Raw genomic sequence first — 57671 nt, 5'->3', positions numbered from 1 at the left:
TTACACTGCTCTCCATAATCATCTTATCAGCTTTCAGCGGGATGAAAATCCGCTCCAAGCCGGCAATAAGGGGTAGAACCCCCTTGGTCGCAGTAGTGCCCGGGAGATCGAAAAAAACGTAATCGTACTCCTCATCAGTAGAATCGAGGAAGGTTTTAACTGTAGTCAAGGCTGTGGCGGCCCGGCATTCAAGTACAGGCCAAATCTTCCGCCCTGTAGCTTTATACTGCCGAATCATCATCAGTTTGTAATAATCCGAGCGGTCGAGGATTTCCAACTCCCGGCGGCGCTGTTCAAGAATGCTCCACTGGGGGTAGTCGCAATCCGCGACTACAACACGCCGGCCGAGACGATAATGAAGCATTCCCGCAAGAAGAATTGTAAAAGTAGATTTCCCGACGCCGCCTTTCTGACTGCAGATAGAGATGAAATGAGGTTTGTTTTTCATAGCTGAATTCATATATTGATTCCGTTGAGTGGAATGCTGTCATTGCACTGCATGCAGGCAATGACCGCCGTGAACCCCGATCATTCATTTCACTGAATGCATCGTATTCACTGAATGCAGTGCGTGAACTGAATTCACTGCATGAACGGCCTGCTTCCAACGACCTCAATTCATACAGCGACCTGCACGCATCCACATCATCCGGCACAAAGAAAAGCAGGAATCGAAGCCCTGATTCAGTATGTCACTCAATGACACTCCCAGTCCGCAATCGTCTCTTGTGCAGTTGATTTTTTATCCCTAACATTGCACATGAGAACGATACCGCATCCGATGAGCGGCGGCACGCTGGCCGCCGCCGGGAATAATCCGCTGAATAAGCGGATTCTATCGGCGCCTGCCGATAGCGAGCTGTGTTTTTGTATGCCGCAAATATTTGCGGCATACAAAAAGGCCCGGACTCCGAAGTCGTCCGGGCTGGTTTTCGCTCCAAAGTCGCATAACCTATAAAAAAATTACTATGGCAAATGGAAAATCGGGGCGTCCGAAGGCCAAAGACCCCAAAACTCACAGGTATAATTTCAAGCTCAACGATGAACAGGAACTACATTTCCGGAAGATGCTCGAAGAAGCCGGCTACCGGGAAAACATCTCGAAATTCATCCTCGCACGTCTGTTCGGATGAGAGTTCCGGGTCTATAAAAGCGATCCTACAGGCGCAAAATATGTCGCGCGGCTGAATGATTTCTACTGGCAGTTCTCCCGAATAGGGAACAACTATAACCAGATCGTAAAGCAAGTGAACACCCACTTTTCGGAGCAGGCGATCCCCGTGCAGCTCGACATGCTCATCGGCTACACACGCCAGCTCAAAGCCCTGAGCGAAAAGATCGCATCCCTGACCGAAGAACTGCGCAAACAATGGTTGCCCGAATAAACCACGGCGCACATATCGAAGGGGTGCTTTTCTACAACAAGTTCAAGACCGACAAAGGCGAAGCACGGGTCGTCCTGTGCCACAACCTGCCCATCGTTCCCCAAGACGGCAAGATCGACATCCGCCGCCTGAGCGAAGCATTCCGCCCCTGGATGACGCATCCCCGGCCCAGACTCGGGGAACCGGTCTTTCATGTCTCGTTAAACCCCAATCCAAAAGACCGGATAGACGAGATGAAAATGCTTGAAATAGCTCATTACTACATGGAGCGCATGGGCTATGGGGATCAGCCCTATGTCATTTTCGAACACAACGACATCGAACGCAAGCATTACCACATCGTTTCGACACGGATAAAACCCGACGGCACGACGATCGACTCTTTCGAATACAAGAAACGATCGAAGGCCCTGACCGAAGAAATAGAACGCGAATTCAACCTTATTCCGACCGTTCAGGGCCAGCAGTCCGCAGCTTTCGAGGAACTGCGCAAGGTCGAATACGCGCAGAGCAACCTCAAAGCGCAGCTATCTTCCGTACTCAACAACCTGACGGACCGCTACCGATTCAGTTCTAAAGGCGAATTTACGACCCTGCTGAAAATCTTCAACATCTGGATGGAGGAATGCAAGGGAGAAGTCGAAGGCCGTCCCTATGCCGGCATTATATACGGAGCCTTGGATGAACACGGCCAACGGGTAGGAAAACCCATCAAGTCAAGCCGTATTAGCAAGAAATTCGGCTATAAGGCACTGCAAAAGGAATACAGCAAAACCAAACGATGGATCGCCGGTAACAAACAGAAGTTGGAGCCGACACGGATAACAATCCGTGAGGCGATGAAGACCGCCCGGACTACTGAGGAATTTGCAGCGGCGATACGTCCGGGTGGAATATCAGTAGTCTTCCATCGAAGCGCCGAACATGAAAACAGAATCTACGGCGTTACATTCATCGACCATAGGAACGGACTTGTTATAAACGGCTCCCGGCTCGACAAGGCTTTTGCGGCCAACCGCTTCCAAGAACTGTTTACCAAGGCTCCGGCCACTGAGCCTCAGAACCGTGCGGAGCGTTCGCAGCAGAGCTCCGACACGGGAAATGACTGGTTCACGCAGCAATCGCACGACTTTGGAGCCATATCCGACATATTCCCGGACCTGGATTTATTCTCCGTGCTGCTCAACGAGGCATCCAGACCCGATTATTGGGATGAATGGGCGCAGGAATACCAACGAAGAAAAAAGAAGAAAAAACGCCGGCACTTGAAATAATACCCGTCAAAACTTAAAGCAGGCTTACAAAAAAAGCTGTCATAGACAGCTTACATTTTGGATTCTCCGGTACACGCCCGGATTAGGTGATTTTTTTATCCCCTGTTCCCAGCTTTTGACGGTCAACATGCAACCGTAGGCCGCAATGCGGACAGACGATATTATCAGCCTTGAGTAATTGTTCTACCGATAAAGGAATATAACCACTGCATACGGGGCAACTCATGCCCATTGGCTCTGACGGTATCATATAATAATCACTTTACAGGTTTCAGTTCTTGGGGCAGTATATAGGGAATCATGGCTATTTTAACCGAACTGACACCCGTTCTCAGGATATTTATAACCCATCTTTCACCGTTTTTTCTTTTAATAACAACTTTCTCTCCCTTTTTTACCGGACATTCTTGTTCTGAATAATACGGTTGACTGGATTCCGGGGCCTTTGTCCAGCCAACTATGCCTGAGAAGATCAGGTTATTATAAATAGAGTTGAATTCCATAGTTATCATAACTTCCCCTCCCCAGACAGCTACAGCTTCATCCGACGTTATGTCTAATTCAAGCATATTATTCTTTTCTTCGGATTCAGAAGGCAAATTCGAAACACGGGGGATAGATGGAACTACTGTTTGCACACTGTCGGGCTTCGAATCCTTCATTTTATTCACAACAAAACAGAACCCATAACCAGCCGAAAATATAAAACTAACTGCCGTAATAATAGACCACAGAGATTTAACTTTAACCCGGCCAAGTAATTTCCATAATTCTTTGCAAGTTATATTTTCCATGTACCTTACGACAATCGCATAGTCATCGCTATTCTTTCCCGCGTTATTTTGAATCTGGGATTGTGCCTGTGCCGCGGCTTGCGCCTGAACTTGGTTATTCACGTTGATATTAACTTGAAGCGGCTTGTCGTCCCGGCTATGGGCATTCTTTTGCTCCTGTTCCTGATCCTTCTGCTGCTCCTCGTCCACTAATTTCAAAAAATGGTTGCAAGCTTCGATTGTTTCCTGACGCATGATTTCAATGCCGGAAACAGGCAGTGGAAGCGATCCTTCACGCTTAGTATAGTAATCGATCGTCTTTTTGAAAACAGCATCTTTCGACTGAAGATAATTCTTTAAGTTCTTGACGGTATCGATAAGATGCTTCGGGCTTACAAAATGATTGCCTATCTCTAAATCACAAAACTCCTCCCTTAAATTATGAGCAATATCCCGTGATGTTTGGATGATTTCACTGCTGTTTATAAATTCTCCATACGAACGACTACCGTATTCCTTCATACTCTCGAAGTATTCACGGGAATGGTTCTGCACGAACTTTTCGAAATATTTCCTGGCTTCGTCAAAAGTATTCATAAAACAAAGGTAGTGAATTATCTCCGAATTATCCTAATATCCAGAACCTCGAAAAAAACGCAAACACCTGCCCGTAGTAGCTGCAGAGACTTTCGACCGTGGAAACGGATAGAATACCCATATCAACCGGCACATCAGAAAATTACTTGAAGATTTGCTGTTTTCTGAATAATAATCGCTAACTTTATATCACGGTCTGATAAATATTAGGCTTTATGGGTCGGTGGACCTCACAGTTCATAGATGTTTCATGGAGGAGGTGATTAGTGGCCTCCTCCCTTTTTTAAACGATGTTTGTACACATACACATACCCATCATCGACTGTAGAAGTCTGTGTTCATCCTTTCAGAGGTTGAAGCGTCCCGTCTTTCCGATTCCGGAAGAAAATGACTTTATCCGCAACTTCGGCAAAGTATCCTTGAATTACATCCCAGCCCTTCCGTGTTACGCCGGAGAAGACTGGTTTTTCCGGGGTGAAAATACCGTGAGGTTTAAGGAACTGCCCCGATTTAGGATTAGGATTGGCAAACAATATTACAACTGCCAAAGCAAATTCCGACGCCTCTTCTGCAACGGGAAAATGGCTAATCGTTATGAAGTGGGCTTAGAATTCACGGGAATGAGAGTATACGCCAATCAGCTTGTAGACCATCTGTTCAGCCTGGGCGTCAAAGTCAAAAACTGCGAAAAAGGATACACCCCGACCACTCTTTTGGCTGTCGGGAAATTCCTGCCTGCGATTTACGACTATTCGACATCGAATCAGCCGCTCCACGATGATTTACGTGTAAGCTGCGGGGAGACATTGTGTATTCTGGAATCTGCGGCCGGGGAAATCGTATTCCGGCCTCAGCATGCCGAATTGGTGCTTAAATTTCCTAAACAGGGACTCTCACTTTATCATTTCGTCTACACACGGGCGAATACCAAGATTCATTGCTGGATAATACAGAAATGGCTGACGGCAGACGCCCGCTTCGCCAGCAAACTGAGAAACGCGCTATTTCAAGTTCATTTGGAGTCCCAATCTTTGATTCAGGCATATAAATTTCTGATCCTGAACGACGATCCCCAAAAGTTAAACAAGGAGGCATTCCTGCGTTTCGTAACGGATATTCAGGCTAAACTCAAGCGCCGATCCCGCTTCACTATCAGCACCGAACGTATCGTCAACATCGCTCTCAAAGCAACGCACGCCCTACAACCGGCGCAGATGACCAAGATGATCGACATGGTGGATAGGATCGGCGACAAATACCAGACCGCCGACTTTCTGGAACTCATGTCGCCCCTAACGATCGCCGAGTGGAAAGAAGAGATCGAACGGGAGCTTCAAAAAAACTGGAGTCCCGGAACCAAAACGCAACTCGAATACCTGAAAGAGGCATGTAGTTCCTCTTCGTTCAAGCAATTCATTCGCTTTATTGTTCAATATAAGGGCGAAATCTGGGATATAGCGAAGGACATCATTACCGACCGACTAAAGAAATAAGGCTTACGGGGGAGGGCCAGTAGGGCGAAGCCCCTACAATATACTTCAAAACTAAAAATGGCCGGAAGAAAAATCTTCCGACCATGAATGGGGCAAACCGCTCCGTTTTAAACGGTTTCCATCATAGTGAATTGCTGCATCTTTAATTGCGTATCTCAAGTTTACAACCAGCATTTACATGTAAAGTCTCAAGCGATGTAACACTTTCGGTTCCTATGATTGTCAATTTTGCGTTATTACTAACAGTGACATTCTTAGTCTCCACTTTACGACCCTGAACAATCTGATCTGTCGTTACATGCTGATCGTAAAAAAGAATTTTATCAGGAACGTAATTCACTGCGGCATAAGCATCGACCAAGCCATAGCCCATGTAATCAACCCATAGCCCATTGGGACGACCGGAAGTCGTTTTATATAAATAACCTCCGACCTTTTTCCCTGATTTTTCTATAGCAGTTACCACTTGCAAGCGTGTAAAAGTAGGGTTCTTCGATATTACGAGAGCTGCTACACCCGCAATATGCGGGGTAGCCATAGACGTTCCACTCTTCTGGCCTGTGCTATTGCCCGGAATTGTAGACAAAATATTAGATCCGGGAGCCACAACATCCAACTTCGTACCATATCCGGAGAAAGACGATTTACTGCCATTTGAGTCAATAGAACCGACAGTTAATATATCATCATGGAAATTGCCGGGATAATCCATAACTCCAGAATAATTTCCTGCAGCAAAGGTTACTACACACCCTAATCCATCCCGGCCTTTTGTCATGGCATCAATAATAGCCTGCTCCAAAATCGCACTATGCATAGTGTCGTAAAATGCTCCACCCTGATCGCCCCAAGAATTAGTAAGTACATCAGCCCCATTTTGCCATGCCCAGCTAAATCCGCTCGCAAGTTCAGCCGAGAATGTTGTTGACAAATATAGGTCGTGACTAACTCCGATAATCTTGGCTTCAGGAGCAACGCCAACCACTTGCAGATTATTATTCCATACGGCGGCAACAGTACCGGCTACGTGTGTTCCATGACTCAATCCATTCACAAATACGCTGGGAGATTTGCCCGTTTGCGCATCATAGCTCAAGGTATGAAGATTGGCATTCAAATCATTGTGGCTGCGGTCAATCCCCTGATCTAATACCGCGACTTTCGCACCGGCTCCTCTTGTTATATCCCACGCAGCGGTAACATTGATATCAATATCCGGATAAGAATTATTTTTCAATCCCCATAGTTGGCCAAACATCGGATCATTAGGAATAACGTTCGGCTTGAAATCAAACATAAATGCAGGGTCCACATCTGCGAAATGACCAGTTTCATAGAAGTAGTTGCTTGCATCTACCGAACTGCCGAAGCTGGAGTTATGAATAGACATAATATACCACAAAGGCATATAAGGAACCTCCTTTACAATCTGAACTTTCTGTTCTTCTGCCAGCAGCTTTAATGTGGCGAAATCTTTCTCATCCTTTAATTTCAAATAGAAAATATCGGATGTTCCGATGGGTTGAGCATTCGCACCTCGGCTAAAGAATGGCAGAATGTGTTTAATCTGCTTATTTTGCTTGAGGTCTTTTATGAGTTTAGAGTAGTCTGTAGCAGTCGATTTCGAAGTCAATCTATATTTGACTACATTCCCGCTCCGAGCGCCATCTTCTTGTACTAAGTCCAGCCCTTGAAATGAAGAACCGGTCTTTGAAGATTTCAACGACGCATCATCTGCAACAATATTCACATATTCAGTATTCAGAGTCAAGGGTATCTTTTCTCCGCTATACCAGTAGTAGCACGTCGCATCTGCCCCTGCCGAGCGTGTCTTACTCAGGCCGTCTTGTCCCGGCTCATCGACAGGAGCGTCAGTACAAGAACCAAGAGTAATGGCCAGCAGGAATAGCATACTGAAAATGCCTATTATTTTTTTCATGGTTTCAAGTTTTTTAATTATATCTCGTTAAGACATATAAGAGATATTATATTGAGAAGCACAGAGCGGGTTACCATCCCCGCATCCGCCTGTTCCTCGACTAACGAGAGTTGTCACCGATTCTCTTTCAAGGCATTTACCTCGGCTTGAAGAGATTTTACGGCATCGATCAGCACGGGGATCAACATGTTGTAGTTGACGCATTTATTGCCCTCTTTGTCCGTGATGACAGCGCCCGGTAAGACCTCCTCCAACTCTTGTGCAAGGACGCCAATCTCCTGATCAGAAGACCTGCGATAGTTTTTACCCTCGTTAATGAAGTTGTAGGTGACAGGTCTGATCCGCGAGATAACCTCCAAGCCTTGTGAGAAATCACGAACATTGGTCTTGGCACGAGCATCGGAGTGGTAGTAAACATTCAGCACATTGATGCTGTTATACTTGTTCGTTGAGGAGTTGTAGAAAGAGATCTGATCACCATGCCCCGCCAGCCGGGTGTTTTCTGACGAAATGTCAATCTGGAAGAAGTTCGTCTGTGACGGGAGTTTGAAATATGCGCCGTTTCCGGCTATCGAGACCTTATAGCTCCCAATAGGGGTGGTATCCAGCGACAAGCGGCCTCCGGAATAGGTAAGCTGTGCATTTGCCGAGAAAATGCTGACAGCAGAGAATAGAATTGTGAAAAGCAGCGTATGGAGAGTTGTAGGTTTCATATATTCAAGTTTTTTAAGGTTAAAAGTAATCCGGGGTCTGGTTTACCCAAACCCCGGATTTGGGTATTACTTAGTTATTATGATTCGTGCTGTTTAAATATATAATGGGATGATAAAATCCGGATTCCCATACAACATTCCAATTTTTTGCAGGAAGATTTTGATTTATAGTATTATATATCACTCTATCGATGGGAATTTGATCGTATACAGGATTCGGCCGGACTGGGGTGATTGGACCGATCGCGTTTCCTGTCTCATTCTCTGAAGGATACAACCGGAAGGCAATTCCCCGCAGGACGATCGATCCTTTTGAGGCGGCTACTTTTGCGGGTAACGTATTGACCGCATCGAGCAGCAATTTTCCATAAGGATCTGTGCCACCAACGATGAAACCACTGAAAGAGGACAAATAGACGTATTCCAAAGCAAGAAGATCCCCGAAGTTGAAATTCGTGAGTTGGGTATTCTCCAGACTGATTTGCTTGAGTTTATTGCAATTCAGAATTGTCAACCCGCCGGTATCGCTTAACGAATATAAGGATTCCGGATAGTCCGGCCATGCGAACACAGACTCATAATCTCCGATGTCAATAGGATCAGTTGGCTCGGAATATGATTCTCCTGGTTTCCAAATTCCTTTACTTGTCGCAAAAGTTTCCAGATTCGAACAATTATCCAAAATAACCTTTGAGTCGCCAATCCTGACTAAATACAGTTCTTTGAGATATTCGTACCCTGTGAAGTTGAACTCCCGACTAATGAAATCCGAACCGCCTATAATGCGGATATAGCTTAACGCATGATTCACGGGCTTGATGTCAATCGCACCTGCATTATTAGCACCCTTAAAGTCGAATCTGGTCAGCGCATAGCTGTAATCCGGCTTTGCCTCTCCGTAGTCCAGCACCTCGCCGATAACGATCTTACGGGTTTTCGTTTCGTCGAATGTCTTGTTGATCATAAACGTATGCTCAGACGTCGTATAGTCCGGAAGATCATAGGCAGTGTACTCTTTCGAGACCTCACCATCCCAGCGTACCCCCAGATTCTTGGTTGTAGTCACCGAAAATCTTGTGCTGGAACCAGTGCATTCGAACTCGATCAATGGGACGAATAGATTATCTGGGGGCGTACCTCCGAATGACTCTCCATAGAGGAACTGCGCAAATGACTTATCATTTTCGGACAACTCGGTTATGTAATCCTCGTCGAATTCGATGGGCGGAATATTGCGGGCAATCATCTCATAGAACGGCCAGTTCATCACCGACCACTGGTCGTAGTACTCGGTTTTGTGGATGAAGAACGCCTGATCTTCGAGCGGATCGAGTACGATCTTCTTCAACTCATCCCAGGCAATGTAATTCGCCAGTTCATTTTCCCAGTACTCCCGAATGGCCGTTTCGTTTACACTGCCGTCGGCATTGGTTATCCAAGCCGGATGGAACATCGGGTGACGGAACTCCAGCTCCAGACCGAGGACCTGACCGAAAGCCCGTAGTACGTCACTCCGCTTTTGGGCATCTCCGGCACGGCGCCATTGTGCAAAGTGCATTGTAGCCTCGCTCTGCTGTCCGTAAACCTGCATATGATCGGTGCCGGTCAACGACCAGCTCGACATCATGCCCGGCACATAGTCGAAGCCGATACGGACAGTAGCAGGCTTGTCACTTCCGACGAAAAAGAAACGGACACCGGCAGCCTTCTCCCACTCTTTAGCTACTTCCTTAACATATTCCTGATAGCCGGCCGAACCATTCAGGAATTTGACGGTCAGGTTATTGGCCGCCATAGGTTTACTCCACACTTTCATGGCGTTCGCAACGCCACGGGTCGCGGGAGCAGGGGTATTCAGCATGGCTGCACCATAGAAATGCGGAACAAAGGCTTCCGTTTGGTCAGCCTGCCCCGAACTCGTTGTTTCATCCTTGCTGCAACCGGCAAAGAACAACAACACAACAGATAGCAGTAATAGCTTTCTCATAACTGAATGTGTTAGGTTAATAATTGGGTTATCGGCTACATAGATATGTAGTTTATATGGTTATTAACTCTCAGTTTACTCCCCGATAATCGGCGGCTGGTGTCTGCGTTCTTGATCTTTGGTCCGTTGTGATTGTGAATTTGACAGATTGGGTCTGTCTTTATCGCTGTCTTTGGCCAGAAACTTATCAAATGTATATTCTTCGCCAGTTAGCGCCATAATGCGCTTGACAATCAATTCCCGACAGATGGTATTGAAATAAAAATCGGCTGATTCATCCATCAAACTATAAGACTCAGATCTCCAAACCCCAAATGCATAATAATATCCTCCTTGAAGCACACCCACATAGGGGTATCTCGGATGTCCGATCAGATGTGCCCAATAGACCGATTTCGGATCGCTGGTCAGCGAGAGATTCAGATACCAACCCTTCTTTTGTTCATTTCTCAATCTTGTTGCTTCATAATCCGGAATCTCGAACGGCTGTCCAGGGTCGAATCCAGAAGTACTGTATTCGTCACCTAAAAGGCCAAAAGCATGACCGGCCGTTTCGTGAATAAATGTCCCCATTGACATCTTGCGTCCTCCATAGACATAGCCTGTAAAGGCAAAATTTGGCCCGGATATCGGTTCCCGCATATAAGTAACTCCTCCTTTGACCCCATTGATAACGATCCCGACCGAATGTACCGGCCTTTCATATGCCAGGACAGGGAGACGATAATAGGATTCCAGCCTTTGTTGTGCGGTGTAAATGTAAAACCACTGACGGCTGTTTTCTGTTTGCACACCTAATGCAGTCTGACCGCCGCTGTCAAACGCACCGATATAGGCATCCCTCGACACGGCATATACCATGTGTACGTTGAAGTATTCGCGGTAGGATTTGGTGGGTTCGATGGCAAAGAAGGATTCCATAGCAAACTCCATGACCTGCTTGTAGTAGCCCGTGGCAATGTCTACGTCGGTAAATGCTTCGCCGATCAATACGATGTCGATGCCCTTGCCCTTGGTCGCCCGTTGCAGGGTCTCGAACTGCTTATCCATCGAGAAGTCGGTACTCTGGTAGGAGCTGTTGCCGAATACCTTCTTCAACTGCGTGTTCAGGTCGTCCGTATGCTGGAACGGCCGGGCCATGAAATCTATCAGAAACGGCTCCTCGGGGTAGAGGCTTGTGGAGCAATACTGCCCCGTGAACATGTCGTTGGAGAACGTGCCGTACTGATCGACCAGAAAATAGCTCGGATAGGGTTCGGCAGGCAGAATCACGCGGTGTCCCTCGGCATCGGCATAGTCCGTCACCACGGGATAGGGCACGTCGTACGTGCGGAGGTATTGCTCCGCTGCCTGTTTGTACTCCTCCCCTTCGGGAGTGATCGCCACCACAGCGAAGCCCTGTCCGCCGAAGAGCGTATGCACCCGCCGGACAGTGGTCTCCAGAAAGGTCTTCGAATCCTCCTGCAAGGGATTCCAGTGCAGGATCATCGTCCGGATGTTGCCGCTGTACACCTCGCGGATGCTGCCCTGCGAGCCGTCGCGCAAGTCCGTAAAGGTGAAGTCCGGAAGGTGGATATCCTTGCTGTATGATACTCCTCCGAATTTACCGTAGTCTTGCCGGATACACTGGAGGGCGATGCGGCTCCACTGAGGATGGTTCTGAATAACGTCCGGGATTTTCCCATAGAGATAATTGTTGTTCAGGATCAAGTCTATTGGCCGCCCGCTTTGGAACAAATGCGCCCAAGGCTGTAACCCGCTTGTGATCTTATTGAACGACAGATTTATATACTGCAATCTGTTCAGTTTGGCCCAATCGGGAAGATAACCGCCCTCGATGCGGTTATAGCTAAGGTCGATCGTTTCCAGTTCTATCAGGTCGTCCAGACCGGTAATCATGTGCCCTTTTCCGTCATTGACGCTGATGGGCCCTTCGAGCGCATTCCAACTCAAATCCAGATGCCGCAGCTTCGTGAGTTTTGCGATCTCCCACGACACGGTTCCCGCGAGGTTGTTCTTCGCAAGCCGCAGGGCCGTGACGTGCCCCTCGGCGTCGGTCTCCACGCCGTACCACTCGCCCAGAGGCTTGTCGCTGCACCAGTTCTCGCGGTGGGTCCAGCCGCCGCCTTCGGCCGCGTCGTAGAATGCCCGCAGCGCCGAGCGCTCCGGGTCAGGGTCGTCCCACGCCGCCTGCACGACGGTCAGTTCGTCGAACAGGGTGGACGCCTTATCCTTGAATACGATAAGCCCCGTGCGTTCCTGTGCATCCGGATTGGCAGAGATCGTGAAGCGGTGTGTCCGCTCTTCGAGCCCCGGTGCGGCCCGCGATTCGGGAAGTTCCTCGATCCACTCGCCGCCCTCTTTCACCGATACGGTGTAGTCTACGTTCGACTGCACCTCTACTGTGAGTGTCCGCTCTTCACTGCCGATTTCAAGCCGGTTGTCGCCCGCGATGATCGCGTTCTTCTTCGCCTGCGTGACCTCGATGCGCTCTTCGAGGGTTTCGCCCCGCAGGATAAGTGTAAAGCCCCGCCCGGCATACTCCTCATTCGGGTCCACCGTCACCGTAACATTGATCTCCCCGCCCGCATCGCCCGAAGGGGGAGCGATGTCGTACCAAGCGGCGGCATCGACGGCCGATTCGGGAGCGGTCTCCGAGGTAATGCGCCACGGCTCATTGGTCGAGAAGATCAATACAGCGCTCCCGCCCTGCGCACCGAAAGGCGCGGCGGGTAGTGCCTGCGTGATGGTTAGAAAAGGTTTGTCGGGATCAGGTGGTACGGGTGGATTATCCACGTTGTCGCTTCTGCTGCATTGCGAAAAGAATAACACGGCAGAAATCCAGAGAAACGGATGCGTGAAACATGGGAAGGGACGTGTCATAACCGTTCATGTTTTAGAATGATCCAAGTTATCGACTTTTGCTCAATATAATAAATTATTTCAAAGAAATCTTCGAGGCTGTTTCTCAATTATTACTCGAATGCCCGAATTTTCTACTAATAAATCCATATAGGATAATTTTGCGAATAGCACAACGATTCGGGAAATCGGTCAATTTTCGTATATGCGCAGAAACGAATCGATTATGAAGACTTCGGACCGCAGGTCAGAATGGCTGTATCTCGGCAGGTATTGAATATAAAACACGCGCAAAAAGGACATTTAGTAGATTTTGTTCTGGATGGTCTGTAAAAAACGTCGCCCATAAAGGACGACGTATAGGATAAAGTGTATTCGGTTTTCTTGTTACTCTTTCAGGATTGCTGTGTGCGACATATCCCGGACGATTATACCCTCATCAAAAAGTTCATAGGCGGACTATTTTTCCTCTACTTGTTGTAAACTATAAATTTCTTTCTGCCTTTCAATCTCCTCGCGTAACTCTTCCTCTTTGGGCAGGTAGGTCAGGTATTTTGCAGCAAATAGTTGTGGATTCTCATGCAGCACCGAATACCGGGCGATGTCGCGGCTGGTTTCCGTACAGAGGATCAATCCGATGGTCGGATTATCGCCGTCCGTGCGTTTCAACTCATCGTACATGCGGACATACATATCCATTTGCCCGACATCCTGATGCGAAATCTGGGTGGTTTTCAGGTCGATCAGCAAAAAGCACTTTAAAATGTAATTGTAGAATACCAGGTCAATGAAATAATCCCCTGCATCGGTAGAGATATGCTGCTGCCGGGCGACGAAAGCATAGCCCTTACCCATCTCCATAATGAATTTCTGCAAATGCGTGAGGATTGCACTTTCAAGCCGGGATTCGGTAAAATCCATGTTGGACGCCAAGCCCAGAAACTCTGCAACCATCGGATTCTTGATGAACTCCAACTTGTCCTTTTCATACGCCGCCGTCAGGGATTTCATTTCCGATACGACCTTTTCCTTTTTCGGTGATTGGAGCAGACGATGATAGTATTGCGACGATATATTGCGATCAAGTGTACGGACGCTCCACATTTCTTGTGCAGCTTCATTCAAATACCAGATGCGGGCCGCATCGTCCGTAACCCGCAATAAGGTTCGAATATGCGACCATGTAAGATTTGGTACACGCGTGTGCCAAATCTCATCATGGGGAAAAGATAGATAGAATTGCCTGTAATTTCGCAAATTGCGAGCCGAGAAGCCTTTGCCGAATGCCGCGGACAGTTCTTCGGAAAGCACCTTCAATAACTGCGTTCCATATTCCGCACGGCTCTTGCCATGCTGCTCCTGCTCTACGATCCGCTTGCCGATATTCCAATAGGTCTCCAGCATCACGGCGTTGATGGCAGCATAGGTATTCAGACGGGCATCCTCGATCAGACGTTTAATGTCGTCGATAAACGTGCGCTCCAGTACGGGTTTCATAACGGGTTAATTAGATTGGAAAAAAGATAAAACAAAGGTAGAAAATAATATCCGAATTACCCTACATTTTCAGCTCCTCGAAGAATTCCTCGAAAGTCAGGCCGTAATAGTTGCAGAGTCTTTCGAGAGTGGTGACGGATATATTGTAACCGCCGACCTCGCTGGCCGTGTATCTCGTAGATTTTATTTTGGATGGTCTGAAGTTCCATTGTTCGGGGTGAGTAACGGGGTTCATTCTTATAAAGTTTGCAGGAAAAGACCGGAATCTTTTAAAAGCATCACATTTCTTTCAGGTGTTCTCTCATCTTCAAGCCGGAGAAGAGTCCGGGCGTGTCACTGGACTGTCGTAGGAATAATTTTTAAAGTACAATTTTATTTTTCTTGAAAAATTCAACTGCCTGCTCGAACTTCTCGACAGAAGCTTCAATATTATTTGCATAAGCTGCAAAATTTTTGCTATACTCTTTCATTGCATTTATTTGCTCTGCAATTACAAAAACTTTACCTGCGAGAAAATGCGTCTTTATAATTGCAGGGGTTCTTTTTACAACAGAGCTGTCAAATTGTTTTATCACTAATATAAGGTTATGTAACCGTGAAAATTGCGGATTTACTGATGGAATGGCGTTTAAAGCAACGGTAATAAGATTTGTCAAAATAGAGTAATATACCTTTTCTGAGGACATCATAGGCATATTAATAATTCTATTATAATTTAATGCTACATCCTGCTGGTAGGCAGGCCAAAGCTCATTCCATTCCAAAAGAAATTTATTGCTGTATGAATTATAATCGTCGTATATCTTTCTGATCTCAGGTTGTATGCTGATTAAATATGATACACTTGACAAATAGGAATTTAGTTTTTTTCCTTTTATTTCATTTTTTTCTGATATACCTCGATGCAGGGAATCAGTCAGCCGATCAATGGTAAATTGCGAAAGTACATCAATGGTAATTTGCTGCACTGGAAAGGCTTGAGGCAGTATTTCGTCCGATTTCTTAATTTTATCAGCGAGCGTCTTTATCGAATGAATGTACTTCCGCAAAATAGGTATATTTTCTTCTGCCCAGATTACGATAGCGTCTTTTACAACCTCACGTTCTTCCTGCTTTTGTTTTCTCCGATACAAAATGTTAATACAGACTCCTAAAATAAAAATACCGAGCGAGATTAACGCCGGTAATAGAATGTCCCAAGACACACCAAGAAATGTGTTCTGACTGTGCGCAACAATACAATTCTGTATATCGGAAAGGCTTGTAGACATATCCGACAGTTTCGAAATAGCAAGGCTGTCTGAAGCATTGAGATTGTAGTCGAGCCGATACAGCCCCTCTTGAATGTCATCGAGTTTGAGCAGTAGTAATTTGTCTGAATACATATTCCCTTATTATTTGAGCGTGATTTCCGGGTGTTTGTCTTTCCAAGAGATCAAATCCTTGCACAACTTCCGCATGAAAATATTGAGCTGATACAAATCTTTCTCAGGACACTCGTTCTCTGTTGGTTTGAAATTGGCTTTCGCGTGTACGATACTATTCCTCGTGGCATAAAGAATGACCGCAACCTTATTCTTGATCGTCCTTTCTTTCTCCGCCACAATGCCGATGGCGGATTGTTGTTTGCTGGCTTTTGTTTCTTTGAGACACCGCTCCTGCACCCATTCTGGAAGGAATTCGTAGAGCTTAACGATGTCGCATTGTTCCATTACGATTTTTACAAGGTCACGATCCTTTATGTGTTTATCGTGTGCCCTCATGGATAATCCGGAATCCAGAGAATCGACATTCCCAGTTGCCGGAATCCCGGAAGAGAATTTCCGGCACAACTCTTCATGGGCCTTGATTTTGGCGACTATTGGAGAGATATACTCGATCACCTTATAGAAATACAGGAATTTAATATCGTTATTTCTTATTAGCAGGGCTTCAGAATATAAATCCAGAATAGGCGAACAATGAGGTAAAGAAGCTATTTGAATTGGATGTGTTTGGGTTGAATCCTTTGTCAAATCTAATTTGATCGTATATTTCACCTTGCGAACAGAACGGTTGTCGAGAGAAAAATTTATAAAATTGTATTTATCTATCAAATAGTACAAAACACGGTTAATAATATCACTCTCTTGTTCTTCGGGTAAAACATATTCCGGGGAATCATATCTTATCTCAATGGCAGAAAATGATGAACATGGCGAACATAATCGCTCATCTTCAGTGCATTTCTCTACATTATTTAATAGCCCTATTAGTAAGGGACTCTCAACCAACAATACAGTATAGTGTATGTCAGAAAATACATCTATGAATAACCTTGCATGTTTTAGGTTAATAACAGACTGCCTTATACTATCTGTTCGGACTGTACTTTCGTTTACCCCCTTTAAGGATTGTATATTATTAGTGTAGAGTAAAAAATCTTCAACAGGATATATTATGTAATCTTTTTCCTCTGCAAATAAAATTTCAATAGAATCTACACCTATTTTTACATCTTTATATTTAACATCATAATTATTCGCCAAAAAATCAAGCCGACGCTTGATCTCTTCGATATTTTCAGATGTAATGTAGGTATTCATATTCTCCTTATATTGGTGTTACATTTCCAACTCCCGGAAAAACTCGCCCAGCGTCGTGCCGTAGTAGCGGCACAGACGATCGATGGTGTCGAGCATCGGATTGAACAGGCCGGCTTCGATGTTGCCGACATTGATGCCGGTCTCCTTTATCACCTCTTTTTGGCCCTTGCCCGCGGCTTTGCGCAGTTCGCGGAACCCGGCCCCGATCCTATTGATCACCTCGTTATTGCGGATGTGTTTCTTGCTCATGGTCGTCGCTTATTTCCGGATTGTCGGTCGGTTCAGGTGCGTCGGTTGTTTCCGGCTCAACGGAAGGCGTGAAAAATTCATGTAGGGTCGTGCCGTATAAGGTGCAGAGGGCATGGAGTGTCGAGATGGTAATGTTGTTGCGCCCCATTTCGATATGCTCGACACGGACGCCTGTTTCAAACAACACCTTTTCCTGCGACAGGCCCCGCGCCAAACGCAGTTCCCGCAGCCGGTAGGCTATGTAACGGACAAGTTCTTCGTTTCTGGGAATTCTTACCATAATACAAAGAACTCGAAATCTCAAATACATTATGTTGTAATTGATTTGAGAGAATAAAAAAACAGGCTAAATAATTGATTTACCGGGTCTTTTTCGGAACGGAAATCGTGTGTAGAAAGGAAAATAATGTATATTTGCGGCAGAATAACATTCGACATGGAGACTTTAATTGCAGATAGTGACAGGCGGTTCAGCCGTAGTTCAGGCAAATAAGTCCGTTTACCCTCAATAATATACGGGCAGCGGGCTGACAAGCCCGGCGCGATGATTGTACCGATACCCCGGTGACGGGTATTTGTGCGTCGATGCAGACCTTCATAACGGCCCAGATCGCCCATTACACGGAAAAAATAGAAAAAAAAGATGCCAGCCCTGTAATCTATTTGAGAAAAAAGTTGCAGAAGAAAGATTTAGTACTTACCTTTGAATTGCGAACTCGCCGAAAGGCGTGAATCGCGTTGCTGCCCCGTAAACGTGGAAATTTACAGTAAAGCGGCAATAAGAGGCGTCACGACGGGTCGTAACCACGCTCGTCGGAAAGCAGTACTTTACAGGCACTACACCTTGACGGGCGTGGGCTTCTTGTGTTATTAGGCTTTACGGGTATTCCACGACCTACGGGACATAGTAACGCAAGCACGCATACCTCTCGTGCAGGGGACAGCGTGGGCCTATCCTCGATAGGCCGGGTTCACGTTCCGTCTCTTTTTAGTATAGGGACGATTTCGGCGGATAGCATCAACTTAAAACGAAAAAGTTATGTTATCTTTGCGGAGTAATACACGGCCTTTGCCGTGACATATTGTAAAGAATAAAGGTTAGGACAACCTTTACTTGTTCCCGCTAAACTTCGGACTACCTTTTAGGTAGGTTTAAGGATCGACGTAAAATTGTCTGAAACCTGTGTTATGTCCCTACACCTCGGTGTGGGGACGGGCACGGGCGTAAGGGCAGATCGTCGATCTGAGGCTCCGAAGGCCGAGCGGGAGAGGTCTGTACCTGCGCTCCGTGTCTTTTTAATTGACATCGTGCCGGGTGCATAGGTTATCCGAAACACCCGGCCCGCAGCTTCACACAGGAGCTTCGGGCGCAAGGACAGTACCAGCTAAGGCTCCGAAGGCCGGTGAGTGGACTGCACCTGCGCTCGTTTTTCGTAAGGGGCCGGGAAAGTTGAACAACAACTAACCCCGGTTACAATGTCACGGAAAATCAATCAGAAGAAGGAGGCGTTTTTGGCGTCCGGCGGTCTGCTCAGATCGGCGGGCTTAGCTGTGCCTGTTGCCGGGGTTTCTTCTATATCTAACTTTATCCACCAAGCTCACCACCTCCCCGCGATGCAACAGCATCCGGGCCGGGTGCGGGGTCCGCATTTCTGCATGAAGTTGCGTCACTACAAAATTCTTCATAGTGTCCCCGCGCCCGTTTTTTCTGCCTGCAATCTGGTCCGGTCTCCCGGCCAAAACGCTGGCGCTATCACCCTTAAAAATTATGCCCCATTGGAAAACGGGCCGCAGAGTCGGCTGCATAATTTTAGGGTCGGGGCCGCAGGCCCGATCAACCTGCGCCCCGTTTTTTTCTCGAAGTTTTACCCCGGCAATTTGCCACGGCCAATATATTTTAAAAAGGTTAAATTTGAGGTTATTGTAACTTCGGGCGAGTGCAAGGAAGCCCGATCCGCCGTGACATTTGCCGGGGTTTCTTCTATCAATACCAACCAAGCTAACCATTTGAACCTTCCCGCGATGTCGCTGCATCCGGGCCGGGCGTGGGTGACACATTTCTGTGTGAAGTTGCGTCACTACAAAATTCTTCATAGTGTCCCCGCGCCCGTTTTTTCACCAAACGCACCCCGGTATAAACTTAAATTCGGTGTGGTTCCGAATGTCGGATTTTCCCGATGCATAGGCAGCCGCGGTGCGCTTTTTTCTCCAGCCACTTTCCCAAGTGGAGTTTTCATAGCATCAGAAGTAACTCCGTCCTGCAAACCTACTGCGGGACGTGCGAGCAGGTTGATTCGCCTTGATTCGGATGCAGCATCCCCAATGCAGTCCGTCTCTGCGTGCGGATCAGCCGGCTCGCTTTCTTCTCACCAAACCCGGATTTCCCCATGAAAGAGAACTTGTTTTACCTCCCGCCCTACGAGGACGAAGCGACGGCCGAAAAGATTCGGGAAATCTACGGCTATCCAATCAGGTACATGAAACAATACCTGCTCGACTTCTTCACGGCCCTGTACGAGGAACAGCATCACATCTACGTGCTGCTCGAAAACCTGCCCCTCGACTATTTCGCTGTCGAAAGGACTTACGACCGCCTGCTGTACTGGAACAACCGCAACGGCAGCCATGAGGTAGACGGATGGCTGTACCCCCGCGAACGATACACGCTGAAAGAATTTCTGGCGAAAAAACGCACCTTCCACCGTATCGACGAATTCGAACTCGTTGCTCTGGGGACGAGTTTTACAAACAGCAAAGCGGAATTACCCTCGCAAAAGCTCCTCAAACAGCTCTACATGAAATTCCTGCAGGAACAATGCGAACGCCATCTGCGGCTCAATACTCCCATCCGGCTCACCCCCGAAATCATCAACCGCTACGGCCTGACCAAGTGGGATGCCGGAAAGATACGTCCCTACATCAACCGCTTCAACCGCAAAGCCAAGACGAAAATCCGGGCCGAATTCGACAAGCTGGCCGCGTTGGACTTTATCCGCGAAGAACTCGAAAAATCCGGCACAAAATGACACGATCCCTTACCATACGGCGGAACATGCACGGCGAAACCATATCGTCGGGCGTCGTCGCGCCGTGCGGCGGGAAATATACAGGGACGGCAGTGGCTCTGAAATCTGGTAACTCATGCATTCGCCGCGTGAGGATGATAATCCCGGCCGTCCCTTTTTTCGACTTCACCACAAACACGATATATGCCGCCGTTCTTCGTTCGGTTCAAGCCTATGGCAACTCGGACGAAAAGGACGGTTATTGCGGGAAGGCAGAGACCTCCGCACCCCATCCCGATTCTCACTGTCTAAAAACAACGGCGGCACAACTCTTAACGGATGCGGTTCCACCCCAAGCGTCCATCCGGACGTACTCCCACAACAATCAAGTAACCGGAACCGCATCCGTATCTTTACCCCCGGACACCAACACGGCCGAGGCCGAGGGTCCGGGCTGCAAAAACCCGAATCTAAATAAAACCAATGGTGACCAACGTGCAAATTGTCACGGCTTATTTACAGAGGGTCGGGATGCGGGTCACACGTCCCCGCATCCCGTTATCACAGCGGGAACAGCGGAAAAGGGAGAATATAACGAATTAAGTGAGGATCGCGCGGATCGGGTAAGTCCGCGCATCCGCCGTTCCCGCTTTCTTCAAACCCATCACCCGGCTTTATGCCGTGGCAACAGTCTGGGGGCAGTTTACTGTGTAGGATTAGACATTCAAACTGGGAACGCCGGTTTTGCAAGAGCCGGCGATGTTGCTGCCCCCTCTTTTCGATCCCACCAACCAAATCTAAATAACCCCGCCCGGTGCGTCGTGTACGCCGCCGGGTACAGGACGGGCGATGCACCAAAGTCTGTTAGGGCATACGATGGCTTACATCGTCCCGTCCTTTCTTTTGCTCCTTCCGCGGAGGCATGCAGCTTCCCGCGCCAGCCGGGATGGGGAAAATTCTCGGATACAGCCGCAATAATCTCCCGATCCATATTAAACCAAAAGATCATTATTCTTCGGCTTTTCGCACCCGCCATGCAACGGCATATCCATTCTTGATATAGGGGGGGGCGAAAGCAACACAATATCCATTGAACCTTCGATTACTTATTTTAGTTGCCGTAGTCTCTAATACTATCATGGGACCTTGCTTCATGCTCAGGCTTAAAATATTTATTATGATTTTCAGGTGCGAATTGGGTTTCTTCTCCCAATGAATCGTCTTTACTAAAAGTTACAATTATGTTCAGATAGAAGGTAAATAACGTAGAACCACTTTAAAACTAAAAGCCGCAACTGAGTATTTTGCTTTTTTATGCCATGTCCTATTACCATTAATCATCAAGCCTTCCCCAAGAAGCCTTGATGACACCCTTTCTCCCATTCTAAATTTCTCAGTTCATCCGAACGCAGAGAACTATTACTTTTCCTATCCGGACATTCATAGTTTTCAAGCTGCACATGGAAGACAATTCTGCCCCAGAGATTCCCAGCCCTGGGGTTTTTGTTTAATCCTAACACTTAAATTTATGGACAATCTCCTGATCCAAGAGGAGTTGCTATCCTTGTTGAAGGAAGCGACCCAAGCCTCCCATGTGCAGTTGGAACCATGCGTCTGGCAGAATGCGTATGAAAACTTCTGCCGGCATGCCGAAAAGCTCACCGAAAGCGAATGTTCTTCTAAAGTCATGCGGACCATCGATCACGCCCGTATCGAACTTGAGCAAATCCCAAAACGTCTGTATGCAATCCCGGACCGGGATACAACGGCAGAACTTTACTGCAGCAAAGCGTTGAACGTGCTGCGCGGAGAACTGCGAATCATCACCTTCGAGCTGTCTCATCCGACCTTTGCCGGACAAAATGAAAAGATGTTTGTCTCCCCGCTGCATCTGAGCGAAGGGTTCCATCCTACGAACTTGGTGGAAATCATTACTCCTTTCTTCGAAATGGGACTGTGCGTAACGGCAGAAAAAAGACTCGCAAAACTCACCGAAATTATCCGGGTCTTCGAATGGGCATTCAATATTACAATACCCAATTATGCCGTACTCCGCAACGCAGCCATCAACCGCAAAATCCACCAAACACCTCTGCTCGACAAAATGCGGGAGATATTGATCCGCCTGAGTCAACAGTAACGCCTAAACTTTCCGGGGCTGTTTCTATAACAGCCCTTTTTTCCTCAGTGTCCTGAGAGACCTATGAGTGCCAATGAGTGCCAAGACCCAGAAATCAGCACCAAAAACATCCCTGCAATTTACCTTTGCCGGACCTAAATCTTAACGGCATGCAAAGCGAAGACGACCTGAGAGGACTTGCCAAAGTCATGCAATTTATGCGGGCACTGAGCATTCTCATTCTCCTAATTCATATCTACTGGTTCTGTTTCGACTGGATGGAATCCCTCGGCTGAACGCACCCGACCATAAACCGAATCCTTTCCGGTTTTCACCGTTCATCGCATCTTTTCAAAGCTCCTATCTATTCAAAACTTTTCTGCCTGCTATTCCTCGCTCTTTCATGCTGGGGGACGCGGAGCGTGCGCAATGAACAGATAACCCGCAAAAAAATCATCTCCTGCTTATCACTGGGGACCCTGCTGTTTTTCGGCTGCGGCATCTTTTTACATATACGCGGGGACATAATGCTCCTTTGTTCCCTGTATGCTATCATCTTGGCGATCGGATATGTTTTCCTACTCACCGGAGGCATCTGGCTTGGACGGATGATGTCGGAGCGTATGATGGATGACCCATTCAACGATGAGAATGAAAGTTTCATGCAGGAAACCCGATTAATCAAGAATGAATATTCCGTAAATCTACCAACACGATTCTATTATAACAAACAATGGCACAATGGATTTGCAAATGTAGTAAATCCAGCAAGGGCAGTCGCCGTTATCGGCAGCCCGGGCAGCGGAAAATCCTATTGCGTAATTAATCAATTCATCAAACAGCAGATCGAGAAAGGTTTCGCCATGTATGTTTATGATTTCAAATTCGATGATCTATCGATCATTGTATACAACCACTTGCGCAAACATCTCCACTGTTACAAAACACCCCCGAAGTTCTATGTCATCAACTTCGATAATCCGAGGAAATCACACCGATGCAATCCAATAAATCCGGCATTTATGACCGACATCTCGGACGCTTACGAGAGTGCGTACACCATTATGCTGAATCTCAATAAAACATGGATTACCAAACAGGGCGATTTTTTCGTGGAATCGCCAATTATTCTTCTGGCGGCAATTATCTGGTATCTAAAAATTTACAAAGACGGAAAGTTTTGCACCTTCCCGCATGCGATCGAACTGCTGAATAAACGCTATGCTGATCTCTTTGTCATACTAACCTCATATCCCGCACTTGAGAACTACCTGTCACCTTTCATGGATGCCTGGCGCGGTGGAGCGCAGGATCAGTTGCAGGGCCAGATTGCATCGGCAAAAATTCCTCTTTCACGTATGATCTCCCCGCAACTCTATTGGATCATGTCGGGAGATGATTTTACACTGGACATAAACAATCCCCAAGAACCCAAAGTGCTGTGCATAGGCAATAATCCGGACCGCCAAAATATCTATTCCGCAGCCCTCGGCCTCTACAACAGTCGCATCGTCCGTCTTATCAACAAAAAAGGCAAACTCAAATCCAGCATTATCATCGACGAGCTTCCGACGATCTACTTTCGCGGCTTGGATAACCTTATTGCCACGGCCCGAAGCAATAAAGTCGCTGTGTGCCTCGGACTGCAAGACTTTTCGCAGCTTACCCGCGATTACGGGGACAAAGAGTCCAAAGTCATTCAAAATACCGTCGGAAATATTTTCTGTGGACAGGTCGTAGGAGAAACCGCCAAAACCATCTCAGAACGTTTCGGTAAAATCCTCCAGCGACGTGAATCCATGTCAATCTCCCCGGAACAAAAATCCACGTCGATCAACACGCAACTCGACAGTCTGATTCCTCCCTCCAAGATTTCAAACCTCAGTCAAGGCATGTTCGTCGGATCAGTCTGTGATAATTTCGATGAGAAAATCGACCAGAAAATATTCCATGCCCAGATTGTCGTTGACAACGACGCCGTAGCACGCGAGACTGCCGCTTATGTCCCGATTCCGGATATAACAATCTTTCAGGATGAGAACGGAAATGACTGCATGGAAACACAAGTCGAGGATAATTACCAACGCATCCGTTCCGAGGTCAACCAAATAATCAAGGATGAGATGGAACGCATCAAAAACGACCCCAAACTCCGGCATCTTATTCCCCAGCCCAAACAGCCTGCAGGCGGAAAATAAACCGGATCGCTCCTTGGTCCATAGTGTCAGGAACGGACTGCGAGCGCCAACGGGTGACACGGAGAACAATCTAATAATCAGCAATATATCTTCGCATCATAGGACCACTAAACCTTATATTTTTTAATTATGGCAAAAAAAGAAAAACAAACAGAACCGGCGGAAAAAACGATGCCCGTTCGCCCTGATCCCAACAAGGAAACCATCCTGCTACGCTATCCTCTGGATGGCAGCGTCAAAGTCGTCAGCGCCCTCAAGGACGAGAAGGGCTCGCCGAGTTTAATCTGGGTTGAACCTTCCGGGAAAAACCAGCCTCGTTTTTACGAGTGCAACAACTGCCGCGAAGTCGCCAATTTCTTCGACATGGAGTACCGTCGGGCGTTCGCCGAAAACCGCGACAGGAAAACCATTCCTGAACTCTACAAAGTTCCCTTCGACAAAGTAGGGCTGATCGGCGAGGAACTTCGCAAGCTCTCCGACGATCCCCAAAACGCCGTGATTCTTGAAACCGTCAAGAAGTACCGGACCTACACGGCACAGCTCAACCGGATCACCTTCGACATCGCCCGTATGCCGATCGCGGAACTGGCCGCCGAGGGCTTCGACATCGAACAAATGAAAAAGGACGGAGCCTTCAAACTGCTGGAAGTCGGCAGACAGACCAAATTATACCCGGTCAAAGCGGTGCAAACCGGACATATCACCAAGGAGAGTACCTATTCTCTGCACTGTTTTTTCGACCAAAACGGGGAAATCGGCTTCAAGGCTCAATCTGCTCTTTCCGAACCTGAATACCGAACGGACGAACGTCTGCGAAGGGAACTGACGAAACAAGACATCAACGATCTTCGCGCGAAGAAGACCCTGAACCGTCTGATGCAGCATGACGGAGAGTATTGCTTTGTCGGCTTCAACAAAGATACTCAGCGCATGATCTATGTTCCCTGCAAAGATGTCAGAATTCCGGATTACATCTTCGGGCAATTCATCGGCCCTTCGCGGAAACAAGAATTCGAACGCGGCGGCAGTGTGCTGCTGGAAAACTGTAATTACTCCGGCAACGACAACCATTTCTCCGGTCATGCGCATTTCGATGTTCACCGCAGGGATTACGTCGTAGACGACCCGCATTACGAACGTCCTTATCTCCCGGAACATATCAGGACCCAAATGCCGAAAGAAGAGGTCGATAAATATTTCGCCGGCGAAGTAATGAAAGGCTACCGTTACAAAGGACGGGACGGAAGGCCATTCACCCAAGATTTCAGACTTAACACTGAGACCAATGCCTGCGAGTTCATCGACTATCAGAAACAGGCAGCAAGCCTACAGCAGACTCAGACGCAGGGACCGATCAGTGATCCTCCCGAATCGATGGAGCCGCAGGAAGCCCCCTATATGGCGCCTCACATCCCCGAAGAAGGACAGGACCGGAGTCAGGGCCCAAGGATGTAAACCAAAGCCGGTCACAGCCGGCGAATTCTTCAAGGCATGAAACGAAACCAATTAACAGACCCTCTCTATTACCGGAACCGACTTGAAGAGTTCATCCGGGAGAGACACCCCCGGCTCATCCATGCTTATAAACTCATCGGCACACGCAGTAATCTTGCGGCCCAGACTTACAAGGAAGCTATTGAATCCGGTGAAAGCCCTCTTGCGGCTTCAGCCCGTGCCGATACAGTCCTTTATGAAGATCTGATCTTCTCCCGCTTCGACACGCTGCGATGTATTCTGGCAACTGAATTCCCGATGATTCCCGCCCATCGGCAACGTTCGCTCGCCTTAACGCTGGAAACGTATTGCGAAGATGTCTTCGCAAGATATAACCTCGATGATGGCATGGTAGCCCGCAGCGAATATAATCACTTGATTGTTGAGCTGACAAACACACTTCGAATCTATTTTCAACAAAACAACATTTACACGCCACGGCGGGGACGCCCGGCAAACCAACGATAAAAATTACAACTGTCACAACAGAAAAAACACTATTAACAATGAAAAAAATGTTTATCGCGGCGCTGACCGCACTCGCTCTGTATTCCTGCGACAAAGACGAACCCGCAACCGGAACACCGGACCCCAAGCCCGATACCCACGGAGCAACCGTAACCATGACGTTCACCGACGAAACCCCGACCCGTGCGTTCTTTGCCGAAGCCGCGGCCGCCGAAGCGTGGGAGAAATCCCTGTCCTCGCTCTCCGTGTACGTGTTCAACGCCAAAGGCGACCTGATCGTGCTGCGCAATTTCACAGCATCCGAACTCACGGCCCGCTCCGCAACGTTCGCCCTGCCGCATGCCACGGCCGGTACGACCTGCGACTTTTATGCCGTCGCTAATCTGTCGCTGTCGGGCATTGCCACGAAATCCGCGCTGCTCGCCAAACTGGAGACCGCCGCCGCCGACTACAACGGCACGTTCGCCGAAGTTTCGACCAAAGCCAAGCGCAGCGGGGGCTTCGTAATGACTGCCGGAGTGAGCAAAGCCGTTGCTGACGGCTCCACGACATCCGTGCCCCTGACACTCAAACGTACCGTCGCCAAAGTCGCCGTGCAGACATCCATCGACCCGGCGTTCGCCAGCAAGTATTCCGGGACCCTGACCGTAACGGGTACGAAGCTGCTGCGGGCCGCCAGCCAGACGCCGATCATTGCCCCGGCCACGCCGACACCCGGAGCCATGAGCTTTACCCACACACAGACTGCGACAGCAACATCCGGGAAGTATAACAACCTCTTTTACCTCTTCGAGAACGGCCCCCTCGCCGAAGCAAGCCGCGTAGCGCTGGAGATCACCGCGACATACGACGCCGACGGGAACGCATCCACGACCGCCGACCGCATGGAGGTAGTTTATACCGTACCGCTGACAGGCAAGACCGGGGGCGAGATCGCACGCAACGGCTACTACCGTATCGCAGCTAACCTCACGGGCCTCGTGGGGCAGGATTGCCAAGTCTCCGTGTCGGTCGCCGAGTGGGAAAGCCCGATCACGCAGTCCGTCGATCTGGGAGCATAACCGAATTATTCACCAACACCGCCCGCACCTTTCGGGGCGCGGGCGGTTTAAACAATCACAGATGAAATATTTACTGTTCGCATTGCTTTCCCTTTCGATCTGGTTTACAGGCTGCATACACGATAAAACAGCCGCGGATGCGCCGATAAAAAACGTGTCCGTAGAGGTGGGCATTACGGCCCGACCCGCAGACCGCATTACCCGCGCCACCGACGAAACGCAGATTAAAGACCTGAACGTATATCTGTTCGGGAAAAGCAACACATTCAAACTTCACATTTATACGCAGTCGCCGCTCTTGCAATTCGAATGTCCCGTCGGAGAATACGACCTTTACATTGCCGCGAACCTCCATGCGGATATGGCAGACTTATCCCCGGCAGAACTCGAAGCCTGTTCCATAGCTTCCAGACCCGCGTATGACGATCTGCCGATGTCGGCGAAGACAACCGTAACGATTGCAGCTTCGGCGCAGGGAGAGGTGGTTACGCTCCCGACTATTGAGGTCCGGCGTTGCGTGGCGAAGATCGCCTATAATATTCGTGTCGCCAATACTGCAGGGGACATCAAACTTCAATCCGTGCGGCTGATGAGTATTCCCCGCACCTCGCTGCTGTTCACCTCCGCCCGGCCCTCCGAAAACAAGGCCGATTATACTTCCGGATTCTACTCGGAAATCCCGGCCGCCGGGGGCGCGGCATTTTCGGGCGTATGCTATATCTTCGAGAATAGGCAGGGCCGCGTTCCGGGCATTACTTCGCAAGCCGACAAAAGCGCCCGGAACGCCCCCAAAAACGCATCCTATTTGCTGGTGCGGGCGGTTCGGGGTGGGAAAGTACTGTCATATTCTATCTATTTTGGAGAAAATAATACTGATAATTTCGACATAGGGCGTAACACAATCCAGACATTCAATATCACCATCAATGGGGACAACGAAGTAGATACCCGCATCAGCAGCTACACCCTTAACGTGTACGACACGTATGCCGGCAATATGATCGGCGGCTATTGCCTCAATGATCAATATGGAGAATTGTTAATCGAGGTGGATGGTAACCCCGCACCTCTGACGCTTTGCGGGCGGATAACGGCTTCGGGGGACACGGGGCATATTCTCGTGAACGATACTCCCATCGGTTCCGGGCGTGACCTGGAGCTAACGGACCAGCCGGGATTGAACGAATATTATTTGCATTACGACAAACCCGTATATACGTCTGCCGATTCACAATTCTCCTACACCGTGACAATCGAGGACGACGGCGGCTATGCGCAGTCTTTCAAATTTGAACGGCGCTTTGCCAACAAACTCGACGTTATAGTCGATACCCCTGACAATGGCAAAGGCAAGGTGAAAGTTTCCGACGCGCTGTATTCCGTACAGGTCACCGGAGTGCGTGACCATATTGCAATGTGTTACGAAATGGGCTGCACGCTGGTAGCACTGCCCGCGGCAGGTTATCGGTTCGAGGGATGGTACTCCACGGATGGTTATAAGACGCGGCTTTCAATATCGACAACCTATTTCTATGTGCCGAAATCGGCCAACGCTGCTATCTATCCGAAATTCTCGCCTGCGACATCTCCGCTGGACAGCGACGGTACGGCAAATTGCTACATTGCACCCAAACTGAATACAGAATATTCCTTCGATGCAACCGTGCAGGGCAACGGCAAAAACACGAAGAATATTTGGGCCCTAAATCTTAACGGGATTTCCGCTCGTATGCTTTGGGAATCGGATAGCAAAGTTGTCGAAGATGTAATGTTTGCAGACAGCCGTATCTCTTTCTCGACGGGGACCGTGCGGGGAAACGCCGTGATAGGATTGTTCGACGTTACAGATAATTGCATTTGGTCGTGGCATATCTGGTCCGTGGATTACGACCCGGCATCGACAGCACAGACCTATGTTTCCGGGGCCGTGTTCATGGATCGAAACCTCGGAGCGATCACTACCGATTGCACACAGCCCGCATCCCGCGGGCTGTATTACCAATGGGGCCGCAAAGACCCGTTCATCCATCCGGCAAGCTGCAACAGCGATGAACGTGAAAGAGTGGTCTATACCGAAGGATTCGCATTTAATGTCAGCTATCCCCGGAATGCCGGAACTGAAAGCCCCTATGACGTAATGACCGTAGAGTGGTCGATTGCCCACCCGACAACCTTTATGAGCGATGCCATGTACGAAGATTGGGAAGAATGGGCATCTGTTGTGGATTGGCTTTACAATCATCATCCGAATCTTTGGGGTAACGTCACGACAAGCAACAACAATATCAGCAAGGTAAGCTACAAATCTATCTATGACCCGTGCCCCGTTGGTTGGAAAGTTCCCAGCCCCGAAGATTTTGCCGGAATCGAGCGGGTAAGTCAGTCGTCGCCCTATTATGTAACGATTCATTACAATGGTAATCGTACCACGAATATTCCTATCGGTGGGACTTTCGTTGAAACTCGCTTTATGAATAACGGACAGCTCGGACGACTTTATACCAATGCGCCCTACTATATGTTCTGGGGAACGTCATCCTGTCGGTATGGCGATATTTCCTGCACCTCGATTATTTTCTCGACGGGTTCCGTACCCTCGTTTATCGACACTTCTGATTACTATCGTTACGCCGCAAATCCCATACGGTGCATCAGAGAATAAAAAGCCATGAAGAAAAGACACATCATCATTTTATCGCTTTGCCTGCTGGCTTTTTGGGGCAAACCCCAGTTGGCCGCAGCGCAGTTTTTCAGCGCCAAAGTAAACGCATTGGCCGCACTCACCGCAACGGTGAACGTAGGAGTGGATGCCGCCGTCGCGGACAAGTGGACGCTCGACGTTTCCGCCTACTGGAATCCCATAAACTCCGATTCGTTCAGTTGTCGGCTATATGCCGCGCAGATCGGCACGAAACGCTGGCTTTACGAAGCGTTCGTGGGCCATTTCATCGGCGGCCAGCTAACCTATGGAAATTACCTGTACGGCGGTTCCCGACGCTACTACAAAGGCGGCATGGCCGGGCTGGGATTCAGCTATGGTTATGCTTGGCTGCTCTCAAAGCGATGGAACGTCACAGCCGAAATCGGCATCGGGGTCTTTTACATGAAAGACACCCGCCGCGACCGCATCCCGCCCGAATACGAATCCATCTTCATACACCACTACAAGCGGTGGGTTGTAGGCCCCTCGCGGGCGGAGATCAGTTTTAACTACTTATTCTAACAGCAGCATGAAAAAACTTATTTATACCGTCGTCTGCATGATGCTTTTTTGCTGCGCCTGCTCGGATTCGGACATAGAGCTTAACCCGGCGACGCAGGCCAAACAGCAGCTTGCAATGACGTTCCGCTGCGGGGCCATGTCCCCGACACGCGCCGCGACGGACGACACCCGCATTGACGACATTAACCTGTACTTGTTTCCTGCGAACGGCGACCCGGCCCGACACCTCTATATTGCTCCGGTGCGCCCCGTCGTACTGGAACTGCCCAAAGGCGACTACACGCTGTATGCCATTGCCAACCTCGGACACGACGCAGGCGAGCGGACGCAGGATTTCGTTCGTACGCTGCACGTCGAACGGGATCCTGCGGTCCTCGCGGATGCTCCCTTTCCCATGTCCGCGCAGCAGTCCGTCACCGTGCGCGGTGACACGCAGATCGCCGTATCGCTCATTCGCGCCGTGGCAAAGGTCAATTTCAGCTACACCGTGGCCGCGGATTTCGCAAAGTCTTTCCGCGTGAAGTTTATACAGCTTCGCAGCGTTCCCCGTTCTGCTACTCTTTTCGGCTCCAGCCGCGCCGAGAGCAGCGAAGCCGTTGCCGACATGCCGCCCATAGAAACGTCGGCCACGACCTATGCCGCAACCTACTATTTATTGGAGAACAGGCAGGGAGAGGTTGCAGGTATCGGTTACCAGCAGCAGAAAGACCAAACCCGCGCTCCGGAACATGCCACCTACATAGCCATAGCGGGCGAAGCCGACGGAACGCAGGTTGTGTACCGCATTTACCTCGGCGCGAACAACACGACGGATTTTAATGTCGGCCGCAACCGGGTTTACAACATCGACGCCCGCATCCTCGGCATGAACACCGTGGACTGGCGGGTATCGACGGCAGAACTCACCGTCACGCCATTTGCCGGGAACCATGCGCCGGGGGAACTTGCAACAACCGAACTGCGGCTTACATCCACGAACGACACCGAAAATGTCTATTACTTGTCCTATCATATCGACGCCGGGACGGGGATAGTCGCCATCGACGGTGTGGAACGGAACCCCGACACACCTTATCCGCTCTTTTCGGGCAACGGAACCGTAACGGCTGACATCAGCTATACGCAGGCAGAGCCGGGCGACGTGCGGCTCCGCCTGACGGTTACGGACAAATACGGATTCAGCATGGAGCGCGTGCTGACAACAGGATTCAAGAACCCGGAGCTGACGATAACCTATACCCAGCAGGGAAATGAACTGACGGTTTATGACCGGGCATATATCGACTATACCGTGTCACAACCCGGTTACTCCGGGAACTACACCGTAAAAGTGGAAGGTGTTCCGTCCGTGTACTATGGTCGCTATGGTTCCGACGTTCCTCTGACAACATTCACCCAATACGGGAACGGCAGTTATACGTTGCGTGTAAAACCGAATATGGTCGGTCCCAATCCCCTGAAAATTACCGTCACGGACGCCGACGGCCACAGCGCGGAGATCATCACATCGGTAATGGGTATTAAGGCCACCGCCGACCTCAAACCGACATTCAGCACATCATCGGGTCTGCTCTATGTTACCGTGGAATCTTCGCAGCCCGTAGTGGACGACCTGACCGTGAAAGTGACTGCCAATGCGGATATATATTCTTTCGGCGGGACCGTGACAAAGAAGCAGTATATCGTAACGGTGAAGATCGAAGCCGACCACACGACAGGAAAAGGGTCTGTATCATTGAGCGGATTAGGGAGTTATGCAACGTTCACGGTGGCATCCTACACCGCAGAATTTAAGCGCACATCGGATAACGGATTGGTCGAATATAAATTGCAGTAGAAAATGAAAAGGATAATGAAAACTATTGCCGTATGCTTGGCCGCGTTGCTTTGCGGCTGTTCGATAACCGGGCATCTGGAACGTCGCCAATACCGCGCGGACGTGCTGCACGTCAGCCGCGAACAGTACGAACGCGAGCAGCAGACCTACCAGCCACCCGCGTTGAAGATCGAGCGCGATAGTAACCGATTTTACCTCGTGCCGACAGAGGTGCAGGAGAACGGCGAACGCATCATGGCGATGCAGATACAGGAGGTGACGATCCGCGCCACAACCCGAACGCTCCCGGAACGACTGGGGAAAGTTACAATCGACTTTGTAATTGACATGCCCCGGCAATTACAGGGTACATGCCGCAGCATCGCGGTAATTCCCTATCTGCATAAATACGGAGAAGCACATCCCCTGCAAGACATTACCATCCGCGGAGGACTGTTCTCCCGTGTTCAGGACCGCGATTATTGGCAATACAACAAATACCTGCACGTATTCAACCCCTCGGAAATCGGAGCCGAAAGAGCTTTCGCCCGCTTTGTAAAATATCCCTACAGCGAAGGCTCACGACTGGACAGCATCGTTCAACATCCGGGGCATATCTCATACTACTATTCGCAGGAAGTACCTACGGATGAAACCTCGAAAACGATGCTTGTCACCTTACAGGGCTGGGTTATGGCACTCGACGAGAGTTACTACAAACTGCCCCCTTCCGATACGCTGACCTACCATGTGTCATCAATGCTATCCTTTGCCGATACAACCACCCGCTATAAAATCAAAATAATCGAAAAATACGCCACGGTTCAAGACAGAAACTACATCCAATTCCGCCTGAACGATACGCACGTTCTCGACTCCCTCGGCCGGAACGCCGCCGAACTTGACAAGATCAGGACACGTATGGCCGGGTTGATCGGCCAGCGGGAATTTTTCGTGGACAGCATCGTGCTGACCGCTTCGGCCTCCCCAGAAGGCCGTTATGCCCGCAACAGCACTTTGGCGCAGGGCAGAGCCCATGCCCTCAAAGGCTACCTGCGCAAATGTATCGGCCCCCAAGTCGATACACTTATGCAGATACGGTGGATCGCAGAAGACTGGCACGAGCTGACAACCCGTATCCGCAGCGACGAGAACCTACAGCACCGCGCCGAAATACTGAAGTTGATCGACACCGACTCCGATCCCGACCGCCGGGAGCGGACAATACGTGAACTATATCCGCAGGATTACCAATACCTCAAAGAATCGGTTTATCCCTCATTGCGTGCTGTGACGATGCGCTACGACCTGCGGCGTGTCGGGATGGTAAAAGACACCATACACACCCGAGAAGTCGATACCGCCTATATGCGGGGCATAAACCTGCTACAAAAAAGAAAATATGCAAAGGCGCTATATATCCTCAATGACTATCGGGACCGCAACACCGTGATAACGCTCCTTTCGCTGGGATATGACGCTCAGGCGTTGGAAATGCTGAACGGACTGGAGCGTTCGCATACAACCGAATACCTCAAAGCCGTTGCATGCGCCCGGCTGGGCCGCAAAACCGAAGGCCGGGAACATTTCCTGAAAGCCTGCGAATTGGACGAACGAATGCTCTTCCGTGGAAATCTGGACCCGGAAATAGCTGAACTTTTAAAAAACTAAGAACCATGAAAAAACTCATAAGCATCATAATCGTGCTTCTGGCTCTGGTAAGCCTGACGCACTGCAAACTGGCGGAAGTTGAAGCGATCGAAGAAATCCCATGCCCGGAGATCGGCATCGATTCGATCATTATTCCGCCGTGGGACATGGAAACAGAACAGGAGATATATCCTTTTATCGAAAACCAGTAAATACATTCGCAATGGACCTTTTTGATAAAGAATCCGGCAGCTTATATCTGACCTACGACAGGTTCCACAACATCCTTCATGCAAGTCGGGAAGGAGAGGGAACAGATGGCTTTCTCCGACATATTCACGACGATGTTTCTCTTATTCTCCAAGAAGGACATGATCCTAATGTCTGGTTTACCTATTTCGAATTCCCGGACAAACGGGATATTCCCAATTTGGCGCTTAAAGACATGTCACTTTTCTTCGAGAAAACAACACGTGCCGCAGAACGCTCCAATGCCCGCTGCCGCTATACGGTCAATGCCGCCGATGTCATCTATTGCTTCAAAAACGGCATTGTTCCCTTAACCCCTCAAGCGGAAAAAAGCGTGTTGTGCCAACAGGAAAACTACCCCCTGCCCACAGACGGCTTCGGGAACAATACCCCGCAAACGAATGTCGCATTACCTGAATACCGCTCCTATATGGCTGTTGAAACCGAAAAAGGAGTCGTGCTGTTTACAAATACCTCGGAAGGTCTGCGACAACGCAAAGCCTATGAAAAATACCTCGAACTAAACTTCTTCAATCCGTCACAACCGGGCGGCAAATTCCGGTATTGGGAAATCATTGCCAGTCCGTTCGACCTGAAAGACAAAGTAGATTGCCTCTCAAACCTCAATTCGCAGAGCAAAGATGATTTATTCCACGAGGCTTATGTCGATCCTGCCATCCTCAAACAAGGGCATTCGATACGCGAATTCGACCTCACCCAGAGTTTTGAGAACTATACCATTTTCTGCAAACGTACCGATCCGAATAAAACGCCCTATAAAGACTTGGGCGACATGACGCTCAAAGAACTTTATCAATTTTTCACATCCATGCTTCGGGGTAAAGAAAAGGGAGTAGTTTGTACGGAAAGTTTGGGATTTCCGAGCAATCCGCAGAACAAAACCTTCAAAATAAAGCGCTAATGGAATCTGAATTTAAAAAGGACTTGAATCCTGCGCCGAAATCCAAACCTGCAAGACTTTGCATCACAGTGGATAAGTTCTTCAAGCCCGTTCATATCAAGATCATCAGCAATGAACTCCGGGACTACAATAGATACTGCCGGAATGAAGCCGCGGACGCTCTTTTGCACCAAACGCCCGATATTCTCCAGAGAAGAGTCGTGAGCTTTGAATTTCAGGACCCGAAAATGATTCCGCCGATTTCACCGGACAACAACGATTCCTATCTAAAGCAGATACGAGAAATGTCTAAGCATCCTAACAACCACATATCCATAATGTATGATAAATATCTTAGAGATGATATCGGACTTTTCATTTCTAAAGTTCCTCGGCAACATCTTATATCCCGCTATGGAATCGTACCCGACAGTCCCCATACAATCAACATCCCGGAACTCTATGACGGTACAAACAAACCCCTCGTGCGGGACGTACTTCTGCATAATAACTTTCTGGACTGTGAGCTTATCGAAAGCCCACAAAGCAGTTGGCTGTTTACAGATACCGATTCAGGCATTAAACAGATGTCCGCATTCTATGCTCTTCTCAACAAGCATTTCTTCGACCCCCGCATGGACATCGATCGGCTCACCATCTCAACAGTATGGGTTGACAGAGACAATATGCCGAGGCAGGCAAATAAATTTACAGTGGATGATTCTTCGAAAGACCATCTGTTGTTGGCAAATGCGATCGAAGCGGAAAAAATCCCGATCCGGGAAAAGTCTGTTGAACATGATTTTAGCCCTTATCCCGAAAACTACTGGAGATTCTTCAGTGAATACCCCAATGACCCTCTTAACCGCAGTGACGAAATAGCTTGGCTACTTTTTGCAGAAAGCACAGGAATTATTGTCGAGAAGGACGAATATCACGATTATAGTTATATCGACCGGTTCGAGAATTTAAAAGAGCGACAGTATAATACGAGCTATATTGATGAGAAAATGGAAATAGAAAAGCAGCTCAAGACCCTTGCCGGAGAAATTCTCCGGCAAGAAGGATTCGTAATACGCGGCAGGGAGCTGGAACCCGCTGTTTCGATCGATGAAAACCTCATCCCGGAAAACCGGCCTTGCATACATTTATAATTCATAATCCATTGCCATGAATCCTAAAAACGAACAACCCTCCACAGTATTCATTTCGGTAAATCCTCGTTATTCGGCCGATGCCGTGCAGATCCTTCATAAAACATACTGTGAAGAGGATTTCCGCGCATTCATCCATAAGTCCTTTCCAACACCGGAAAAGAATCACAAAACACTCTCCGACAACTGGATGTTCGCTTACGAGTTTCAAGATGGCGGCAAACTGCCGCCTTTGGCTCCGGGTGCCAACCACAGCAATTTTTTCCGCTGTATACACGACATAGCATCCCGCGAGAATATTAAACCCGTCAGCATCATTCCTCTGCGGGATGCCTGTTATTGCCATAATTATGGCATCGATATGTTTTCCGATGAGGGGCAGCACCGCAATGTCATTCAGCAACCCGGTTACAAATCAATAAGTACGCACTTCGCCATCTTCGGACAACGCGGCGATATTTTTCCGACATGCCGGGCTGTAGATATTGGTTCCGGAGTTCTCCTCTATGACCGGAAAAGCGTATCCGGGGAGGATGCTTACAAAAGTTTTATGCAATTCTGTGCCGATCACTATTTCGATCCCAGCCTGAACATCGATCGTATGAAAATATACGAGCTGCATACGTTCCTCGATAAGAAACTGCTTGAAGAACATTGTGCGACCCTGAACTTTAATTTCAACTACCACGGACGCGATTTTACCTTCCGCGATCTGATGCAACTGCCGCTTATCGACTCTGATATTCTACGGGAAGGACTGCCGGCAAAAGAGTATGACATGCATCCTACCTCCGAAAATTACTCGTTGTTCCTCAGTGGTGAAAATGTCAATCTCCAGCCCCATACGCATACCTTCGACATCGCCATCCTTGACCAGATACATCAGAATGGTTTCCCAAGGGAACGACTATCATCGGAGTGGCATTTTGTCTGTCACTATCTGGGGAATTTCAAGGACTTAGCCGATGAAATTGTAATCTGCGACGATCCGAAAAAAATGGACTCGCTGCAACAAGAAGCCAAACATCTGGCTCAGGCATTACTCGACAGGGATTTCCCGGAGCGCCGGCAAATCACCCAAAACCCCGAACAAAGTCTGATGATCGAGATTCCATCCGAAAATTTTCACCAAGGGCCCAAACTCTAATTACATGACTATGGAAACACAAAAAAACAGCTATTCCGACCTTTATCTGATGTTAAGCCCAATTTACGACACGCTCCACCTGCGGCGTTGCAACTTGGGGGACAAAGGTTTCGAAGAGTTCGCACTGGAGAATGTGCAGCGTGCCCATGACCAAGCGCTATTTCCGAATAACTGGATGTTTCATTACCACTTCTCCGAAGAGCAAATCCCGCGGATAAAATCCTTGGATGGAATGCACCGCAGAGATTTTTTCCAAAAACTCCGCCCTGCATTGTTAGAGGAAGGGATCACCCCTTTACATATTCTTCCTTTGGACAGAGCATTGTATCTGCATATCCATTGCAAACCGCTCCTCGCATCCTGCCGAGATATTCCCACACTTGCACTTAGTGACCTGTTCGCGCGGGACGGGAATCCGGATTTTGAACTTAACCTTGCACGGCCGCCGTTCCGGGCATATACAGCCGTAAAAACCTGTCAGGGAGTTCTTTTATTTACCCCTACACCAAAAGGAGCCCGGCTGCTGGAAGGCTTCATGCAGAACATCGCCGACAACTTCTTCTTACCGCAAATGCCGGAGACAGAGATCACCATATCCAAACTCCCGGCTTTTGACTCCGAATTGCAGGATTTTGCCGATCTCTGTCCGCTTTACAAGCCGTCATTGACGCAACGGCAGAAGGAAATGATCCTTGCCCCGGCAATTTTCGAATCAGAAAAAATCCTCGGCAATGGTTTGGAATACTTTCATTTAGACATGGCTCCGACATGGAGCAACTATCACAAACTGGTGTTCCCGAACAATAGGACGGGCCTTAGCTGCACCCAGCGCAATTTCAATATTATGCGCTTATTAGCAATCGCCGAAACCGGACATTTTATATATAAATTTCAGAATGGCATGCCTGAAACTTTCAGCTATAGATCCTCTTTCAGTGATCTGGTAAAAGACCGCACGCCTCAATACACGGAATTAGTGTCACGTCGTGCCAAGGAATTGCTCGATCGTGATTTCCCCGACCTACGCGGCCGCCTGGCAGAGCAAAACCAAATGCAACAGCAAGCGCAGGATAAACTGGACAGGCTCTATGAAAGCAGGAGCAAAGGTCTTAAATTCTAATTCTACAACGCCATGTTCTCCGATTACGATACACCCACACCTGCATCCGTCTACTTAATCATTAATCCGGATCAGAAAGTTGAATACCTGCGGTTGTTCGATTGCGGCTGGCTGTTCTCATTCATCGAACGAGAGGTCAGTGCCTACCGCCTGTGCAAGGATCGGGATATTCCCGACAACTGGTTGATGGAATACCGGTTTAAGGATCAAAGTCTCATACCCCCGTTTTCAAACACCGACAACGGCGACTATCTCTCGCGGTTGCTCCCCGTAACGAACTCATTGGGTATCTGGCCCTCGAATGTAGTGCGGCTGCGGGATGCCGTCTTCTGCCATAAAATGCACATAGAGCCCCTGAGCGAACAGGGCTCCCATGACGTGTTGCTGAATCATCCCCATTTTACAAGCAGTTCAAATTACTACGACGACAAGTTGGTGAAAGAAGGGAATTACCAGTTTCCCTGCTGGAAAGCTCTCGAAAGCGAACGCGGCGTATTGTTATTCAGTGAAACCGAGAACGGGAAACTCGCATTCCGGAAATATTGGCAATACCTCACCGATCACTTTTTCGACCCGAAGTTTCACATCGAATTCCTCAATGAATACCATGTACCCAAATTCATGGACCCGTATGCCAGCCATGTAGACCGGTTTTATGATCTGCGCATAAAACGGAGCATCGAACGCGAATCTATCACGCCTATACCCCAAGAATTCTTTGCCCCGCGCGAACTCGTGCGCACAGGATTCTGCCAGCAGCGTTTCGATATGACTCCCACCGGCAAAAACTATGAACTCTTTGCCGTTGGAATGCATATCTACAAGGAGATCAAAGTAACGTTGGATAATTACCGCCTTGCATCGTTACTGCACCTCTGTGAATGTGGGGAGCCTATTCATCATCTCTCACCTGAAAAACATCAGCAATGTCCCTATGAAGCGGACCTCAATGCAATCCGCGAAAAATTCTACAACAAGCCGTCCGAAGAGCAAGAGAAAGCCTACCGAGAATATGGCGAGAAGCATCTGAAAGAGGAATTCCCTTTGTATTGGCAAAAGATCGCAGAACACCAAACCCCGGAACAGGAAAAGGCCACAACTCCCAAAATTAAAATTTAGCCATGAATAGCCCCAAAGAACAGGATTGCGTCCTTCTTACCCTCACAAAGGATAACAAAATTGAACGTGTACGGCATTGCACCCACTCGGATGATAAACTCCGGGATTATTTCGATGCCATCATCGCAAAATTCAAGAATGACTTCTATGCAATGAAGGATATCTGGGTGTTGAAAATGGTTTTCACAGATAAATCCCGCATCCCGGACATTGCGATAATGGACCAATATGAAACCCTGCAGAAACTTCTGCGCAACCCCCAGCTATATGGTATAAAAGAGCATAAAGCCTTCCTCGTACATGATCTCGATTTTTGCAGCCTTCATGGTTTCGACCCGCTATCCTACGAGGGTGCGCACGAAAAAATAGCGAAAAGGATTGGTGTTTATGCGTATACGGACGATTTCCGGGCAATACGCACAGACCGCGGCGTGCATGTTTTCACTTCCGATGAAACCGGGGACCACGCCATCGAGAACTGTTTGAGTTATTACGAAGGGCATTTCTTCTCGACAAAAAGAGGAACAGACCGCTTCGATCTCATCACCGTGCGGCCTATCGACCAGATACCTCAAGGTATTTTGAATCCTTTTGCAGATACGGTAGATTGGAACACAGCGCCCCTCGATTTGCCCGACGACTTCTTCTGTAAAGGCGTGACCATGCTGGAACTTACCGAGAAGAAAATCGATATGCTCCCCACGGTCAGCAACTATTGGAGCTTCTCGCATGAAAATGAAATTTCCGATATTTCAAGTTCAACCGACGTATACGATTATTGCTGCCTGATCGGTATCTGCGAAGGAGATATTCAACGACCCGATATGATCGAAGGCGAATGGTATGAATCCTTTTCATTAGAGAACCGATTCGATGATCTGCTCGAAGAACTGGATGATTGTGACGACAACATCGAAAGAGAGAATGTCAGCTCCCGAATCAAGAAACTGGCCGCGAAGATCCTCACGGAAGAATTCGCCGACTTCCGCTATTGCCGGGAACCGGAGAAAATCGAAGAACAACTCCAGCAGATTCAAACGCCCGAAACGGAGGATTTCCAAGAGAACAGCAATAAACCCAAGATGAAAATCTAACAAACAACAAACCGTTATGGATAAACAAAGTAATCCCTGCAGCCTGTATCTTTCGCTTTTACCCGAAAACGAGATTAAAAATGTCTACATCTCGGATTCCGACGAAGAGGGATTCAGGCAATACCTCACTGAACAGGTGCAGAAATTTGATGACAGTTCATGTGCTATTCCTGATATATGGCTCGTGCAAATCAATTTCGAGAATCGCCGTAAAGTGGAAAGAGCGACCTCGAAAATTGAAGGTATTATCAGATCGGAACTTGAACAGCAGAAGGGGAAAATCATGCACGTAATTTCTTTGATGGATGCCTATTACTGCTACCTAAAACATATCAACCCGCTTTTGGAGGAAAACAAATATGCCAACATCGTAAAAACCGAAGGCTATTTCTTATTGATGATCTCCTCAAAAACCCAATATATGCATGAGCATTCCTTAATGGGAATCCGAACGGACCGGGGTGTACATGTTTTCTCTCCGGACAGAAAAGGAATGAAGGCAATGAATGCTTGCCTTCATTATTATGAAAAACATTTTTTCTGTCGTGAACATGCTACGGACCGGCTTGAAGTCATTTATATCAAGGCGATCGGAGAAATGCCGGCTCCCTGCGGCAATCTTTTCGGAGAAAACAACAATTTGGAGACAACGCCACTGCATCTTCCCCAGAACTATTTCTGCCATGACAAATCGCTGGTGGAAATTACAACCTCAAAATTCGATATGCATCCGACGATGCAGAACTACTCCATATTCTGCACGAAGAACGGGATTGACCCCATGAAAACCTCCACCCCGAATTTTGAATTTTTATGCCTGGCTCAAATTCGTGATGGCTATTCTCACCATCTGGCAAGTCTTTTCCCCGAATGGCCCGACAACACTGCATTCGGAACCGATTTCCTCGACTTGTTTTTAAAATATGGCAAGTGTAAAGACAATACCCAACTGAGAATAATCCAAAAAGAAATCAAGGACTTTGCCAACCGGCTTATCAATGAAAAATACCCCGACAAAATTTGCTGCCGGGAACCCGTACAAACCCAAGAATATCTTCCCGACGACACACCCGAACAATCAACGAGTCCGAAACTGAAAATATAGAATCCAAATTGTCACAGCTATGGTGCAACACATTAAAGCAAATGAACCAGCGAGTCTGCTGCTGACCCTGACACCCTATAAAACGGCAATACATGCCCGAATTACCTCAGACCCCGAAAAGGATTTCCCGGCCTTCATCAACTCCGATATTCAACATATCGGGGACGATCCCCGCACAGTCCCCGGATACTGGTTCCTGCACGTCGATTACAAACACAAGAAGGATATACCTGAACTCAGTTCGACTGACCTGCTGCCAAAAGTCATACAAGCCCTTTCACGGAAAGTTGCGGTTATAAAGAGCGGAGTGCCCATGATCGACGTATTCTTCTGCCGAAAACAGGACCTCGACGCCCTTGCACCGGAAAACAGGCACGAGATAATTGCACAAGATTTCAGATACGATGTAATGGTTAATGAACACACCCGGAACAGCGACGTGAAATTGAATCTTTTCCAAGGAATCCGCACCGATCGAGGACTCCACCTTTTCTCGCAGAACGCCAACGGACAAGAAGGCATCCGTAACTTCCTGCACTATTACGGCAACAACTTTTTCAATAAACAACGGCCTTGCAATAGTTTGGAAATTGTTACCGTATACCCGCTGGGAAATCCCCCGACCATCGGCAAGGAGATAAGCAAAATGGAAATACATAAATATTTGCCCTCCAAACTGCCGAAAGTCATCTTCTGCAAAGACCCCGCACTGATCTGCATCACCGAACACTGGTTCGACATGCGGCCTACACTCAGCAACCAACGAAAAATAATGACCCAAAACGACCTTTCCTATCTTCAAACCAATACCCGCGTCCATGATTTCATGTGTCTGGCGTACTTGCATGAGGGAATTTGCACCCACACAAGGGAGTTGCCGAAAGATAATATCAATGAGTTTTCCCATCAGGACCGCTTCTGTTCCATGATGCAAGAGCTGGATGCCGCCCAAGGCACACCCCGAACCGAAGAGATCGGTAAGTGGGTGCGGGAACTTGCGGGCAGAATTCTCAAAAAAGACTTTAAGGACCTGCATTACCGCCGGGAACCCGCACGGGCCGAAACACAAGAACATCTCATCTCCAATCCCGATGACACACCCGAACTATCAGCCTATCCGAAACTGAAAATGTAAAATACGAATTTAACCGTATGCTGCAACTCCAATCTCGAAGAATAAAAAGCTGTCACAGGGGAGAGGACCGTAGATGTCGTTGATTATTTCCCTGACCGTAAATAAAAAAGGCAGCGATTCGCTGCCTTTTCATTATTAGCCAATTCAAGGAAAAGTTATTTGAAATAATTACTCAACCGTAACAGGATCACTAAGAGGATTACTATGTTAGGGAAATAATTGTATTCCCATGCCTCCATTAATCCATGAGCAACCCGGTTCCGCAGGTTGTGTCCTTTTAAAGTCAGTACATACTTCAGTAATAACCTATCTTCTTCCCTGAACCCGGTCGCCCTCTCCGGGGTATCTTTTAAATCGCTCAAGAGATCATCCAATAGTTTTTCCATCATTAATTGTACGCCGGCTTTTTCTCGGGGCTTCATGGTGGGAATACCTATTCTTTCGCAGTACAGACGTAATATGGATTCGATTTTAAGAGTTAAGGTGTCGGTGACAGTAATATAGTCGAATTCATAATTATCCGATTCCTTCATGGTTGCTTCCAATTCGCTGAAGAATAGCTTTAAACCGGGGCGCAACACATCCAAAACCCGGACCTCAATATGCTGTCCATTATAGGTGCGAGGAACTGGAACATTAAACCAGGTGTTTTCAAGATACCTCAGCAAAGAGTCATAAGATAATTTGCCGGCTTTATAGACTTCAAGGATAAATTGATGCAGGTTTCGCATGCCTATCTGGTGTGCAAACCCATACTCCTCCCAGAAAAACATCTCCTTAATTTCCTCATCGGTAATATATTGATCCACAGTATTCCCGAACTTATCTTTTATTACCGTAGTCGCTAAAAAAGGTACGAGGCTTCCTCGCTGGTTTACTTCCGCTTGGGCTTTAATTTGCGCTATATCTGTAAACCAACTCGCGTCGGTGAGTTCCGAAAGGATACCGTTCTCGTCGGATGTCGCAATTATTTCATTTATCATTTTCGTGACGTATTTTAAATATTCAGGCGGGAATTCTTTGAAAAATTGGGTATTTAGCGTGATCTGACTCCGCGTAGCCATGTAAGCGGCTTCCATTTGTGCAACTTTCTCCGCAGATTGCGCAATTTTATATAACCGTAAGGCTTTCTCGATGAACGTGAGACATACAAATTCCTCGTCTCTTTCACCTGCCATTTTCTCATAAAGCTGAGCTTTATAGTAAATCAGGTCCTTAGAATCGGCATTCTGCTTGGTTCTAATCTTTATACAGCGATCTACGATGTATATTGCTCCCCAAGTATATGTTTTTTCGAGTTCATGCGCCGCACTCAAGTTTTTCTCTACTACATGGTTGAAATCCACCTTGTCCTTGAATAAGGAATAATTATCGGCCATCAAACCTGAAAGATCAAGCATTCCCCGGAGTGAATCTCCTCGGTGAATATCCCAGCTATCATGGTGGTCGATGATTTCCGCACACAACACATCGAGTTCTGCCGTGAGCTTCGCTCGCTGGAAAATATTGAAGGCTAATGTCAGAATCCTAAAATAATGCTGGAAATTGTGGTTGTGTTCTCCGCCCTCTAAAGATTTATCCCAGTATATTTTCGCCAACTCGGATAATTTAAGCCCTAATTCGGACTTGAAATCGTTCCTTTTGGAATAAGGAGTAGCATGCCCAAAATACACCAACAGACCGTACTCCGTTTTAGGAAAGAGGCTGTGGCATGCCTTATAGCGATCTTCGTAGTATTCGAAATCATCCGGTTTCAAATTCCTCACATCAGGCTCATAGATGTCTATTTCTTCTCCGGCCGCATTTCGACTTGTGCCGGCTCTCATCCAAGATAACCCGAAAACCGTTCCCATGGCAGGATCGTCCTTATTATCGAACGATTTGCGGATGCAAAAAGCCATACACTCTCGGGCCGCGGTATTATAGTCCGGGTGGCTGGAATCAAGATGTGGTAGCAATGCAAGAACATCATCGCTTGTTATCCCTTCAAATTCCGGGCTGTCAATTTTTGCATAATAATCAGGTAGGGTTTCCATTGTTTTTGTATTTGGATTTGAATACAAGTTACAAAAAATATCGGAATGTACTATCAGAAAAAGGGTGGAAAATTCAATCCTCTGTTATACTATAGGGCACATCGGGACTGATAGCGGTTCTCGCTGTCGTTGAGGTGAGTTTATACCGAAAAAAGACCGGCCGTCGTCGGGTTTCGGACGGTCGTGAGTTTCCGGACGGTCGTGAGTTTCCGGACGGTCGTAAAATATAAGGGAGAAGGGAGAGAGGGGGTCCGCATGTCCTCTGGTTTCGTGCACAAAAATAAAGCACGGGCCGCGACGCGCAAGGTTATATGAATTTCGACAAAAAAAATGCACCGCAGGGGTGCATTTTTTTGCCGAAAACCTTGCGCGTGGCTCTTCCCCGTGCTTTAAAAGACGTGCACAAACCAGAAGACATGCTTCCTGGGGAAATAATATTAAAATATTATAAATCTTATGATTATGTATAAATATATCAAAATAATCTTGTTGCTGATTATAGCAATTATAGCAGTATTATACTGGCAAACCCTGCTTCGAATAGTAGGATGGCTTATCATCTTGAATTGTATCATCCGATTCTTCCTGCGGGTGTTGGGAGTACTTGCTCCCATCGTTGTGCCGATCGCTGTTCTGTACTTATTGTTTCATTAAAAATTATAACCATGAAAAACGGATGGGATTCTAATCGCTGGGACGAAGACTGGGATGAACCTTATAAAACGCCGGAAGAGCGTTTACGCGACCATGCAGCACGAAGCATGGACGAAGATCCTTTGTTGGGATATGGCCTCGGCCCTTATCAGGATAACATACAGGAAGCTGCAACGGATGAAGAAATAGAGTTCAGCCGGGAACGTAGAATTTCCCGCGGCCGATACCGCCGCTCAACCTATAAGGTGTTCACCAAAGAGGAAGCTCGCAACCTCGGACTTATCAAATAGTAATCTCAAACCCCTGCCGGCCCGGCAGAAAGAAAGGGCTATTATTATGGATCAATTCAAATATCAAGAAGGACTCAACGAAGTCGTAACCAACAAAGTTCATCGCATGATCGACAACCACCAGCCGGTTGTAATGCAGACCGTCGAAAGACTGCTCCGGGAAGCTGAAATCTCAAGGGATTTCATCGTCCCGATCGGTGTCGAACAACGCGGAACGTGCGAGAATCCGATCATCTCCTTCGAAGGGGATGACAAACTTATGATGCGCAAACGCGGAGAGCCGTTCACACTGCATAACAACGCCGTGCGTCAGCTCGCCGAGAAAATGGACATCCCCTCGAAATACCTCCGAGAGCTTTCAGAAGGAAGCGCATGGCAGCGACAGCTTGCGGCTGAAATCCTGAACAAAACTTCGGGCTGGACACCCCGAACACGGGTGATGATCCGGACCGTAGGCGATCAGGTGCGGGGCGTGCTTTCCGACAGCTACCGAAGACTCAACAGCGAAATTATCCTCACCGCATTTATGAAAACCGCTCTTAATGAAGGAGCCGTGGCTTGCGACGCCCTGATGACCGACACGAAAGTATGGATCGAGACAATTCTTCCCGAACCCATCTGCATCCCGACCCGCCTGAACGGTACGGTGATTATTTACATGGGAGTGCGGTTCTCCACCTCCGACTACGGCGACGGATCGCTCGACTTGCGGACATTCCTGCTCAACGGCGTCTGTCTCAACGGCATGGTCCGCGAACGCACCCTCAAACAAGTCCACTTGGGAGGCCGACTCCCCGAAGACCTGCAGCTCTCGGAGGAAACTTACCGGCAGGACACGAAAACGGTCCTCCTCACGGTAAGAGATGCTACCCGACAACTCTACAACAAGGATATTATCCGTAAAAAAGCGCTGGAGATAGAGAGGGCCGGAGATACGGCGGTAGATTTCGAAGCCGAATTGAAGAAACTGGTGAAGAACAACAAAATCCTCAAGAACGAGGAAGTGGCCATCCAGAAAATACTCATGGACCACAATCCCGAAGACGGACTGCAGGGAAGCCCGTCGCTGCTGAACCTTACACAGGCACTCACGGCTTACGGCCGGAACCAGAACTCTGCCCGCACCCGGGATTTTGCGGAAATAGCCGGAGAACTGATGGACCGCGTAAAACAGTAATTCCACACATCGATATTCACATACAGCCTGCGGCCTCCAAAGAAACGTGGAATCCGCAGGCTTAATAGTATTCCATTATGAATAAAAAGTTTAAACACTACGACATCGAACTGAGAAAGAATAGCAAGGAATTCATCGCTATGGAAAGCCTTTTATCCGAGTTGAATTCTTATGGCTTTCATACGGATAACTTCCTTGCTGCCCTGAGCGTGGAACATCACACGACACAGCAGACGTTCTTCCGTCTGATCCAAAGTATCATACTCTATATGGCCGAACCGGATAACGTTTGTATCGACGACCGCAACCGCGCCAGCTACGAGATGTGCAGGAAGATCGCAGATACCGTGCGGGAATGCCACCTGCCCCATATTTAAACCTATCAACGACTATGACACAGGAAACTAAAGATATGATCGTATTGCTGCAGCTCGAATTCAGCGCCGAAATCGAACAGGCAGACCATGACCCGAAATACTCCTATCGGATTTTCCAGCGGAAAACGGGTAATCCCATCTATCAGGCGTGTCGCTTCAGCGATATGTTCCGTTTTTTCAATATCGGTCCGTCGATGAAAATTGAAGATATTGATATTCGTATCCAATGGGGCCGGAAGATCGTCATGCCCGCCATGATCGACACGCCCCGGATACGGGAACGATCGCGCCTGAAACTCGTAAGGTTTTATATCGAATCCGGATACGGTCCGGAGGGGATTGCACAGTACAAGAATCAACTCTTTGAAACGGAAATCCGAAAGATATTCTCAGACCTCGGATTTGAAATCACAAGGAAAACTCCAGAATACAGCTTATCCGCAACAAAGGGCCACACAAATCTTTACTGCCATCCCACACATATCATGGGCCTTTGCGACGCCAGCTCGATTGAGACGATAAGGCAGAACCTCTCAGCGTCTCAAACATTCATTCTTACGTCATCAGAAACGATCCATGAAATCTACGACATCACCCCGGAACAGGAAATGAAATACTATCATCAGTTTTTTAATGGATTTGTCCATCTGGTGCTGATCGGAATATTCAGGACCAAACGCCGTAATCTCTACAAAAGTAAAGACATGATGTACGACATTGGACGCACCATAAAGATCCGTACATTACGTGCAGAACAGGGTTATAAATTTGGACTCCTTGCGGAGAAATTCGTGGAGGAAATCTATCAGAAAATGGTTGAGAACGGGGTGCTGATCGAATCCCCATGCCATCGCAAATGCCGTGCATCCACCTCCAAAGACAAAATAACCGCAAAATCCTAAATACATGGAAAACGCTGAATTAACAGTACACGAAGAGGAAGGTGACTTCTTCAAAATATCTCTCTCCGAAAAAGAGACTCCCCAAGCATTCAAACGTCGTGTCGAAGAACTCATGCTGAGCGGTCTTTCAGAAGGGGAAGCCCGTCACAACGCCGCAACAACACCTGTAGCTATGGAACTCTTCTACGACTGTGGCCGCGGTATGTTTGCTATAGAATCCGAGCCCCTACTGCACATCGGAATCTTCAATCCCTACACCGGGTTTGAAATTCCCAATGAAAACCTGCCCGCGTTTCCCCGGCCAAAGGAATCATCGGTATCCGCGGACAAAATCCCAATAGTCCCGGTCCCGGTCCATTTGCTCAGCATACTACTCGATTACATGTGGCAGGAGGAAAAAAAGAGCTGGGAAGAACTGGTCTTTGAACAAAACAGAACCAAACCCGATGAATACGACCCTCATGCTGTCACAGGGCATGTTTTCCATATAATGAAAGAGCTGTCCGAAATCCTGCTGCTCGACACCCGGTTCTACAGCCAGTCCACCCACCTGACACGGCGCATGCTCGAAGAACTTCCGTCGTCGCTTCAAGTCCGGGAGATCGGAAATGACCGGATGCAGCAGATTGCAGAACTGGCCGAGCAGTTTACAAAGATAAAACTCCACATGCCGCCCGGCTCGCACCTCGATATGGAGGATCAAGACATCGCCGAAATATGGCGCGAAGAACTTATCGCCATTTTACATTCGCAGGACATCCCTCAGCATTGAATACCCACTAACACTTTACGAAGATGGATAACAGCAAACAACAGCAAGTAGCACAAACGAACCTTCAGTTTGTCGCATTCCTGTGCGGACAGTTGATGGCGATCATAACCAAACTCCTGCAACGGGAAAAATTCACTCCGGGCGAAGACCTCGCCATCAACAAGGCTTATGAGGAAATCAGCCGAGCTAAAAACCGTTTGGAAAAGATTCCCGAAAAGTAACACCATTAATACCATATGTACGCGGCGACAGGCAAATGCTTGCCGCCGATTTTGTTTCCCTATAATTCCTCACATCATGCAAGACAAAACACCAGACAACAGCGATATGCTCGCTGTATTCGACCAAATCGAGGTCGATCAGGAGCCGGAAATCCCAATGGATGATAAGGCTTATTGCGAACGAATGCAAGCCCAATGTCATGCCGCGCTACGCCATCTGAAAACATGGCATGACCGATTCCGGTCCGAAGCGGAAAAGTACTCTGATCAATTTGCCATTTCGTACTCTCCGTCCGGATCTGTAGAAATCAGCCTCCTCGTCAGACAAGACGAACAAGAACAAAATGAATTCAAGGAATACTATTTCTATCCCTTCAAAATCATCAACAATATTGCCGATAACTATCGACGCGCCTGTTATTTCTTCGGTAGTGTTATTATGAGGTATTTTGAGGAAAAATACAGATTCTCCATCCTGCGTCCCGACTGTGAGGATACGATCTCTGTGGGCTTCCTTCCCGATTACAAGTTATATGTGGATCACATCATCAGCCGCCTGAACGGACAAACGTTCCGCGAGAAGGCCGAAGAGGAAATCATCATCCGCTCGTTATTCGCTTCAAAACGCCGAGAGCGTGGCACAGCACCCGAATTACGGGATAATAAAATCCTCTTCTACGACATCGTGGAGATGGACGACTACCAACGCAGCATAGGACGATACCAGATTGCTTACGGCACAGATACGTTTGTAAACAATATATGCGCGGGTTTGGTCCTCTATGCTACCCAAAGTATACAAGGTAATATCGGCTCCATCCCGGAATTCAACCAATACAACGTACAGGTCGGAAAGTGGTACGACATGAAAATGGACAAAATCGAGGCCATCAGGTTCTATGTAAACGGCCGTATCGATGTCCGTTTCTCAACACCCACAGCCGCCGCAGAGTGCTTCCACTTCCTGCGCCTCTATTCACTCGCAAACCATTGACATATGAGTTATCAGATCAAGAATCAGACGATCCCCAAGGAAAAGCGGGAAGATTACAACAAGAGAATCCTGAAAGCCATTGACAAGAATAAAGGGGAAATACCCCGGGAAACGATCTTCAACTGCTATACCGGCCTCGGAGGTTTGCACGGCCTCAAACAAGCCAATTTCGGAAATTATAACGACTATTCTCAAGCCAAGAAAGAATTCGAGATGGGGCAGTTCTTCACGCCTCACGACCTTTGCCGCCAGATTGTCGAAATAGCAGCTCCCGAAGCAACAGAAAGCATTCTGGATATGTGCTGCGGCATGGGCAACTTCTTCAACTATCTGCCCAATCCCTACAATGCCTACGGTTTCGACATCGATCCCAACGCCGTGAAAGTGGCCAAATATCTCTATCCCGACGCCAACATCCAAACTCAGGACATCCGGTGTTTCGACCCCGATCAGCGCTTCGATATTATCCTTGGAAACCCGCCTTACAACCTCGATTTTGACAGGGAGCCGTCGCAGTTTTACTTCTGTGAAAAAGCATACAACGCACTCAATCCTGCCGGAATATTCATTCTCGTCGTGCCCATGACCTTTATGAAAAGTGAATTCTGGGACAAGTCGCAGATCGGGGCTATTGATCGAAGATTCTCATTCATCGGGCAAACACAACTCCCTGTATCGACCTTCAGTTCATTGGATGTTGAAAACTTCGCTACCAAAATCATGGTTTTCACTCGCAGAACGGAACATATCGAGAGAAATTCATACAAGGATGATGAATTTGTATCTATGGAATGCCTGAAACAGCGCGTTGCGGACTTTCGGAAGCTCCGACAACCGCTAAAACTCAAATTGCTGCGCGAAACAAACGAACTGCTCTATTCCGAAGACCTTGCATTTCAAGTGAAACTCAAAAAATATCTGTATGAACTCAAAGCACATCCTCATATGCAGGGAAAATATGAAAAGGCGCTGGCGCTTGTAACGAAATTCCGCAATCAGAAACCTCCCCAGAACTACACCCGGACCCAATACGACGAATTTCAAAAAAAGAAACTCACCCATGCCAAGGTGTTGGCAGTAATCTATCGTTACATCCGGCGGCAATATGTAGTGCCACGCAAAGAAGTGGCACTCGTGAAGACCAACTACACATACAAACTCAAAGCATACGCCCCGCACATGCTGGATAATGTCGAATGCAAAGAGGCCCCCATATACCAGCTAACCTTGAACGACGGCGGGCTGCCCACACCCGTAAAGGACATGTCCCCAAACGCGGCGGCACAGTATGCACAGGCCATGCGGGTAATCCACCGCAAACATCGCCAATACCTGCGACACAGCACACCTATACTCGATGTGGAACCCAACAAAGCTCTTGCCAAGCATATCGCGGGGTTGCGCTTCTTCAACAACTACATGGAAGTTTGCCAGTTCAACGACCTGCAGCAACATGATATGAACCTGATTTTCCAAAGACGCTATTCACTCTTGAACTGGCAGCAGGGATCAGGAAAAACCGCCGTAGCGTACTATTACGGCAAATACCTGCGATCTCTGGGCCGCATACGCAACAGCGTCGTACTGGCCCCGGCGATTGCGATTAAAATGACATGGAAACCGTTTCTTATCAAACACAAGAAACGGTTTGTAATCCTGACATGCGAAGAGGATTTCAAAAAGATTCGCCCCGGTATGTTCATTCTCATTTCGACCACCATGCTCGAAAAAAACAAAAGGTCGGTGAAACTATTCATGCGAGGGATTTCCCGCAAAGTCTGCCTGATCTTCGACGAGTCAGACGAAATCACCAACGACGAAACGCAGCGTACACGCAACTCGCTCGATGTATTCCGCCGCTGCAAATACAAATTACTCGCCACCGGCACGACGACCCGCAACAACGTAGCCGAACTCTACGGACAGTTCGAAATACTCTATAACAACTCCGTGAACTTCATGTGCTGGTGCAAGAAAGTGTATATCGAGGATCGGATCACGCATGACATTTTCTGCGAAGATAACACCAACGTCGGAAAACCGTTCCCGCCACGAGAAGGAGCCCGCCTCTTCAAAAACTGTTTCTGTCCGGGAAAAGTCACCGTCTTCGGAATTGAGAAACGGAATCAGGATATTTACAACAAATATGAACTCGCCGAGTTGATTAAGAAAACAATCCTGACCCGGAAATTCAAAGAGTTTGCGGCCGACAAATATGAGATCAGGCATCATGCCGTAATCCCCGGACCGGGAGAGAAGGCAGTATACGCCAAGATACTGAAAGAATTTTGCGAAATATGCTCCTTCTATTTCACAAGCACCGGCGATGCGAAGAAAGATGCAGCATTGCGCTTAGTCCGTCAAATCATGCTAATGATTCGCGCATGCTCCACACCCAACACATTAGCCGGTTACGATGGGGAACCTTTCCCCAGAAAAACTCGCTACATCGCTAACCTGATAAAAACAGAGATTCCAACAAAAGTTGCTGTCGGCTGCACGACAATCGAAGCAATGAATATGTATACCGATTATCTGGGACTCATGTTTCCGGAAAGACCGCTGTTCACAATTCACGGAGAAATAAGTTTCGAGCGCCGCCAAAAGATTATTGCCCAGTTTGAAGAAACAGCAGACGGTATTCTCGTATGTACACAACAAGCTCTCAAAAGTTCGACCAATATTCCATCCTGCGATGACGTGATACTCGAATCCCTGCAATGGAATATCCCCAAGATGGAGCAATTCTACTTCCGCTTCATCCGCATGGATTCCAGAAATAAGACGCGCGTACACTATGTCTGCTACGATGAATCCATCGAACAAAATCTCATCGCCCTGATCCTGACTAAAGAGCGGCTCAATGAATTCATTAAAGTCGGCGAAATCATGGAGGAATCCGAAATCTTCGACGAATTCGACGTATCAACAAACCTGATTGAAAACCTGCTCAAACGAGAACGGGATAAAGACGGTAATTTCTATATCTCATGGGGTAATCAGAAGGTTGCATAACAATTAAAACTACATCATTATGACAAGACAAGAATATTTAAACCGCCCTTTAATCAAAGATGTAATTACTATGGATAAACTCATAGAAAATATCTGCTCGGCATGCCATTGCGGTAAATGCAAGGCACAAAGATACCTCGATTCGGAAATACAGAACCTCCGGGAACTACGTGACACGGGCGAACTGCGCTATGACGATCTTGAAGCTGCCTGCTCAAACTTAGGGGTAGATTTCGATTGCACGGAATATTTCGCCACCGCATTATCGCTGAGTTGACCACAAAGCCATGTTTGGGCGGGAGATCAGTTGCCCGGGCAAACTAAACTTCCTGATATATATTAACCTGTAACCCCGAATTTATCAAACCGCAAATACCACTATACATGAATATCACAAGTATGCAACTTATGGCAGGTGTGACCGAATTGGAAGCTACGCTCGGAACTGCCACGCCTGAACAACGAGCCATCATCGGCAATCTCAAAAAGCAGATACGCGAGAATGGCCTTTTTTTCGAGGTCACCTCTGCATCTCTTACTGTTGAATCTATGCGGGAGCATGGTTATGACGTGACCGACGAGGATGCCGGCATCCTGTCTAAAATCGCTGGGCATGTCGAAGTCGACGCCGATATGCTATGGAATGCCGTAGAAATATGGGCCCGCGAATACAATGTCAAATCAATCAAAGAAGAGGAGGAATAGTTATGCCAGTTAGTGTAGCGATAAGTCGGGAACCTGCGAATCGATCTGCATTGTCCCCGCATCGGGATATGGTCCTCCATAACACACAATGAATTATCTTGATTTTTTCCGACTAAATGAACACCAAGTTTAAAAATCGATTATCTTTAGCCATTATTATATAAAAAATTCATTACAAAATGTAAAAATCATGTCAAACGAAACTATTTCCAATTTAGACCTTAAAGCAATTTATTTAGAAACCGAGGCAGGTGATATTTACGGTCTTTTTTCTGAATATCGCTTAAAAGATGCTGTTTTGCCGAAGGGCCTCATTGCTTATGGAGTAAGGCACTCTGACGACGATGATTCTGTCCCCAGCACTATCGAACCATCGGCAACGGTAAATTACTTTGGCTCGCTCATAGTAGATAGACCCCTTGATTTCCGCGGAAAAGACCATATAGACATTACCGAATGGGGATTCGATGAGGACGAAGAACTTTCAGATTCGCTCAAACAGTATCTTGACAAATAATAACTGCAGACATTTATAAAGAAGCCGCCCAAGGGCGGCTTTGTTGTATTCGCATCAACCCTAATTCTGGTGAAATGTGGCAATCGACCGCGGCGGAGTGGTGAAAAACATATAACAAAAATAAAACATGAACGAACAGTCAAACACCTACCGAGTTTACGACTCAATGGGACGAGCTACGGATGTTGTTTATTGTGCCAGTAATATGAAACAAGCGTATGCGCTTTTCAAGGCTGATGTTAAAAATTATCAACGCTTTTTCAATGGTCATTTAAAGCGGACTTACAATGGAGGCGCAAAAGGATAATCGCGACATATGGGAAGCATCCCCAGAATCCAGCCAAACTCATCGAACCTTTTGTCGGTGTAGCCAAAAAGCAGGCCCCGTTCCTATCCCTTTTCGATGTGACTCTTTTTTAAATAAGATAACACAGGCACGGTCAAAATGGCCGTGCTTTTCATATTTACCTAAAAAATACAATTATGTCAACAAGAAGCGAAAGAAAACAAAACAGAATTGACCGCTACAACGAACTGGCTCGTAAAGCGGAAACAAAGTCGATCGAAGCGTTCGAACATTCGAACAGTATCGTGAAATGTATCCCTATGGGCCAACCGATTCTGGTAGGACACCATTCTGAGAAAAGACATCGCAGGGATTTGGACAAAAGCTGGAATGCTATGGGGAAATCAGTTCAGGAAAGCGAGAAAGCAGAATATTATCGCAAAAAAGCAGAGGCCGCAGAAAACAACAATGCGATCTATACCGAAGACGAAGACTCCGTAGAACGGCTGGAGGAAAAGATCGCACGGCTCGAAAAATTGCAACAGGCGATGAAAGATCGGAACAAAATCGTGAGGGACAAGAAACTCACGGAGGAAGAAAAGATCGCCAAGCTCATTGAAACCGGAATGACGGAAAAAGCGGCTCAAGGTCTAATCGTCCCCGATGTATGTAATGACATCGGCTATGCTGCGTGCTATCTGACAAACAACAGTGCGACTATCCGCAATGCAAAAAAACGCCTCGAAAGAGTCAAAAGACTCAAATCCCAAGAAGAGAAGACATACGAAGTGAACGGAATCCGCGTTGTCGAGAATCCCCAGGAAAACCGCTTCCAAATATTCTTCGTGAAGAAACCTGCAGAAGAAATTCGCCAAAAGCTACAACATGTAGGTTATCGGTATTCCTACGGAAATGGTTGCTGGCAGTGTTACTTGAAAAGATGGAATATCGAGGCCGGAAAACAGATACTCATGTCTCTCGGCAATGACTAAAATATATTCTATCCCTGTTAGCCTAAATAGCGTAATCAACAAGGTTGCTGTTTGTTGATGAATTTTTGATGTACGGATATGTAATGTGCTGATATACTATGCATATGACAATCACTGCTCAAGTGTGGGGTATTGTTTATTTGTTCTCGGGCCACGCCAAATGCCTATTGTCAGATAAACTAACAACTCCACACTTTCTTTTTTTATAATCCCCTTGATTCGGAGTTGGCTGGGGTAAATATCTAAATCCAATGATTAATTTAATCTATGAAAAAGGTGAATTTCGTTTCGAAAAAGCCTTTGAATCTGTCACACCACAAACAATGGATGTCTTTCTGACAGTTAAAGATGTGGTTCCCGACACGCAGCAACCTGATTTAACCCAACAAGCTTGCCTATTTATCAATAAAAAGTTGGGAACGGAATATTCGACTGAGGGATTAGGTGATTTTTCAAAGACCGAAGAAAAAACGATTGTTTCGATAACTGAAATTAATTTTAGACTATACCAGAAATGAAAACACTAACCATATTATTTGTTGCGGCCATAATGATGGGCGTAGGATGCAGTAAAAGCGAAGACAGCGAAAATAATCCAGACAAACCCGATAAACCGAGCCCATTACCTGATTTACCGGACCCAAATGATGTTTGTTCTTGCATGGACGATATCATTTTTATGCAATATTGTTATGATAATTTCGATGTTAATAAGGATGGGAAAGTTTCTAAAATAGAAGCCTCTGCTGTTGCTAAAATTGATCTTGCGCGTCAGGAGATTAAAACATTGACGGGTATTGGTTATTTCTCTAATCTCGAAATATTAAATTGTAAAGAGTGTCACGAACTCACTACAGTCGATCTAAGCAATAATTTAAAAGTTCGAATTGGAGATGAGATGTTTTATACCTGTTCCAAGTTGAGCAAAATTGTTCTTCCGAATAATATTCTTGAAATTGGCGAGAGTGCATTTTATGGCTGTAGTAGTTTAAAAAATATAGATATACCGGACAAGGTTACTGAAATTGGGTATAGTGCATTTGTTCTCTGTATTTAGAACCATAGAACAACCAAAAGCAATCAGAAATATCCGAGTATAAATCTTTAATTACCAGCATATTCTAAAATTTAACACTTTTCGGTTGCCATTTGTCGCTTCCCAATTTTCCACATATTTTTGATACATATTTCTGACGTGGAGAATTTGCGGAGCTTATTTTTTGTCACATCGTGCAGGTAGTTGACAAGGGTTTACAACCGTTTACGATAAGCGACAATAACCGCCCCGATATGCGGAAACAGTCACACTGTGTAGAAAAGC

Annotated in this window: 50 protein-coding genes and 2 pseudogenes (1 of these 52 running past the window's edge); 37 read left to right on the top strand and 15 right to left on the bottom strand. The window is 47.5% G+C overall.

Annotated elements, in window-relative coordinates:
- On the bottom strand, positions 1–448 hold the 5' portion of the coding sequence (locus DWW03_RS11420; RefSeq protein WP_014775797.1) for a ParA family protein. The gene continues 317 nt to the left of window position 1, outside the view; 448 of the gene's 765 nt are visible here — the first part of the coding sequence; the start codon lies at positions 446–448; its stop codon lies beyond the left edge, outside the window.
- A 520-nt stretch (positions 449–968) separates the two neighbouring features.
- Between DWW03_RS11420 and mobC (DWW03_RS11415) the strand changes: the two are divergent.
- Together mobC (DWW03_RS11415) and mobB are read left to right on the top strand one after the other, a co-directional pair.
- Positions 969–1385: pseudogene (gene mobC / locus DWW03_RS11415) on the top strand (plasmid mobilization relaxosome protein MobC).
- Positions 1370–2659: a conjugal transfer protein MobB gene (mobB, locus tag DWW03_RS11410; RefSeq protein ID WP_014775798.1), complete on the top strand. Its 1290-nt coding sequence runs from the start codon at positions 1370–1372 to the stop codon at positions 2657–2659. The pseudogene mobC (DWW03_RS11415) and the gene mobB overlap by 16 nt, the downstream one beginning before the upstream one ends.
- Positions 2660–2916: 257 nt before the next feature.
- On the opposite strand, the gene DWW03_RS11405 is transcribed toward mobB, so the two are convergent.
- Complete coding sequence (locus DWW03_RS11405) at positions 2917–3954, bottom strand: hypothetical protein (RefSeq protein WP_147344314.1); 1038 nt, start codon at positions 3952–3954, stop codon at positions 2917–2919.
- Between the two features lie 695 nt (positions 3955–4649).
- Between DWW03_RS11405 and DWW03_RS11400 the strand changes: the two genes are divergently transcribed.
- Entirely contained in the window at positions 4650–5522 is an 873-nt protein-coding gene (locus DWW03_RS11400; RefSeq protein ID WP_147344313.1) for a hypothetical protein, read from the top strand.
- 142 nt (positions 5523–5664) lie between these two features.
- Here DWW03_RS11400 and DWW03_RS11395 read toward each other — a convergent pair whose 3' ends face one another.
- From DWW03_RS11395 to DWW03_RS11345, 12 genes are all read right to left on the bottom strand, one after another.
- Positions 5665–7461, bottom strand: a complete 1797-nt coding sequence (locus tag DWW03_RS11395; protein WP_052312790.1) for a S8 family peptidase — start codon at positions 7459–7461, stop codon at positions 5665–5667.
- 113 nt (positions 7462–7574) lie between these two features.
- Complete coding sequence (locus DWW03_RS11390) at positions 7575–8174, bottom strand: tail fiber domain-containing protein (protein ID WP_014775802.1); 600 nt, start codon at positions 8172–8174, stop codon at positions 7575–7577.
- A 70-nt stretch (positions 8175–8244) separates the two neighbouring features.
- Positions 8245–10161, bottom strand: a complete 1917-nt coding sequence (locus DWW03_RS11385) for a hypothetical protein (protein WP_118406778.1) — start codon at positions 10159–10161, stop codon at positions 8245–8247.
- Between the two features lie 75 nt (positions 10162–10236).
- On the bottom strand, positions 10237–12957 hold the full coding sequence (locus DWW03_RS11380; RefSeq protein WP_220399779.1) for a BACON domain-containing protein: 2721 nt from the start codon (positions 12955–12957) through the stop codon (positions 10237–10239).
- 525 nt (positions 12958–13482) lie between these two features.
- Positions 13483–14520: a YhcG family protein gene (locus tag DWW03_RS11375; RefSeq protein ID WP_014775806.1), complete on the bottom strand. Its 1038-nt coding sequence runs from the start codon at positions 14518–14520 to the stop codon at positions 13483–13485.
- Between the two features lie 61 nt (positions 14521–14581).
- Positions 14582–14755: a transcriptional regulator gene (locus DWW03_RS11370; protein WP_014775807.1), complete on the bottom strand. Its 174-nt coding sequence runs from the start codon at positions 14753–14755 to the stop codon at positions 14582–14584.
- Between the two features lie 124 nt (positions 14756–14879).
- Positions 14880–15905, bottom strand: a complete 1026-nt coding sequence (locus DWW03_RS11365; protein ID WP_014775808.1) for a hypothetical protein — start codon at positions 15903–15905, stop codon at positions 14880–14882.
- Positions 15906–15914: 9 nt separating this feature from the next.
- On the bottom strand, positions 15915–17105 hold the full coding sequence (locus DWW03_RS11360; RefSeq protein WP_042493598.1) for a hypothetical protein: 1191 nt from the start codon (positions 17103–17105) through the stop codon (positions 15915–15917).
- A gap of 18 nt (positions 17106–17123) precedes the next feature.
- Positions 17124–17354, bottom strand: coding sequence for a helix-turn-helix domain-containing protein (locus tag DWW03_RS11355; protein WP_022044125.1), 231 nt, complete (start codon positions 17352–17354; stop codon positions 17124–17126).
- Complete coding sequence (locus DWW03_RS11350) at positions 17329–17634, bottom strand: helix-turn-helix domain-containing protein (protein ID WP_022044126.1); 306 nt, start codon at positions 17632–17634, stop codon at positions 17329–17331. The genes DWW03_RS11355 and DWW03_RS11350 overlap by 26 nt, the downstream gene beginning before the upstream one ends.
- Positions 17635–17663: 29 nt before the next feature.
- The gene (locus DWW03_RS16465; protein ID WP_147344312.1) at positions 17664–17972 is read right to left on the bottom strand and encodes a hypothetical protein; all 309 of its coding nucleotides are present in this window, start codon (positions 17970–17972) and stop codon (positions 17664–17666) included.
- Positions 17973–18899: 927 nt separating this feature from the next.
- Positions 18900–19448 (bottom strand): hypothetical protein, encoded by a 549-nt coding sequence (locus DWW03_RS11345; protein ID WP_042493601.1) that lies wholly within the window; start codon positions 19446–19448, stop codon positions 18900–18902.
- Positions 19449–19741: 293 nt separating this feature from the next.
- Here DWW03_RS11345 and DWW03_RS11340 point away from each other — a divergent pair, with 293 nt between their 5' ends.
- From DWW03_RS11340 to DWW03_RS11245, 19 genes and pseudogenes are all read left to right on the top strand, one after another.
- Positions 19742–20380, top strand: a complete 639-nt coding sequence (locus DWW03_RS11340; RefSeq protein ID WP_014775811.1) for a hypothetical protein — start codon at positions 19742–19744, stop codon at positions 20378–20380.
- A 1507-nt stretch (positions 20381–21887) separates the two neighbouring features.
- Entirely contained in the window at positions 21888–22499 is a 612-nt protein-coding gene (locus DWW03_RS11335; RefSeq protein ID WP_014775813.1) for a hypothetical protein, read from the top strand.
- Positions 22500–22648: 149 nt separating this feature from the next.
- Positions 22649–24676: pseudogene (mobC, locus tag DWW03_RS11330) on the top strand (conjugal transfer protein MobC).
- A gap of 129 nt (positions 24677–24805) precedes the next feature.
- Complete coding sequence (locus DWW03_RS11325; protein ID WP_081488109.1) at positions 24806–26131, top strand: DUF3945 domain-containing protein; 1326 nt, start codon at positions 24806–24808, stop codon at positions 26129–26131.
- A gap of 36 nt (positions 26132–26167) precedes the next feature.
- Entirely contained in the window at positions 26168–26638 is a 471-nt protein-coding gene (locus DWW03_RS11320; RefSeq protein ID WP_014775815.1) for a DUF1896 family protein, read from the top strand.
- Positions 26639–26676: 38 nt separating this feature from the next.
- Positions 26677–27699: a fimbrial protein gene (locus tag DWW03_RS11315; protein ID WP_014775816.1), complete on the top strand. Its 1023-nt coding sequence runs from the start codon at positions 26677–26679 to the stop codon at positions 27697–27699.
- A gap of 61 nt (positions 27700–27760) precedes the next feature.
- Positions 27761–30361 carry a DUF4906 domain-containing protein gene (locus tag DWW03_RS11310; protein ID WP_118406776.1) on the top strand — a complete coding sequence of 867 codons (2601 nt, stop codon included), beginning with the start codon at positions 27761–27763 and terminating at the stop codon, positions 30359–30361.
- Positions 30362–30367: 6 nt separating this feature from the next.
- Complete coding sequence (locus tag DWW03_RS11305; RefSeq protein ID WP_118406775.1) at positions 30368–30922, top strand: DUF3575 domain-containing protein; 555 nt, start codon at positions 30368–30370, stop codon at positions 30920–30922.
- 7 nt (positions 30923–30929) lie between these two features.
- Positions 30930–32759: a DUF4906 domain-containing protein gene (locus DWW03_RS11300; protein ID WP_118406774.1), complete on the top strand. Its 1830-nt coding sequence runs from the start codon at positions 30930–30932 to the stop codon at positions 32757–32759.
- Between the two features lie 15 nt (positions 32760–32774).
- On the top strand, positions 32775–34409 hold the full coding sequence (locus DWW03_RS11295) for a hypothetical protein (protein ID WP_014775820.1): 1635 nt from the start codon (positions 32775–32777) through the stop codon (positions 34407–34409).
- A 5-nt stretch (positions 34410–34414) separates the two neighbouring features.
- The gene (locus tag DWW03_RS11290; protein ID WP_014775821.1) at positions 34415–34600 is read left to right on the top strand and encodes a hypothetical protein; all 186 of its coding nucleotides are present in this window, start codon (positions 34415–34417) and stop codon (positions 34598–34600) included.
- Between the two features lie 11 nt (positions 34601–34611).
- Positions 34612–35559 (top strand): DUF6047 family protein, encoded by a 948-nt coding sequence (locus DWW03_RS11285; protein ID WP_014775822.1) that lies wholly within the window; start codon positions 34612–34614, stop codon positions 35557–35559.
- Positions 35559–36692: a DUF6047 family protein gene (locus DWW03_RS11280; protein ID WP_014775823.1), complete on the top strand. Its 1134-nt coding sequence runs from the start codon at positions 35559–35561 to the stop codon at positions 36690–36692. The genes DWW03_RS11285 and DWW03_RS11280 overlap by 1 nt, the downstream gene beginning before the upstream one ends.
- Positions 36693–36708: 16 nt before the next feature.
- Entirely contained in the window at positions 36709–37839 is a 1131-nt protein-coding gene (locus DWW03_RS16460; RefSeq protein WP_014775824.1) for a DUF6047 family protein, read from the top strand.
- Between the two features lie 10 nt (positions 37840–37849).
- Positions 37850–38959 (top strand): DUF6047 family protein, encoded by a 1110-nt coding sequence (locus DWW03_RS11265; protein ID WP_147344311.1) that lies wholly within the window; start codon positions 37850–37852, stop codon positions 38957–38959.
- 12 nt (positions 38960–38971) lie between these two features.
- Positions 38972–40078, top strand: coding sequence for a DUF6047 family protein (locus tag DWW03_RS11260; RefSeq protein WP_014775826.1), 1107 nt, complete (start codon positions 38972–38974; stop codon positions 40076–40078).
- Positions 40079–40080: 2 nt separating this feature from the next.
- Positions 40081–41172 (top strand): DUF6047 family protein, encoded by a 1092-nt coding sequence (locus DWW03_RS11255; RefSeq protein ID WP_014775827.1) that lies wholly within the window; start codon positions 40081–40083, stop codon positions 41170–41172.
- Between the two features lie 16 nt (positions 41173–41188).
- Positions 41189–42277, top strand: coding sequence for a DUF6047 family protein (locus DWW03_RS11250; RefSeq protein WP_014775828.1), 1089 nt, complete (start codon positions 41189–41191; stop codon positions 42275–42277).
- Between the two features lie 19 nt (positions 42278–42296).
- On the top strand, positions 42297–43412 hold the full coding sequence (locus DWW03_RS11245; protein ID WP_014775829.1) for a DUF6047 family protein: 1116 nt from the start codon (positions 42297–42299) through the stop codon (positions 43410–43412).
- Positions 43413–43567: 155 nt separating this feature from the next.
- Here DWW03_RS11245 and DWW03_RS11240 read toward each other — a convergent pair whose 3' ends face one another.
- Complete coding sequence (locus DWW03_RS11240; protein WP_022043425.1) at positions 43568–45448, bottom strand: DUF4209 domain-containing protein; 1881 nt, start codon at positions 45446–45448, stop codon at positions 43568–43570.
- Between the two features lie 665 nt (positions 45449–46113).
- Between DWW03_RS11240 and DWW03_RS11230 the strand changes: the two genes are divergently transcribed.
- The 15 genes from DWW03_RS11230 to DWW03_RS11160 all read left to right on the top strand — a co-directional run bounded on the left by DWW03_RS11230 (position 46114) and on the right by DWW03_RS11160 (position 57407).
- Complete coding sequence (locus tag DWW03_RS11230; protein WP_014775832.1) at positions 46114–46392, top strand: hypothetical protein; 279 nt, start codon at positions 46114–46116, stop codon at positions 46390–46392.
- Positions 46393–46438: 46 nt separating this feature from the next.
- The gene (locus tag DWW03_RS11225) at positions 46439–47569 is read left to right on the top strand and encodes a hypothetical protein (RefSeq protein ID WP_014775833.1); all 1131 of its coding nucleotides are present in this window, start codon (positions 46439–46441) and stop codon (positions 47567–47569) included.
- A 77-nt stretch (positions 47570–47646) separates the two neighbouring features.
- Positions 47647–47946 (top strand): hypothetical protein, encoded by a 300-nt coding sequence (locus DWW03_RS11220; protein ID WP_014775834.1) that lies wholly within the window; start codon positions 47647–47649, stop codon positions 47944–47946.
- Between the two features lie 35 nt (positions 47947–47981).
- Complete coding sequence (locus DWW03_RS11215) at positions 47982–48848, top strand: hypothetical protein (RefSeq protein ID WP_014775835.1); 867 nt, start codon at positions 47982–47984, stop codon at positions 48846–48848.
- A gap of 4 nt (positions 48849–48852) precedes the next feature.
- Positions 48853–49620 (top strand): hypothetical protein, encoded by a 768-nt coding sequence (locus tag DWW03_RS11210; RefSeq protein WP_014775836.1) that lies wholly within the window; start codon positions 48853–48855, stop codon positions 49618–49620.
- A 23-nt stretch (positions 49621–49643) separates the two neighbouring features.
- Positions 49644–49841, top strand: coding sequence for a hypothetical protein (locus DWW03_RS11205; RefSeq protein WP_014775837.1), 198 nt, complete (start codon positions 49644–49646; stop codon positions 49839–49841).
- A gap of 76 nt (positions 49842–49917) precedes the next feature.
- Positions 49918–50835 (top strand): hypothetical protein, encoded by a 918-nt coding sequence (locus tag DWW03_RS11200; RefSeq protein WP_147344310.1) that lies wholly within the window; start codon positions 49918–49920, stop codon positions 50833–50835.
- 3 nt (positions 50836–50838) lie between these two features.
- A complete protein-coding gene (locus DWW03_RS11195) occupies positions 50839–53850 on the top strand; it encodes a helicase-related protein (RefSeq protein ID WP_014775839.1) in 3012 nt (1003 codons plus the stop codon).
- A 19-nt stretch (positions 53851–53869) separates the two neighbouring features.
- Entirely contained in the window at positions 53870–54127 is a 258-nt protein-coding gene (locus tag DWW03_RS11190) for a hypothetical protein (protein ID WP_014775840.1), read from the top strand.
- Between the two features lie 107 nt (positions 54128–54234).
- On the top strand, positions 54235–54555 hold the full coding sequence (locus DWW03_RS11185; protein ID WP_014775841.1) for a hypothetical protein: 321 nt from the start codon (positions 54235–54237) through the stop codon (positions 54553–54555).
- Positions 54556–54745: 190 nt separating this feature from the next.
- The gene (locus tag DWW03_RS11180; protein WP_014775842.1) at positions 54746–55072 is read left to right on the top strand and encodes an LPD28 domain-containing protein; all 327 of its coding nucleotides are present in this window, start codon (positions 54746–54748) and stop codon (positions 55070–55072) included.
- 127 nt (positions 55073–55199) lie between these two features.
- The gene (locus DWW03_RS11175) at positions 55200–55379 is read left to right on the top strand and encodes a hypothetical protein (protein ID WP_042493610.1); all 180 of its coding nucleotides are present in this window, start codon (positions 55200–55202) and stop codon (positions 55377–55379) included.
- Between the two features lie 176 nt (positions 55380–55555).
- Positions 55556–56350: a DUF3560 domain-containing protein gene (locus DWW03_RS11170; protein ID WP_014775843.1), complete on the top strand. Its 795-nt coding sequence runs from the start codon at positions 55556–55558 to the stop codon at positions 56348–56350.
- Positions 56351–56601: 251 nt separating this feature from the next.
- A complete protein-coding gene (locus tag DWW03_RS11165; RefSeq protein WP_147344309.1) occupies positions 56602–56868 on the top strand; it encodes a hypothetical protein in 267 nt (88 codons plus the stop codon).
- Positions 56865–57407: a leucine-rich repeat domain-containing protein gene (locus DWW03_RS11160; RefSeq protein WP_118406771.1), complete on the top strand. Its 543-nt coding sequence runs from the start codon at positions 56865–56867 to the stop codon at positions 57405–57407. The genes DWW03_RS11165 and DWW03_RS11160 overlap by 4 nt, the downstream gene beginning before the upstream one ends.
- Positions 57408–57671 lie beyond the last annotated feature (264 nt).

Source organism: Alistipes sp. AF14-19 (genome assembly GCF_003461645.1).
Taxonomy (GTDB): domain Bacteria; phylum Bacteroidota; class Bacteroidia; order Bacteroidales; family Rikenellaceae; genus Alistipes; species Alistipes shahii.
The sequence above is the reverse complement of the archived record's forward strand: the minus strand, read 5'-3'. Positions and strand labels throughout refer to the sequence as shown.

Bases quoted from the DNA above. Each gene is read 5' to 3' on its own strand.
- DWW03_RS11355 (WP_022044125.1), bottom strand. From the start codon at position 17,354: ATGAGCAAGAAACACATCCGCAATAACGAGGTGATCAATAGGATCGGG.
- DWW03_RS11335 (WP_014775813.1), top strand. From the start codon at position 21,888: ATGGACAATCTCCTGATCCAAGAGGAGTTGCTATCCTTGTTGAAGGAA.
- DWW03_RS11285 (WP_014775822.1), top strand. From the start codon at position 34,612: ATGGACCTTTTTGATAAAGAATCCGGCAGCTTATATCTGACCTACGAC.
- DWW03_RS11305 (WP_118406775.1), top strand. From the start codon at position 30,368: ATGAAGAAAAGACACATCATCATTTTATCGCTTTGCCTGCTGGCTTTT.
- DWW03_RS11230 (WP_014775832.1), top strand. From the start codon at position 46,114: ATGAAAAACGGATGGGATTCTAATCGCTGGGACGAAGACTGGGATGAA.
- DWW03_RS16460 (WP_014775824.1), top strand. From the start codon at position 36,709: ATGAATCCTAAAAACGAACAACCCTCCACAGTATTCATTTCGGTAAAT.
- DWW03_RS11245 (WP_014775829.1), top strand. From the start codon at position 42,297: ATGGTGCAACACATTAAAGCAAATGAACCAGCGAGTCTGCTGCTGACC.
- DWW03_RS11390 (WP_014775802.1), bottom strand. From the start codon at position 8,174: ATGAAACCTACAACTCTCCATACGCTGCTTTTCACAATTCTATTCTCT.
- DWW03_RS11405 (WP_147344314.1), bottom strand. From the start codon at position 3,954: ATGAAGGAATACGGTAGTCGTTCGTATGGAGAATTTATAAACAGCAGT.
- DWW03_RS11205 (WP_014775837.1), top strand. From the start codon at position 49,644: ATGGATAACAGCAAACAACAGCAAGTAGCACAAACGAACCTTCAGTTT.
- DWW03_RS16465 (WP_147344312.1), bottom strand. From the start codon at position 17,972: ATGGGCGATCTGGGCCGTTATGAAGGTCTGCATCGACGCACAAATACC.
- DWW03_RS11225 (WP_014775833.1), top strand. From the start codon at position 46,439: ATGGATCAATTCAAATATCAAGAAGGACTCAACGAAGTCGTAACCAAC.
- DWW03_RS11200 (WP_147344310.1), top strand. From the start codon at position 49,918: ATGCAAGACAAAACACCAGACAACAGCGATATGCTCGCTGTATTCGAC.
- DWW03_RS11185 (WP_014775841.1), top strand. From the start codon at position 54,235: ATGAATATCACAAGTATGCAACTTATGGCAGGTGTGACCGAATTGGAA.
- DWW03_RS11315 (WP_014775816.1), top strand. From the start codon at position 26,677: ATGAAAAAAATGTTTATCGCGGCGCTGACCGCACTCGCTCTGTATTCC.
- DWW03_RS11320 (WP_014775815.1), top strand. From the start codon at position 26,168: ATGAAACGAAACCAATTAACAGACCCTCTCTATTACCGGAACCGACTT.
- DWW03_RS11195 (WP_014775839.1), top strand. From the start codon at position 50,839: ATGAGTTATCAGATCAAGAATCAGACGATCCCCAAGGAAAAGCGGGAA.
- DWW03_RS11350 (WP_022044126.1), bottom strand. From the start codon at position 17,634: ATGGTAAGAATTCCCAGAAACGAAGAACTTGTCCGTTACATAGCCTAC.
- DWW03_RS11240 (WP_022043425.1), bottom strand. From the start codon at position 45,448: ATGGAAACCCTACCTGATTATTATGCAAAAATTGACAGCCCGGAATTT.
- DWW03_RS11370 (WP_014775807.1), bottom strand. From the start codon at position 14,755: ATGAACCCCGTTACTCACCCCGAACAATGGAACTTCAGACCATCCAAA.
- DWW03_RS11210 (WP_014775836.1), top strand. From the start codon at position 48,853: ATGGAAAACGCTGAATTAACAGTACACGAAGAGGAAGGTGACTTCTTC.
- DWW03_RS11265 (WP_147344311.1), top strand. From the start codon at position 37,850: ATGGAAACACAAAAAAACAGCTATTCCGACCTTTATCTGATGTTAAGC.
- DWW03_RS11190 (WP_014775840.1), top strand. From the start codon at position 53,870: ATGACAAGACAAGAATATTTAAACCGCCCTTTAATCAAAGATGTAATT.
- DWW03_RS11395 (WP_052312790.1), bottom strand. From the start codon at position 7,461: ATGAAAAAAATAATAGGCATTTTCAGTATGCTATTCCTGCTGGCCATT.
- DWW03_RS11250 (WP_014775828.1), top strand. From the start codon at position 41,189: ATGGATAAACAAAGTAATCCCTGCAGCCTGTATCTTTCGCTTTTACCC.
- DWW03_RS11385 (WP_118406778.1), bottom strand. From the start codon at position 10,161: ATGAGAAAGCTATTACTGCTATCTGTTGTGTTGTTGTTCTTTGCCGGT.
- DWW03_RS11165 (WP_147344309.1), top strand. From the start codon at position 56,602: ATGATTAATTTAATCTATGAAAAAGGTGAATTTCGTTTCGAAAAAGCC.
- DWW03_RS11280 (WP_014775823.1), top strand. From the start codon at position 35,559: ATGGAATCTGAATTTAAAAAGGACTTGAATCCTGCGCCGAAATCCAAA.
- DWW03_RS11260 (WP_014775826.1), top strand. From the start codon at position 38,972: ATGTTCTCCGATTACGATACACCCACACCTGCATCCGTCTACTTAATC.
- DWW03_RS11170 (WP_014775843.1), top strand. From the start codon at position 55,556: ATGTCAACAAGAAGCGAAAGAAAACAAAACAGAATTGACCGCTACAAC.
- DWW03_RS11400 (WP_147344313.1), top strand. From the start codon at position 4,650: ATGAGAGTATACGCCAATCAGCTTGTAGACCATCTGTTCAGCCTGGGC.
- DWW03_RS11180 (WP_014775842.1), top strand. From the start codon at position 54,746: ATGTCAAACGAAACTATTTCCAATTTAGACCTTAAAGCAATTTATTTA.
- DWW03_RS11310 (WP_118406776.1), top strand. From the start codon at position 27,761: ATGAAATATTTACTGTTCGCATTGCTTTCCCTTTCGATCTGGTTTACA.
- DWW03_RS11255 (WP_014775827.1), top strand. From the start codon at position 40,081: ATGAATAGCCCCAAAGAACAGGATTGCGTCCTTCTTACCCTCACAAAG.
- DWW03_RS11215 (WP_014775835.1), top strand. From the start codon at position 47,982: ATGATCGTATTGCTGCAGCTCGAATTCAGCGCCGAAATCGAACAGGCA.
- DWW03_RS11220 (WP_014775834.1), top strand. From the start codon at position 47,647: ATGAATAAAAAGTTTAAACACTACGACATCGAACTGAGAAAGAATAGC.
- DWW03_RS11295 (WP_014775820.1), top strand. From the start codon at position 32,775: ATGAAAACTATTGCCGTATGCTTGGCCGCGTTGCTTTGCGGCTGTTCG.
- mobB (WP_014775798.1), top strand. From the start codon at position 1,370: ATGGTTGCCCGAATAAACCACGGCGCACATATCGAAGGGGTGCTTTTC.
- DWW03_RS11345 (WP_042493601.1), bottom strand. From the start codon at position 19,448: ATGAAGAATTTTGTAGTGACGCAACTTCACACAGAAATGTGTCACCCA.
- DWW03_RS11360 (WP_042493598.1), bottom strand. From the start codon at position 17,105: ATGAATACCTACATTACATCTGAAAATATCGAAGAGATCAAGCGTCGG.
- DWW03_RS11325 (WP_081488109.1), top strand. From the start codon at position 24,806: ATGGCAAAAAAAGAAAAACAAACAGAACCGGCGGAAAAAACGATGCCC.
- DWW03_RS11160 (WP_118406771.1), top strand. From the start codon at position 56,865: ATGAAAACACTAACCATATTATTTGTTGCGGCCATAATGATGGGCGTA.
- DWW03_RS11290 (WP_014775821.1), top strand. From the start codon at position 34,415: ATGAAAAAACTCATAAGCATCATAATCGTGCTTCTGGCTCTGGTAAGC.
- DWW03_RS11365 (WP_014775808.1), bottom strand. From the start codon at position 15,905: ATGTATTCAGACAAATTACTACTGCTCAAACTCGATGACATTCAAGAG.
- DWW03_RS11375 (WP_014775806.1), bottom strand. From the start codon at position 14,520: ATGAAACCCGTACTGGAGCGCACGTTTATCGACGACATTAAACGTCTG.
- DWW03_RS11175 (WP_042493610.1), top strand. From the start codon at position 55,200: ATGAACGAACAGTCAAACACCTACCGAGTTTACGACTCAATGGGACGA.
- DWW03_RS11300 (WP_118406774.1), top strand. From the start codon at position 30,930: ATGAAAAAACTTATTTATACCGTCGTCTGCATGATGCTTTTTTGCTGC.
- DWW03_RS11340 (WP_014775811.1), top strand. From the start codon at position 19,742: ATGAAAGAGAACTTGTTTTACCTCCCGCCCTACGAGGACGAAGCGACG.